55 protein-coding genes and 1 riboswitch (2 of these 56 cut by a window edge) are annotated in these 57671 nt (G+C 32.7%); of the genes, 38 read left to right on the top strand and 17 right to left on the bottom strand.

Features of this window, described 5'->3' with window-relative positions:
- The 4 genes from qoxB to folD all read right to left on the bottom strand — a co-directional run.
- Positions 1-1601, bottom strand: the 5' portion of a protein-coding gene (gene qoxB / locus KA883_RS04300; protein WP_046207902.1) for a cytochrome aa3 quinol oxidase subunit I. 388 nt of this gene lie to the left of the window's left edge; only the first 1601 of its 1989 coding nucleotides appear in the window; its start codon is at positions 1599-1601; the stop codon falls past the left edge of the window.
- Positions 1601-2722, bottom strand: a complete 1122-nt coding sequence (qoxA, locus tag KA883_RS04295; protein ID WP_046207901.1) for a cytochrome aa3 quinol oxidase subunit II — start codon at positions 2720-2722, stop codon at positions 1601-1603. Before qoxA ends, qoxB begins: the two co-directional genes overlap by 1 nt.
- Before the next feature lie 263 nt (positions 2723-2985).
- Positions 2986-3303 carry an immunoglobulin-like domain-containing protein gene (locus KA883_RS04290; protein WP_046207900.1) on the bottom strand — a complete coding sequence of 106 codons (318 nt, stop codon included), beginning with the start codon at positions 3301-3303 and terminating at the stop codon, positions 2986-2988.
- Between the two features lie 594 nt (positions 3304-3897).
- Complete coding sequence (folD, locus tag KA883_RS04285) at positions 3898-4755, bottom strand: bifunctional methylenetetrahydrofolate dehydrogenase/methenyltetrahydrofolate cyclohydrolase FolD (RefSeq protein WP_046207899.1); 858 nt, start codon at positions 4753-4755, stop codon at positions 3898-3900.
- A 204-nt stretch (positions 4756-4959) separates the two neighbouring features.
- On the opposite strand from folD, the gene purE reads away from it, so the two are divergent.
- From purE to purD, 11 genes are read left to right on the top strand one after another with little or no spacing between them, the layout of a single operon-like run.
- Positions 4960-5442, top strand: a complete 483-nt coding sequence (gene purE / locus KA883_RS04280) for a 5-(carboxyamino)imidazole ribonucleotide mutase (protein ID WP_046207898.1) — start codon at positions 4960-4962, stop codon at positions 5440-5442.
- Positions 5429-6562, top strand: a complete 1134-nt coding sequence (gene purK, locus KA883_RS04275) for a 5-(carboxyamino)imidazole ribonucleotide synthase (protein WP_046207897.1) — start codon at positions 5429-5431, stop codon at positions 6560-6562. Before purE ends, purK begins: the two co-directional genes overlap by 14 nt.
- On the top strand, positions 6562-7263 hold the full coding sequence (gene purC / locus KA883_RS04270; protein ID WP_046207896.1) for a phosphoribosylaminoimidazolesuccinocarboxamide synthase: 702 nt from the start codon (positions 6562-6564) through the stop codon (positions 7261-7263). Before purK ends, purC begins: the two co-directional genes overlap by 1 nt.
- Position 7264: 1 nt before the next feature.
- Positions 7265-7525, top strand: coding sequence for a phosphoribosylformylglycinamidine synthase subunit PurS (gene purS / locus KA883_RS04265; RefSeq protein WP_210139879.1), 261 nt, complete (start codon positions 7265-7267; stop codon positions 7523-7525).
- A complete protein-coding gene (purQ, locus tag KA883_RS04260) occupies positions 7525-8196 on the top strand; it encodes a phosphoribosylformylglycinamidine synthase I (protein ID WP_046207895.1) in 672 nt (223 codons plus the stop codon). The genes purS and purQ overlap by 1 nt, the downstream gene beginning before the upstream one ends.
- Positions 8189-10378: a phosphoribosylformylglycinamidine synthase subunit PurL gene (purL, locus tag KA883_RS04255; protein WP_046207894.1), complete on the top strand. Its 2190-nt coding sequence runs from the start codon at positions 8189-8191 to the stop codon at positions 10376-10378. Before purQ ends, purL begins: the two co-directional genes overlap by 8 nt.
- The gene (gene purF / locus KA883_RS04250; RefSeq protein ID WP_046207893.1) at positions 10357-11844 is read left to right on the top strand and encodes an amidophosphoribosyltransferase; all 1488 of its coding nucleotides are present in this window, start codon (positions 10357-10359) and stop codon (positions 11842-11844) included. Before purL ends, purF begins: the two co-directional genes overlap by 22 nt.
- Positions 11837-12865 carry a phosphoribosylformylglycinamidine cyclo-ligase gene (gene purM / locus KA883_RS04245; protein ID WP_210139878.1) on the top strand — a complete coding sequence of 343 codons (1029 nt, stop codon included), beginning with the start codon at positions 11837-11839 and terminating at the stop codon, positions 12863-12865. The genes purF and purM overlap by 8 nt, the downstream gene beginning before the upstream one ends.
- Positions 12866-12867: 2 nt before the next feature.
- Complete coding sequence (gene purN, locus KA883_RS04240) at positions 12868-13434, top strand: phosphoribosylglycinamide formyltransferase (RefSeq protein ID WP_210139877.1); 567 nt, start codon at positions 12868-12870, stop codon at positions 13432-13434.
- A gap of 15 nt (positions 13435-13449) precedes the next feature.
- The gene (gene purH / locus KA883_RS04235; RefSeq protein WP_210139876.1) at positions 13450-14928 is read left to right on the top strand and encodes a bifunctional phosphoribosylaminoimidazolecarboxamide formyltransferase/IMP cyclohydrolase; all 1479 of its coding nucleotides are present in this window, start codon (positions 13450-13452) and stop codon (positions 14926-14928) included.
- Between the two features lie 22 nt (positions 14929-14950).
- Positions 14951-16195 (top strand): phosphoribosylamine--glycine ligase, encoded by a 1245-nt coding sequence (gene purD / locus KA883_RS04230; protein ID WP_046207889.1) that lies wholly within the window; start codon positions 14951-14953, stop codon positions 16193-16195.
- A 206-nt stretch (positions 16196-16401) separates the two neighbouring features.
- Here purD and KA883_RS04225 read toward each other — a convergent pair whose 3' ends face one another.
- From KA883_RS04225 to graF, 4 genes are all read right to left on the bottom strand, one after another.
- Positions 16402-17208: an energy-coupling factor transporter transmembrane component T family protein gene (locus KA883_RS04225; protein WP_046207888.1), complete on the bottom strand. Its 807-nt coding sequence runs from the start codon at positions 17206-17208 to the stop codon at positions 16402-16404.
- The gene (locus KA883_RS04220) at positions 17201-18622 is read right to left on the bottom strand and encodes an ABC transporter ATP-binding protein (RefSeq protein ID WP_046207887.1); all 1422 of its coding nucleotides are present in this window, start codon (positions 18620-18622) and stop codon (positions 17201-17203) included. The genes KA883_RS04225 and KA883_RS04220 overlap by 8 nt, the downstream gene beginning before the upstream one ends.
- Positions 18623-18634: 12 nt before the next feature.
- The gene (locus KA883_RS04215) at positions 18635-19210 is read right to left on the bottom strand and encodes an ECF transporter S component (protein ID WP_046207886.1); all 576 of its coding nucleotides are present in this window, start codon (positions 19208-19210) and stop codon (positions 18635-18637) included.
- 75 nt (positions 19211-19285) lie between these two features.
- A riboswitch (TPP riboswitch) is annotated at positions 19286-19387 on the bottom strand.
- Positions 19388-19956: 569 nt separating this feature from the next.
- The gene (graF, locus tag KA883_RS04210) at positions 19957-20091 is read right to left on the bottom strand and encodes a glycopeptide resistance-associated protein GraF (RefSeq protein ID WP_196296357.1); all 135 of its coding nucleotides are present in this window, start codon (positions 20089-20091) and stop codon (positions 19957-19959) included.
- A gap of 237 nt (positions 20092-20328) precedes the next feature.
- On the opposite strand from graF, the gene auxA reads away from it, so the two are divergent.
- From auxA to ptsP, 5 genes are all read left to right on the top strand, one after another.
- Positions 20329-21630 (top strand): lipoteichoic acid stability factor AuxA, encoded by a 1302-nt coding sequence (gene auxA, locus KA883_RS04205; RefSeq protein WP_046207885.1) that lies wholly within the window; start codon positions 20329-20331, stop codon positions 21628-21630.
- A gap of 210 nt (positions 21631-21840) precedes the next feature.
- A complete protein-coding gene (locus KA883_RS04200) occupies positions 21841-23010 on the top strand; it encodes a class I SAM-dependent rRNA methyltransferase (protein WP_046207884.1) in 1170 nt (389 codons plus the stop codon).
- A 58-nt stretch (positions 23011-23068) separates the two neighbouring features.
- A complete protein-coding gene (locus KA883_RS04195) occupies positions 23069-23611 on the top strand; it encodes a DUF697 domain-containing protein (protein WP_046207883.1) in 543 nt (180 codons plus the stop codon).
- A gap of 165 nt (positions 23612-23776) precedes the next feature.
- Positions 23777-24043, top strand: coding sequence for a phosphocarrier protein HPr (locus tag KA883_RS04190; RefSeq protein WP_019467646.1), 267 nt, complete (start codon positions 23777-23779; stop codon positions 24041-24043).
- A 1-nt stretch (position 24044) separates the two neighbouring features.
- Complete coding sequence (gene ptsP / locus KA883_RS04185) at positions 24045-25760, top strand: phosphoenolpyruvate--protein phosphotransferase (RefSeq protein ID WP_046207882.1); 1716 nt, start codon at positions 24045-24047, stop codon at positions 25758-25760.
- Positions 25761-25986: 226 nt separating this feature from the next.
- Here ptsP and KA883_RS04180 read toward each other — a convergent pair whose 3' ends face one another.
- Positions 25987-26226 carry a glutaredoxin family protein gene (locus KA883_RS04180; RefSeq protein WP_046207881.1) on the bottom strand — a complete coding sequence of 80 codons (240 nt, stop codon included), beginning with the start codon at positions 26224-26226 and terminating at the stop codon, positions 25987-25989.
- A 200-nt stretch (positions 26227-26426) separates the two neighbouring features.
- Here KA883_RS04180 and KA883_RS04175 point away from each other — a divergent pair, with 200 nt between their 5' ends.
- The 3 genes from KA883_RS04175 to KA883_RS04165 all read left to right on the top strand — a co-directional run bounded on the left by KA883_RS04175 (position 26427) and on the right by KA883_RS04165 (position 29544).
- Entirely contained in the window at positions 26427-27779 is a 1353-nt protein-coding gene (locus KA883_RS04175; RefSeq protein ID WP_046207880.1) for a cytochrome ubiquinol oxidase subunit I, read from the top strand.
- A complete protein-coding gene (locus KA883_RS04170; RefSeq protein WP_046207932.1) occupies positions 27779-28795 on the top strand; it encodes a cytochrome d ubiquinol oxidase subunit II in 1017 nt (338 codons plus the stop codon). Before KA883_RS04175 ends, KA883_RS04170 begins: the two co-directional genes overlap by 1 nt.
- A gap of 89 nt (positions 28796-28884) precedes the next feature.
- Positions 28885-29544 carry a potassium channel family protein gene (locus KA883_RS04165; protein ID WP_019467854.1) on the top strand — a complete coding sequence of 220 codons (660 nt, stop codon included), beginning with the start codon at positions 28885-28887 and terminating at the stop codon, positions 29542-29544.
- Positions 29545-29767: 223 nt separating this feature from the next.
- Here the strand turns inward: KA883_RS04165 and rnjA are convergent, their stop codons facing one another.
- The gene (gene rnjA / locus KA883_RS04160) at positions 29768-31639 is read right to left on the bottom strand and encodes a ribonuclease J1 (protein WP_046207879.1); all 1872 of its coding nucleotides are present in this window, start codon (positions 31637-31639) and stop codon (positions 29768-29770) included.
- Positions 31639-31854, bottom strand: coding sequence for a DNA-dependent RNA polymerase subunit epsilon (locus KA883_RS04155; RefSeq protein WP_046207878.1), 216 nt, complete (start codon positions 31852-31854; stop codon positions 31639-31641). The genes rnjA and KA883_RS04155 overlap by 1 nt, the downstream gene beginning before the upstream one ends.
- 494 nt (positions 31855-32348) lie before the next feature.
- Here KA883_RS04155 and KA883_RS04150 point away from each other — a divergent pair, with 494 nt between their 5' ends.
- The gene (locus KA883_RS04150) at positions 32349-32621 is read left to right on the top strand and encodes a hypothetical protein (RefSeq protein ID WP_046207877.1); all 273 of its coding nucleotides are present in this window, start codon (positions 32349-32351) and stop codon (positions 32619-32621) included.
- Between the two features lie 53 nt (positions 32622-32674).
- Here the strand turns inward: KA883_RS04150 and def are convergent, their stop codons facing one another.
- Positions 32675-33226, bottom strand: coding sequence for a peptide deformylase (gene def / locus KA883_RS04145; RefSeq protein WP_046207876.1), 552 nt, complete (start codon positions 33224-33226; stop codon positions 32675-32677).
- 122 nt (positions 33227-33348) lie between these two features.
- Between def and KA883_RS04140 the strand changes: the two genes are divergently transcribed.
- From KA883_RS04140 to auxB, 12 genes are all read left to right on the top strand, one after another.
- Positions 33349-33975, top strand: a complete 627-nt coding sequence (locus tag KA883_RS04140; protein ID WP_046207875.1) for a YkyA family protein — start codon at positions 33349-33351, stop codon at positions 33973-33975.
- Between the two features lie 265 nt (positions 33976-34240).
- On the top strand, positions 34241-35353 hold the full coding sequence (gene pdhA, locus KA883_RS04135; protein ID WP_046207874.1) for a pyruvate dehydrogenase (acetyl-transferring) E1 component subunit alpha: 1113 nt from the start codon (positions 34241-34243) through the stop codon (positions 35351-35353).
- A 3-nt stretch (positions 35354-35356) separates the two neighbouring features.
- Positions 35357-36334 (top strand): alpha-ketoacid dehydrogenase subunit beta, encoded by a 978-nt coding sequence (locus KA883_RS04130; protein ID WP_046207873.1) that lies wholly within the window; start codon positions 35357-35359, stop codon positions 36332-36334.
- A gap of 145 nt (positions 36335-36479) precedes the next feature.
- A complete protein-coding gene (locus tag KA883_RS04125) occupies positions 36480-37778 on the top strand; it encodes a dihydrolipoamide acetyltransferase family protein (RefSeq protein ID WP_046207872.1) in 1299 nt (432 codons plus the stop codon).
- A 3-nt stretch (positions 37779-37781) separates the two neighbouring features.
- The gene (lpdA, locus tag KA883_RS04120; RefSeq protein WP_046207871.1) at positions 37782-39188 is read left to right on the top strand and encodes a dihydrolipoyl dehydrogenase; all 1407 of its coding nucleotides are present in this window, start codon (positions 37782-37784) and stop codon (positions 39186-39188) included.
- 234 nt (positions 39189-39422) lie between these two features.
- Positions 39423-39695 carry a UPF0223 family protein gene (locus KA883_RS04115; protein ID WP_046207870.1) on the top strand — a complete coding sequence of 91 codons (273 nt, stop codon included), beginning with the start codon at positions 39423-39425 and terminating at the stop codon, positions 39693-39695.
- A 169-nt stretch (positions 39696-39864) separates the two neighbouring features.
- Positions 39865-40404, top strand: a complete 540-nt coding sequence (locus tag KA883_RS04110) for a helix-turn-helix domain-containing protein (protein ID WP_046207869.1) — start codon at positions 39865-39867, stop codon at positions 40402-40404.
- 11 nt (positions 40405-40415) lie between these two features.
- Positions 40416-41510, top strand: coding sequence for an ABC transporter ATP-binding protein (locus KA883_RS04105; protein ID WP_046207868.1), 1095 nt, complete (start codon positions 40416-40418; stop codon positions 41508-41510).
- Positions 41503-42306 (top strand): ABC transporter permease, encoded by an 804-nt coding sequence (locus KA883_RS04100; protein WP_046207867.1) that lies wholly within the window; start codon positions 41503-41505, stop codon positions 42304-42306. The genes KA883_RS04105 and KA883_RS04100 overlap by 8 nt, the downstream gene beginning before the upstream one ends.
- Before the next feature lie 5 nt (positions 42307-42311).
- Positions 42312-43124, top strand: coding sequence for an ABC transporter permease (locus tag KA883_RS04095; RefSeq protein ID WP_046207866.1), 813 nt, complete (start codon positions 42312-42314; stop codon positions 43122-43124).
- Complete coding sequence (locus KA883_RS04090; protein ID WP_046207865.1) at positions 43121-44194, top strand: ABC transporter substrate-binding protein; 1074 nt, start codon at positions 43121-43123, stop codon at positions 44192-44194. The genes KA883_RS04095 and KA883_RS04090 overlap by 4 nt, the downstream gene beginning before the upstream one ends.
- A gap of 74 nt (positions 44195-44268) precedes the next feature.
- Positions 44269-45450: a lipoteichoic acid stability factor AuxB gene (gene auxB, locus KA883_RS04085; protein WP_046207864.1), complete on the top strand. Its 1182-nt coding sequence runs from the start codon at positions 44269-44271 to the stop codon at positions 45448-45450.
- Positions 45451-45677: 227 nt separating this feature from the next.
- On the opposite strand, the gene KA883_RS04080 is transcribed toward auxB, so the two are convergent.
- A complete protein-coding gene (locus tag KA883_RS04080; protein WP_046207931.1) occupies positions 45678-47003 on the bottom strand; it encodes an Nramp family divalent metal transporter in 1326 nt (441 codons plus the stop codon).
- Positions 47004-47241: 238 nt separating this feature from the next.
- Between KA883_RS04080 and KA883_RS04075 the strand changes: the two genes are divergently transcribed.
- Positions 47242-47748 (top strand): DUF4064 domain-containing protein, encoded by a 507-nt coding sequence (locus KA883_RS04075; protein ID WP_046207863.1) that lies wholly within the window; start codon positions 47242-47244, stop codon positions 47746-47748.
- 403 nt (positions 47749-48151) lie between these two features.
- On the opposite strand, the gene KA883_RS04070 is transcribed toward KA883_RS04075, so the two are convergent.
- The gene (locus KA883_RS04070; RefSeq protein ID WP_046207862.1) at positions 48152-48763 is read right to left on the bottom strand and encodes a YktB family protein; all 612 of its coding nucleotides are present in this window, start codon (positions 48761-48763) and stop codon (positions 48152-48154) included.
- Between the two features lie 246 nt (positions 48764-49009).
- Here KA883_RS04070 and KA883_RS04065 point away from each other — a divergent pair, with 246 nt between their 5' ends.
- Positions 49010-49825 (top strand): inositol monophosphatase family protein, encoded by an 816-nt coding sequence (locus tag KA883_RS04065; protein WP_046207861.1) that lies wholly within the window; start codon positions 49010-49012, stop codon positions 49823-49825.
- Between the two features lie 193 nt (positions 49826-50018).
- Here KA883_RS04065 and KA883_RS04060 read toward each other — a convergent pair whose 3' ends face one another.
- Positions 50019-50210 carry a DUF5325 family protein gene (locus KA883_RS04060; protein ID WP_046207860.1) on the bottom strand — a complete coding sequence of 64 codons (192 nt, stop codon included), beginning with the start codon at positions 50208-50210 and terminating at the stop codon, positions 50019-50021.
- Between the two features lie 100 nt (positions 50211-50310).
- Between KA883_RS04060 and typA the strand changes: the two genes are divergently transcribed.
- The gene (gene typA / locus KA883_RS04055; protein WP_046207859.1) at positions 50311-52158 is read left to right on the top strand and encodes a translational GTPase TypA; all 1848 of its coding nucleotides are present in this window, start codon (positions 50311-50313) and stop codon (positions 52156-52158) included.
- A gap of 613 nt (positions 52159-52771) precedes the next feature.
- Here typA and KA883_RS04050 read toward each other — a convergent pair.
- The gene (locus tag KA883_RS04050; RefSeq protein WP_073342466.1) at positions 52772-52945 is read right to left on the bottom strand and encodes a DUF2197 domain-containing protein; all 174 of its coding nucleotides are present in this window, start codon (positions 52943-52945) and stop codon (positions 52772-52774) included.
- Complete coding sequence (locus KA883_RS04045) at positions 52946-53428, bottom strand: hypothetical protein (protein ID WP_046207858.1); 483 nt, start codon at positions 53426-53428, stop codon at positions 52946-52948. It lies immediately after the preceding gene.
- 344 nt (positions 53429-53772) lie between these two features.
- Between KA883_RS04045 and KA883_RS04040 the strand changes: the two genes are divergently transcribed.
- From KA883_RS04040 to KA883_RS04030, 3 genes are all read left to right on the top strand, one after another.
- Positions 53773-54048, top strand: a complete 276-nt coding sequence (locus tag KA883_RS04040) for an Fpa/YlaN family protein (protein WP_019469266.1) — start codon at positions 53773-53775, stop codon at positions 54046-54048.
- A gap of 357 nt (positions 54049-54405) precedes the next feature.
- Positions 54406-55641 (top strand): cell division peptidoglycan polymerase FtsW, encoded by a 1236-nt coding sequence (gene ftsW / locus KA883_RS04035; RefSeq protein WP_046207857.1) that lies wholly within the window; start codon positions 54406-54408, stop codon positions 55639-55641.
- Between the two features lie 368 nt (positions 55642-56009).
- Positions 56010-57671, top strand: partial view of a pyruvate carboxylase gene (locus KA883_RS04030; RefSeq protein ID WP_046207856.1) — the 5' end (the start) only. Its footprint extends 1794 nt past the window's final position; the window shows 1662 of its 3456 coding nt (coding positions 1-1662); the start codon lies at positions 56010-56012; the stop codon falls past the right edge of the window.

Raw genomic sequence — 57671 nt, 5'->3', positions numbered from 1 at the left:
GTACGTCCTAAGCCATCCCAGTTGTCACCAGTAGCTTCACGTGGTGCTTTGAAGAAACTATATACGATACTAGCAACTAAGAACATAAAGCCTAGTGCCATCATTAATGCACCGACAGTAGAGATTGCGTTTAGCAACCACCATCCATCTTCTGGCATATAAGTGTATAAACGACGTGGCATACCATCTAATCCAAGGATGAATTGAGGTAAGAAACAAACGTTAAATCCAATCATGAATAACCAGAAACTCCATTTGTTTAATGTCTCGTTTAACTTAAATCCAGTCATCTTAGGCCACCAGAAAATGAGTGCACCTAAACAAGCAAATACAACACCAGCTACTAATGTGTAGTGGAAGTGAGCAACTAAGAAGTACGTATTATGGTACTGATAGTCGGCTGCTGCCATTGCAAGCATAACACCAGTTACACCACCAAGTAAGAAGTTAGGAATGAATGCTAATGCGAATAGCATAGGCGATTCAAATGTAATTCTACCTTGATATAAAGTGAATAACCAGTTAAATAATTTAACACCTGTTGGTATACCAATCAGCATAGTTGTGATTGAGAAGAATGAGTTAATTAATGCACCATTACCCATAGTGAAGAAATGGTGAACCCAAACTAAGAAACTAAGGAATGCGATACCTGCTGTTGCCCACACCATACTTTGGTGACCAAACAGACGTTTACGTGCAAATGTTGGAATAATTTCTGAATAAATACCGAATGCCGGTAGGATAACGATATAAACTTCGGGGTGCCCCCATACCCAGAAGAAGTTAGCCCATAGCATTGGCATACCACCATTTGCGACTGTAAAGAATGCAGTATCGAAGATTCTATCTGTTGTAAACAGTGCTAGCGCAACTGTCAATACTGGGAAAGCCAAAATAACGATTAATGCTGTAATGAAAGTAGTAACCGTGAACATTGGCATTTCCATAAATTTCATCGTAGGTGTTTTACATCTAAGTATTGTTACAAAGAAGTTAATACCAGTCATTAGGGTACCTATACCAGAAATCTGTATTGCGATAAGGTAGTAGTTAACCCCAGGTCCTGGACTGAATTCTCCTGCGAGTGGTGCATAGTTAGTCCAACCAGCTGCAGGTGAGCCTCCGATTATAAATGATAGGTTGAATAACAACATACCAGAGAAGAATAACCAGAAACTTACGTTATTTAATACAGGGAATGCAACGTCTCTTGCACCAATTTGAAGAGGTACAATAACATTCCATAAACCAAAGATGAAAGGCATCGCCATAAAGATAATCATTATTACGCCGTGCGTACTAAAGACTTCATTATAGTGATTTCCTTCTAAGAATGTATTATCTGGAATTGCTAATTGTGTACGCATCATTAGGGCATCAATACCACCACGTACGAACATTAATACAGCACAGATTAAATACATAGCACCAATTTTTTTATGGTCAATAGACGTGAACCATTCTCTGTATAGATATTTCCACAATTTAAAGTAAGTAATTACTGCGATTACTGCGATGATAGCAAACGGTGCACCAATCTGCGCCATTGTAATCATCCAGTTACCTTGAACGAGTAATTGATCCCATGGGAAATTCATTAATGTCCACCTCCATGTTCATGGTCTTTTTTCTCAGCTTTAGATGCTTTTTCATCTTTAGCACCTTCTGAGATTTTTTCCATTTCATCCATATTATGTGATTCTTCATCTTTGAATTCACTATCATATGGTTCATTATTGCCTAGAATCATAGCTTTCATACCATGACGTTCATAGTTTGCGTTTGTGATTTGAGGTTTACGTGCAGGTTTATTCGGTTTATCCAATACATCTTTTTTAATTTCTTCAGGTGTATTGAAGTTTGGATCTTTCTGTACGTAATTGAAACGATCATAAGCATGGAAAATATACTCAGGATCAGCTGCTGGATCAACAAACGCCATGTGCGTACCACTGAAAGTTAAGTTTTTATTTTCAGTAGTTGGTAAAAGTTGTTTATCAAAAGTATCTTGATCTAATTTCTTTTGACTTTGAGCATCTTTTACCCAATCCTTAAATTTACTTTGGCTAACAGAATTAACATCAAATGTCTGACGAGCGAATCCTTCACCGTTGAAGTTTGAGTTACGTCCTCGGAACGTACCTTCTTCGCTAGCAGTTAATGTCCAATCCATTGTCATACCAGTCATCGCGTATTTTTGACCACCTAATTGTGGTATCCAGAAACTTGTCATCATATCCATTGATTGGAGTTTGAAGACAACAGGGCGATCTTTAGGTATTGTTAGGTGGTTAACAGTTTCGATTTTTTCTTCAGGATAACTGAAGAACCACTTATAACCAGCGCTTGTTGCATAGACAACAAGTGGATCGTCTTGTTTTTCCGGTTTAGCTTCATACATATAAAGTGATTTTACTGTAGGAATCGCTAAAGCGATAACGATGATCACCGGAATGATAAACCAAATTGTTTCAATTAAAGAATTGTGGTGCATCTTACCAGACTCGTCTGTTTTGTGTAATCTATATTTATATAGGAACAGAGCAAACATGATAAGTACGGCGGCAATAATAACAAGCATGAAGATGATTGAATAAATAATCAAGAACTTCGAGTCACTTGCTACCGGCCCTTTTGGGTTTAAAACTTCTACATTTGAACAACCACTAAGTATAATTAGTGAGCCAAAGAGTAGAAGCAAAGACTTAAATTTTGACACTTTTTTGACCTCCTAATACTACAATTGTAGGGCTTACCATCAATTTTAAGATATTACGCAATATTTACAAGTGTTTGTGCAAAAAAAATTATTGTAAAATTAAAAGAAACCCAACAAACTCAACGTCTGACGGGCTTTCAAAGATTTGTTAAAATTATGTGTACATTTTGTGAAAAGTGTCATATTTTAGGCGATAGGATAATTTCACACCAAAATTAATTGTTTGAGTGAATTTCATTATGACATATGTATTGATATACTATTTATTTTACTTCAATATATCTTATTGATTTATTCGTTGCACCTTCTGAATCTTCTACAGTATATTCAATTTTATATTTGCCTTCTTTTTCAGTGTTAATATTTCCATCTACTGAAATTTTGTGCGTTAAGTCACCATCTTCTTTATCATAGGCACGTACGCCATTTAATAAATTATAGTTATTTCCTTTATCGATGATAACATCGTTTGTTCCTTTTAATTCGGGGATAGAATTTTCTGTAGCTTCTGCACTTAGATTAGGTGAAACAAGGGTTGCAGATACCCCGAGTGCTGATAATGACTGCATTAATTTATTCATAACGTAAACCTCCGTATGAGCGTCATTTATTTTTTATCTTAAATACACTATATTTTATTTTGATAGAAATTACATCGTACTATAGTCTTAATATAACGTAATTGTGTAAATTAAGTTATAATTTTTCGAAAAAATTCAGTTAACTGTAATAAATTTTTGAAAAACGTAAAAACTACTAAAGAAAATTGAGTGTTTTTGAATAAAACCTTATTGATGGATGTTTTAATAAAATAAGAGCTGTTTTAGGAGATGGTTTAAAAATGAATATGAGCGTGGGGCAGAAATCTGATTTTACGAAAAAAGATTTTGTCTGCTTATCTGGCATATATGATTTGAATTGAAAAGTATAAAATATTTAACTGAACTTCAGCTTACAAACAATTCTCACTTACGCAATTTGTTCGTTTTGTAAAAAATGATTTGAAGTTTTATATAAGGAAGATAGTAGATCAACACGGCATATATTTCATAAAAGTAAAATAAACGTCAATTTCTATTGTGATCACTTAGAAATTGACGTTTATTCATTAGTTTGAGATACGAAATCTCAGTTTTGCCTGTTATTAAAATGTTTTGAAATTAAGAGTGTGATTGTTATTCAATACCTCTACGCATTTTTTCGGCCATAAGTGTATTGTTTAATACCATTGTAATAGTCATTGGGCCAACGCCACCAGGTACAGGTGTAATAGCACCAGCAATTTCTTTAACTTCATCATAGGCAATATCACCTTTTAATTTTCCGTTTTCATCTGGTGTATTACCAACATCAATTACAACTGCACCTTCTTTAACATCTTCTTTAGTAACAAGTCCAGGACGTCCAACAGCACTAACGATAATATCAGCGTTTTTTAAATGTTGGTGCATGTCTTTAGTTCTTGAGTGCAGTATCGTTACTGATGCATTTTTTTGTAATAATAGTTTTGATACTGGTTGACCTACAATATGACTTCTACCTATAACAACAGCATCTTTTCCTTCTAAATCAATGTCAGCATGATTTAGCAATTCCATAATACCAAGAGGTGTACAAGGTACAAATGTTTGTTGGTCAATATATAATTTACCTATATTTTCAGGATGGAATCCATCAACATCTTTAGCGGGGTTAATTGATTCTAGAACTTTTTGTTCGCTAACTTGATCTGGGAGTGGCACTTGAACTAATATGCCACTGACACTGTCATCCTCATTTAAGCGTTGTAGTTCACTTAATACTTTTTCTTCACTAGCACTTTCATCTAAATGTACGATTTCAGAAATCATGCCTATTTTTTCTGCAGCTTTCTTTTTAGAATTCACATAACTTTTACTAGCACCGTCATTACCTACTAATATTACTGATAATTTTGGCGTGTAACCCTTAGTTTGTAAAGCTTCGACTTGATCTTTTAGACCTTGTCTATAATCCTTTGCGATTTGTTTCCCGTCTAAAATTTTTGCGACCATGAAAAAATCCTCCTCCAATGTATGAACTTTACTTAACTTTAACATAATTAACATCATGTTTTTCAACCAAAAGACGAAAATTTAACGATTTTTTTACTTTAAAGTTCGATTTTTGATTGAAAAAGCGATTTTTAGTTGTTATGCTATATCTGTAATATACATCTAATAGACGTAACATTTCAAATTTCTGAAAGGGTGTTCATTTTGAAAGTGGTAGTCATAATGGGTAGTTCTTCCGACTGGGAGACTATGAAAGAAAGTTGTCAAATGTTAGAACAACTAGATATACCGTACGAAAAGAAAGTTGTTTCCGCACATCGTACGCCTCAATTAATGTATGAATTTGCAAAAGGAGCTAGAGACAATGGCTATGATGTCATTATTGCAGGTGCTGGTGGAGCAGCACACTTGCCAGGTATGGTTGCTTCAATGACGACATTACCAGTAATTGGTGTGCCAATAGAATCTAAAAGTTTAAAAGGATTAGATTCTCTCCTATCTATTGTCCAAATGCCGGGTGGTATTCCAGTGGCAACGACAGCTATAGGCAAATCTGGAGCCAAAAATGCAGGAATACTTGCTGCAAGAATGCTCAGCATTGGTAATAAAGTTATTCAAAAGAATTTGGAAAATTATGAAAAATCATTGGTTGAGAAAGTGAGTGAGATGCAACATGAACTTCAATAAACTGACATTTGGATCAACGATTGGAATTATTGGTGGCGGGCAATTAGGAAAAATGATGGCACAATCTGCACAGAAAATGGGTTATAAAGTTATCGTTTTAGATCCTGATGAAAATTGTCCATGTCAATATGTAGCGCATCAATTTATAAAAGCAAACTATGATGACGAACAATCGCTTATTCAACTAGGTGAATTGTCCGACGTTATCACATATGAGTTTGAGAATATTTCTGCGCATCAATTACAAACATTAGTTTCTCAATATAATATTCCTCAAGGTTATCAAGCTATACAACTGTTACAGGATAGATTGATTGAAAAGCAAACCTTGCAAGGTGCTGGAACTCAAGTAGCATCATTTATAAAATTATCTGACCCAGATGAGTTATCTCAAGCTATAGAAACAATTGGTTTTCCTTTTATGATAAAAACAAGATTTGGTGGATACGACGGAAAAGGACAATTACTTATTACAAATGAAACAGATTTGGACAATGCAAAAGCGTTAATTGAAAAGCAAGAATGTGTCGCTGAAAAATTTTTAAATCTACAAAAAGAAGTTTCTTTAACGGTAACGATTGGTAACAATAATCAAATTACGTACTTCCCGTTACAAGAGAATGAACATCAAAACCAAATATTATTTAAGACTGTTGTGCCTGCACGTGTGGATTCACAAATTGAACAATTAGCACGAAATGAAGTTGAAAAGATCATCAAACATATTCACTTTGTAGGTACGTTTACAGTGGAGTTTTTCATCGATTCAAACAATCAATTGTTTGTGAACGAAATTGCACCTAGACCTCATAATTCAGGACATTATTCAATTGAAGCGTGTGATTATTCGCAGTTTGATACACATATATTAGCAGTGACAGGTCAACACTTACCAGAAAAAATCGAATTATTAAAACCTAGTGTAATGATGAACTTATTAGGAAGAGATTTAGATCTGTTAGAACATAAATTCGGCGATCATCCTGAATGGCATGTACATATTTATGGAAAATCAAGTCGTAAACCTGACCGTAAAATGGGTCATCTTACAATGCTTACAAACAATGTAGAACAAACAGAACAAACTTTACTAAATCATTTTGAAGGGAGACATGGCTAATGTCTTTGTTATATGAAGGAAAAGCGAAAAGAATTTTTTCTACGGCACAATCAGATGTACTTCGAATTGAATATAAGGATGAAGTCACAGCTGGTAATGGTGCCAAAAAAGATTTTATAGAAGGTAAAGGCCGTTTAAATAATCAAATTACTTCTAGAATTTTCAGTCTTATTCAAGATCGTGATATTAATAGTCATTTTATCGAACAACTATCAGAAACTGAACAACTCGTAAAATCTGTAGACATTATTCCATTAGAGGTCGTAGTTAGAAATATTGCTGCGGGCTCTATAACAAAGAGATTAGGCTTTGATAAAGGTCATAAGTTTGAAAGCCCATTAGTTGAATTCTTTTATAAAAACGACGATTTAAATGACCCTTTAATTACAGAAGATCACATACAATTATTAAATATAGCTAGTAAAGATGAAATTGAAAAATTAAAAGATGCAGCAATAACAATTAATTCAGTATTGCTTGAATTAATGGATGATATGGATCTAAGACTCGTAGATTTCAAAATAGAGTTTGGACGTAGCACGAATGGCCAAATTCTATTAGCAGATGAAATTTCACCAGATACATGTCGCATTTGGGATAAATATAGTGATACAAATTTCGATAAAGACGTTTATCGTGAAGATACTGGTTCAATCATAGACACTTATCAAACTTTTCTTAATAAATTGGAGGAACTATAAAATGAAAACAATTGAATTGCATATCACATTACAGCCACAAGTATTAGACACACAAGGACAAGCTTTAAATCGCGCAGTACATGATTTAGGATACACACAAGTAAATGATATACGTGTTGGTAAATTACTGTACATGACAGTTGATGAAGCTACTGATGCTGCAGTTCACAATGTCGTTACAACTTTAAGCGAAAAACTTTTTGTAAACACCGTTATTGAAGAATATAGCTACAAAGTATTGGAAGAAGGGGAGAAAGCATAATGAAATTTGCAGTGCTAAAATTCCCAGGATCCAATTGTGATAGGGACATGTATAATGCAGCATTGAAATCTGGTGTAGAAGCAGAATATGTCGACTATAGAAATACATCTTTAGAAGGTTTTGACGGTGTTTTAATACCTGGTGGTTTCTCTTTTGGTGATTATTTACGTTCAGGTGCGATGGCAAGTGTTGCACCTATCACTGAAGAAGTGAAACGTTTCGCTAAAGAAGGGAAACCTGTATTAGGTGTTTGTAACGGATTTCAAATTCTTACAGAAATAGGTTTGCTGCCAGGTGCATTATTGCATAATGATTCACATTTATTTGTAAGTCGTAATGAACTACTAAAAGTAGTCAATAATCATACACCTTTCACTAATTTATATGAAGAGAATGAAAATGTAGTATATCCTGTAGCGCATGGGGAAGGTCATTACTATTGTACATCAGAAATGTATGACAGATTAGAAGAAAACAATCAAATCATTTTAAAATACAAGGATAACCCCAACGGTTCTTACAATGATATTGCAGGTATTGTAAATAAAAACGGAAATGTTTGTGGAATGATGCCGCACCCTGAACGTGCGATGGAATCTTTATTAGGTACTGATAGTGGCGTTAAGTTATTTGAAGCAATGGTTAATAGTTGGAGGGAACAAAATGTCTAAGTTTATCGAACCAAGTGTGGAAGAAATCAAATTAGAAAAACGATATAAAGATATGGGTTTATCGGAGTCAGAATACGATAAAGTATGTGAAATTTTAGGCCGTGAGCCCAATTTTACTGAAACTGGTATTTTCTCTGTCATGTGGAGTGAACATTGTTCTTATAAACATTCCAAGCCATTTTTAACTCAGTTTCCAACGTCAGGATCACATGTGTTGATGGGGCCTGGTGAAGGTGCAGGCGTCGTAGATATTGGTGACAACCAAGCAGTAGTATTTAAAGTTGAATCACATAATCATCCCTCTGCTGTTGAACCATATCAAGGTGCTGCTACTGGGGTAGGAGGCATTATAAGAGATATTGTTTCAATCGGTGCTAGACCAATAAATTTATTAAATAGTTTACGCTTTGGTGAATTGTCAGAAAAACAAAATCGTCGATTATTACGTGGTGTAGTAGCCGGTATTGGCGGTTATGGCAATTGTATTGGGATTCCAACAACTGCGGGTGAGATAGAATTTGATGATAGATATGATGGCAATCCATTGGTCAATGCAATGTGCGTAGGTATCATTGATCACGATAAAATTCAAAAAGGTACTGCTAAAGGCTCCGGTAATTCAGTTATATATGTGGGATTAAAAACAGGACGTGATGGCATTCACGGTGCTACTTTTGCATCTGAAGAACTAAGTGAAGATAGTGAAAGTAAGAGACCTTCAGTACAAATTGGTGACCCATTTGTTGGAAAAAAATTAATGGAAGCAACTTTAGAAGCAATAACATTTGATGAGCTAGTAGGTATCCAAGATATGGGGGCAGCAGGATTAACATCATCATCTTCTGAAATGGCTGCTAAAGGTGGAAGTGGTTTACATCTACAATTAGAAAAAGTTCCAACAAGAGAAAAAGGTATTTCACCTTATGAAATGATGCTTTCTGAAACTCAGGAACGCATGTTATTAGTAGTTGAAAAAGGATCTGAAGATAAATTCTTAAATTTATTTGATAAGCATGAATTAGATAGTGCTGTTATCGGTGAAGTTACAAATACAGATCGTTTTGTACTTACATATGAAGATGAAATTTTCGCTGATATACCCGTACAGCCATTGTCAGATGAAGCACCTGTTTACGTGCTTGAAGGTGAAACTCCTCAATATAATGAACCTAAAAATGAATACAGTGACATAGATGTCGAAGATGTATTTAATCGTTTACTCATTCATCCAACGATTGCTTCAAAACGTTATTTATACGAGCAGTATGATCAACAAGTTGGTGCGAATACTATTGTCAAACCGGGCTTACAATCATCAGTTGTTCGTGTTGAAGGATCAAATAAAGCAATTGCTTCTACGATAGATGGTGAAGCACGATATGTCTTTAATCATCCATACGAAGGCGGAAAGATGGTAGTAGCAGAAGCATACCGTAATTTGATTTCTGTAGGTGCTACACCTTTAGCGATGACCGATTGTTTGAATTATGGATCACCGGAGAAAAAAGAAATTTATCAACAATTAGCAGATTCTACTAAAGGTATGGCTGAAGCCTGTGAAATATTAAAGACACCAGTCGTTTCTGGCAATGTATCCTTGTATAACGAAACAAAAGAAACTTCAATATTCCCAACACCAGTCGTAGGTATGGTTGGTTTGATTGAAGAAATTGATTATTTCAATGATTTTACGCCAAAAGTGGGTGATACGCTTTATGTTGTAGGCGATACATTTAGCGATTTTGGTGGGAGTCAAATTGAGAAATTACTTTTCAGTAAGGTGAATCATGAAGTTGAAACCATTGATTTATCAAATGAAGTCAAAAGAGGAGAGTCGATTAAAAGGGCAATACGTAATGGTATAGCATCCCACGTACAAACAGTGGGTAAAGGTGGCCTGTTAATGACTTTTGCTCGTATCAGTGCACATTATCAAATGGGCTTAAATGTAACTTTAAATCTAAAAAATGAGCAATTATTCAGTGAAACGCAAGGGCGTTATGTAGTAGCAGTAAAAGGTGACCAACCTTTAGATATCGCAGATGCTATTAAAGTTGGTACATTAACAGAAGATGGAAAATTTGTAGTCTCTAACGGGGACACGTTAATTTCACGTGATGTGAAACAATTGAATGAACAGTGGGAAGGAGCAATTCCTAAATGTATGACTACAACGGATTAAACGAAGAATGTGGCGTTTTTGGTATTTGGAATCATCATGAAGCAGCACAATTGACGTATATGGGTTTACATAGTTTACAACATAGAGGTCAAGAAGGCGCAGGTATGGTGTGTTCTGATGGACAAAAACTCACTGGAGAAAGAGGGCTTGGCTTATTGACTGAAGCCATTTCAGATGCACAGTTGGAATCATTTAAGTCCTATCAACATGCGATTGGTCATGTACGATATGCGACATCGGGGAATAAAGGTATAGAGAATATTCAGCCATTTTTGTACCATTTTTATGATATGAGTGTCGCAGTTTGTCATAACGGAAACCTTATAAATGCACAAAGTTTAAGAAAATCTCTTGAGCATCAAGGTTCTATTTTCCATTCTTCTTCAGATACTGAAGTAATCATGCATTTAATTCGTAAAAGTAAAGCGCCAACATTTGAAGCAGCGTTACAGGAAAGTTTACGAAAAATAAAAGGTGGTTTTACATTTGCGTTATTAACAAAAGATGCATTATATGGTGCTGTTGATCCAAATGCAATCAGACCTTTAGTTGTAGGAAAAATGAAAACAGGTGCTTACATCATCGCAAGTGAAACTTGTGCTATAGATGTTTTAGGTGCAACGTATGTAAGAGATATCCATGCAGGTGAATATGTGGTTATCAATGATGAAGGTATTCGAGTAGAGTCTTATACGAGACATACGAATACGGCGATATCAGCTATGGAGTATATTTATTTTGCTAGACCAGATTCAACTATTGCAGGAAAAAATGTTCATGCGATTCGTAAACAATCTGGTAAACAATTAGCGTTAGAAAGTCCAGTTGAAAATGCAGATATGGTTATTGGTGTACCTAATTCTTCACTCTCAGCAGCCTCTGGTTATGCTGAACAAAGTGGTTTGCCATATGAGATGGGGTTAGTCAAAAATCAATATGTAGCGCGTACATTTATTCAACCAACTCAAGAATTAAGAGAGCAAGGTGTAAGGGTCAAATTATCGGCAGTAAAGGATATCGTACAAGGCAAAAATATCGTCTTAGTGGATGATTCTATTGTTAGAGGCACGACAAGTAAGCGTATAGTACAAATGCTAAAAGATGCTGGAGCTAATGAAGTGCATGTACGTATTGCTTCTCCTGAATTTATGTTTCCAAGCTTTTATGGTATAGACGTTTCAACTACTGCTGAACTCATATCAGCGAGCAAATCACCATCAGAAATCAGTGAACATATTGGTTCAGATTCTCTGGCCTATCTAACTGTAGCTGGTTTAATAGATTCAATTGGTCTTGATGTAGATGCTCCTTATAAAGGATTATGTGTAGAAAGTTTTACAGGTGATTATCCTGCTGGTCTTTATGATTATGAACAAGATTATTTTGAACATTTAAGCGAACGTCAAAAAGAATATTTAGCAAATCATAAACAATACTTTGATAGAGAGGGTAATTTAAATGTCTAAAGCATACCAACAAGCAGGTGTTGATATTAGTGCAGGTTATGAAGCGGTTGAACGTATGTCAAGTCATGTTCAAAGAACAATGCGTAAAGAAGTCTTAGGTGGATTAGGCGGTTTTGGTGCTACATTCGATTTATCACAGTTAAATATGAAAGCACCATTACTCGTATCTGGAACAGATGGTGTTGGTACTAAATTAAAGTTAGCGATTGATAATGACAAACACGATACGATAGGCATTGATGCAGTAGCGATGTGTGTCAATGATATTTTAACAACTGGTGCAGAACCATTGTATTTCTTAGATTATGTTGCAACACATAAAGTTGTTCCAGAAGTTATTGAACAGATTGTTAAAGGGGTTAGTGACGGTTGTGAAGCTACAAATACAGCACTGATTGGTGGCGAAACAGCTGAAATGGGTGAAATGTATCATGAAGGTGAATATGATTTAGCAGGATTCGCTGTAGGAGCTGTTGAAAAAGAAGCGTATATAGACGGTTCAGCCGTGAAACCAGGTGATGTAATAATAGGTCTTGAATCAAGTGGTATACACTCTAACGGTTACAGCTTGGTACGTAATTTAATAAAAAAATCAGGTATTAATCTACAAGACAAATTTGATCAAAACCACACATTTTTAGATATCTTTTTAGAACCAACACGACTATATGTCAAGCCTGTATTAGCTGTAAAAGAACACGTAAACATACATGCGATGACGCATATTACTGGTGGCGGATTTATTGAAAATATCCCAAGAGCATTGCCTGAGGGTGTAGGTGCAAAAATTGATGTAACTCAATTTCCAACACCAAAGATATTTGAATGGTTGCAAAAACAAGGCAATATTTCGACTAAAGAAATGTACAATGTATTTAATATGGGGATCGGTTTCACCTTAGTTGTTGATGCTAATGATGAAGCTAAAGTATTAAATACGTTACAACAAGTACAAGTAAATGCATATAGAATTGGTGAAATTGTTAAAAGTGAAGCGCCAATTCATTTGACGGGGGTATGAAAGTGACAAAAATTGCTATCTTTGCTTCAGGGTCAGGAAGTAACTTTGAAAGTATCATGTCACAAATAGAAGCAGGTCATTTGCCGAACATTGAAGTGACTGCTTTATATACGGATCAGGTTAATGCTTATTGTATTGAGCGAGCAAGAAAATATCATTTAGATGTACATATTAATGAGCTTAAAAACTTTGATTCTAAAGCAGATTATGAGCGGAAAATCATTGAATGGTTAACAACCGAAAAAGTTGAATGGATTATTTTAGCTGGTTATATGAAATTAATCGGTGAAAATATATTAAATGCCTATCAAAAACGTATCATTAATATTCATCCTTCATTATTGCCGAAATATCGTGGTAAAGACGCGATTGGTCAAGCATTAAATAGTGGTGACAATATCACAGGCACAACAGTACATTTTGTAGATAGTGGGATGGATACAGGAGAAATTATTGAACAACGTACATGTGAAATAAAACCGGATGATACGAAAGAACAATTAGAAGAAAGAATAAAAGCAATTGAACATGAATTGTATCCAGAAGTTATTTCAAAAATTATTCAATAAGAGGTGCCAATAAACATGAAAAAGGCAATTTTAAGCGTATCTAATAAAACAGGCATTGTACCTTTTGCACAATCACTCCAACAGTTAGGTTATGAGTTATATTCGACTGGTGGTACGATGCGAACGTTAGTCGATGAAAATATTGCAGTTAAATCTATATCAGAACTTACACATTTTGACGAAATTATGGATGGGAGAGTCAAGACATTACATCCAGCCGTTCATGGTGGTATTTTAGCTGATCGTAATAAACCAGAACATTTAGAACAATTAAAAGAACAGCAAATTGATTTAATAGACATGGTTGTTGTAAATCTATATCCATTCAAGGAGACTGTTGCCAATCCTGATGTTACAGAAAATGACGCGATTGAAAATATAGATATTGGTGGGCCTACTATGTTACGTGCAGCATCTAAAAACTTTAAACACGTTACTACTATTGTTCATCCATCGGATTATAATGAAGTGATTGAAAAACTAAAATCAAATCAATTAGATGAATCTTATAGAAAATCATTGATGATTAAAGTATTTGAACATACGAATCAATATGATAATGCAATTGTTGATTTCTTTAAAGAAAATAAAGAAAGTTTAAGATATGGTGAAAATCCACAACAACAAGCATCATTTGTAAGAACATCTGATGCCAATCATACGTTAGGTGGCGCGAAACAGTTGCATGGTAAGCAATTGAGTTATAACAACATTAAAGATGCAGATGCGGCGTTATCTTTAGTTAAGCAATTTGAAACACCTGCTGCAGTTGCAGTTAAACATATGAATCCTTGTGGTGTAGGTATTGGAACAAATATTTATGAAGCTTATCAGCGTGCATTTGAAGCGGATAGCCAATCCATTTTTGGAGGTATCGTTGCTTTAAATAGAACCGTTGATGCTACTTTGGCTGAAACGCTGCACAGCATATTCTTGGAAGTGATTATTGCACCGAAATTTTCCGATGAAGCGTTAGCGATTTTAAATAAAAAGAAAAATATTAGATTATTAGAAATTGATATGACAATTGATAATAATGAGCAAGAAATAGTATCTGTTTCAGGTGGTTATTTAATACAAGATAAAGACAATGTATTAATCAAACGTGATGATTTAAAAGTCGTTACAGAAAATGCACCTACAGAAACTCAATGGGATGCAATGTTGCTTGGTTGGAAAGTGGTTGCCTCTGTTAAAAGTAATGCGATTATCCTATGTAACGATAAACAAACAGTCGGTATTGGTGCCGGTCAAATGAATCGGGTAGGATCAGCACAAATTGCAATAGAACGTGCGATTGAAATTAATGATAATGTCGTAATGGTATCAGATGGTTTCTTCCCGATGGATGATACGGTAGAACTAGCTGCGCAACATGGTATTAAAGCGATCATTCAACCAGGGGGTTCAATTAAAGATCAAGATTCAATAGATATGGCTAATAAATATGGCATTGCAATGGTAACGACTGGCGTTAGACACTTTAAACATTAAAATATTGGAGGCAAAATTATTTATGAAAGTATTAGTCATTGGCACAGGCGGAAGAGAACATATTTTAGCACACAAGTTAAAACAATCTTCACTCGTAAATGAAATTTTTGCAATTCCAGGGAATGACGCAATGTCAGACATTGCAGATGTACATTGTGAAATAGCGGAAACGGACCACACTCAGATTGTTGAATTTGCTGTTGAGCATGATATTTCGTGGGTGATTATTGGCCCTGAACAACCACTTACAGAAGGTTTAGCAGATAAATTAAACGCAAAACAAATTAAAGTGTTTGGGCCAAACCAAGCAGCGGCTCAGATTGAGGGATCAAAATTATTCGCAAAGCAGTTAATGCAGAAATATCATATTCCTACTGCAGAATATAAAGAAATATCAAACAAATCTGATGCACTAAATTATATTGAAACATGCCAGTATCCTATCGTATTAAAGAAAGATGGTTTGGCAGCTGGTAAAGGTGTAATTATAGCTGAGAATTATGGTGAAGCTGAAGCAGCGGTTCATTCATTGTATCCACAAGAGCTTGGTACAGTTGTCTTTGAGCAATTTTTAGAAGGTGAAGAATTCTCATTGATGACATTTGTAAATGGTGATTATGCCGTGCCATTTGATTGTATTGCGCAAGATCATAAACGTGCATATGATGACGATAAAGGGCCTAACACAGGTGGTATGGGGGCGTATTGTCCTGTACCTCATATAGATAAGGAAGTACTTAACCTCACGAATGAAATCATTGCACAACCTATAGCTCAAGCAATGTATAAAGAAGGTTATGAATTTTTTGGCGTCCTTTATATTGGTGTGATTTTAACAGCAGATGGTCCGAAAGTAATAGAATTTAATGCTAGATTTGGCGACCCTGAAGCACAAGTATTACTAACGAGATTGGAAAGTGATTTAATGCAACATATCTTAGATTTAGAGGCTAAAAAGAAAATAGCATTTAAATGGAAAGATTCGTCTGTCGTTGGTGTAATGCTTGCTTCTAAAGGGTACCCTGGAAATTACGAAAAAGGTAAGACTGTTTCAGGTTTTGATTTAAATGGTAATTATTTTGTCAGTGGTTTGAAAAGAGATAAGGATAAATTTGTCACCAATGGTGGTCGTGTCATCTTAGCATTAGGAGAAGGTCATGATATTACTAGTGCTAAAGCAAATGCCTATAAAGCTGCAGAAAAAATTCAAAGCGATGGACTATTTTATCGAAAAGATATTAGTAATAAAGCAATAAAACATTTATAAATATTAAAAAAAGTCGTAATTTCTATTTAGAAGTGTATAGAAATTACGACTTTTTAAATTTTGAAACTGTATATCGTTAAAAGCTATGTGTTCACAGATCAATCTATGTTAATTGACATATAAAAAGATAAGACAAAGTGGTTTAGTTTTTATCTTATCTTTTCTTAATTGGATAGTAATGAATTTTGGATATAATAAGGTAATCGTTAATATATATTTTTTATACGAACATCGTTTATACCTGTAATCGGTAAGTGAAGTGCTAAGAAATAAGCAACAACCAAAATGATGATAAAAACGATGATTAATAGAAAGTCTTTATACGAGAAAGGTGTATGATAATAGTAGGTGCGCGGACCATCTTTAAAACCTTTTTTCTCCATTGCAACAGCAAGTTGATGAGCTTTTCTAATGTTTTGGCTTAAAAGTGGAATCATAAGATGTTTGATTCTACTAAATAAATTATAATTTTGTTGAGAGATAATTTGATATCTCATTTTTAAAGACTTTCTAAGTTGAACTAAAGTGCTAATCATTAATGGCACCATTCTTATAGCAGCCATAAAAGCATAAGCAACTTTAGGCTTAACTTTTAAATGTTGCATTAGGCTGTAAAAGACCATTACAATTTCAGAAGTGAAAGCAATTAAAATACCGAAAAATGAAACGGTTGTTGTACGTAACGCTAAATGCAGCCCTCTAACTAAACTTTCAGTACTAATTTGAATAAATCCTAATTTAAACAATATATGAGTGCCTTCACCATAAAAAATCATGAATAAAGCTGAAATTAGGCTGAAAGTTATAGTAAAGAAAATAAAAGCAAATGTTATTTTAAATTTTATACCATTGAACATTAATAAAAACAGGAACATCAATAGACAAATATAAATCATAAAATCGAATTGATGTACAAATATAACAAAGAAAAACAAAAAAACAGCTAATGCTAACTTTGTAATGATATTCACATCATCCATGAAAGAGTAGTGTTTTTTCCACATTTCAAACATGATGCTCACCTGCTATCTCTAGAATTTGTTTTTGACTTACACACAATTTACGTGTTGGATAGCGTGCGATAATTTCAGGATCATGTGTAACCATAATAATTGTTTGGCCATCTCTAACGCGTTGTTGGAATAATTTAATTAAATTAAATGTATTATGACTATCTAAACCGAATGTTGGCTCATCTAATAAAATATATTCTGATGTAGAGCTTAAAGCTATAGCTACACTCAGTCTACGTTTCTGCCCGATTGACAGTTCATAAGGGTGTTGTGATTGAACATCTTCTAAATTTAACATTTTAAGCATTTGAATTGTTTTTTCTTCAGCTTCTGATATAGAAGGATAATTAGCTTTGTTTTGTATAAAAATTTCTTTGTATACTGAATTCGCAATAAATTGAATTTCAGGATTTTGATATACAAGATACATATTTTTAGCAGCTTCTTTGATTTTAGTAAGCTTTTTGCCATCAAAAGACATTGTGCCTTCATATTTAATAAGTTGCATCATCGATTCTAATAAAGAAGTCTTGCCTGAGCCATTTGTACCGGTGATTGTAATCCATTCGCCACTAGTGATATTAAGTTTTGGTATATCGATAAGTGTCTTTTTACTTCTTTTTATAGTGCCTTGTTCAAAAAGAAATAGATGCTCATTGGCATATTGAATATTAGATTGCTGTAAATCTATAGGTAAAGGTGCTTCATCCCAAGCTTTTGGATGCCAAACGCCATATTCGGATAAAAGGTGTTCATAGTTGTTTAATATGTCAGCTGGTGAGGCATCACCAATAATAACACCATCATAGTTTAATAATATTACACGATCGATATGCTGCCATATATGTTCTACTTTATGTTCAACTATAATCACAGTTTGATCTTGCCATAACGCTTTAATCTTATTCCATAATTCTTCTGTTGATGTTACATCTAACATCGCGGTTGGTTCATCTAGAAATAAAGTATTAGCTTGTTGTAATAATGTTTCTGCAATTGCTAATTTTTGTTTCATACCGCCACTTAAATTATTGATATATTGGTCTTTATTGACGTTTAAATCAACAGACTCGAGTGCTGATTCAATCAATGCATCCATTTTATGTCGTGGCGTTTGTAAATTTTCAAGGACAAAGGCGAGTTCCTCATATACCTTTGGCATACAAAATTGGCTATCAGGTTCTTGAAAAATAACACCACAATCTTGATCAATCTCTAATTTATCGTATTTCATTGGCAAATCAATGAGATTTGGTACGATACCACTTAAAACATTCAATAACGTGCTTTTACCTGAACCAGAGGGACCAAGTATAAGCACCTTCTCTTTATCTTTAATTTCAAGTGATAAATTGTCGAATATTTTCTTTTGTCCATTTGGATATTTAAGACGTAGATTTTCAGTGACTATCAACTTTTATGCTCCTTATAAATTGTCATAATCTTTTTGTGTTGCAGGTCTGAATAATTTGGTTACGCCAGTTTGATCTAATATTTTCACAATATAATATGACAACAATCCAGCCACAACAATACCGCTAATCAATCTAAATACGATATAAAGTGTTAAGTTCCATCCTGCAATTTCTCCTAAATAACCATAAGCAAAATCAAGAGGAAGTGTCGCAACAGATGCTAAAAATCCTGCTAACATAGCTACCATTGCCGAACGTGATTTATATCTGAAAATAGCGAAAATAATCTCACATGCTAATCCTTGAAGTAATGCATAGACCATTGTTGGAATATCAAATCTTCCCATGACAATTGTTTCACCTGCACCAGCAGCAAATTCAGCTAAAATCGCAATACCAGCTTTTGGTATAATCAAATATGCAACAATTGCAGCCATAAACCATGCACCATATGTTAGTTCTTCAATATGAAGACCAGAAACTTGCACTGCCTTATATACTAAAGTCCAAATATTATAGACGATAGCAAACACAACAGCTATAAGTACGGTTACTAAAATTTCTGATAGTTTTAAACCTTTTGACATAAATTCTCCTCCAATAAAAAAACGCACAACCATCTAGAAGTTGCGCGTTAAATATAGGCATACGGATACCAAAAAACATATCACGATACACTTTCCTACGCTAGTTTAATCTAGATCAGGTTCAAAGGGTTTGAGGGTATACCTCATCTCAGTCACTAAACACCCCTAGTGCGAATATTAAATTTAATTTTAACTATAATGTATGACTTTTAATTAGTTATGTCAAGGTGTATTAGCGTTGAATTTGATATTTATGACTTCAATCACAACACATAACGTAAGGTTAAATATAGACTTTTTGTATAGTGCATTGGGTGATATGGCAGTGTGGTTTTGTTAATTAAAGTTTGTTTAATTCATCATTTTTAATGAAAAAGGGAATTGTCAAGTTCAGTTACATATCACAATAAATACATGATGTAGTGTAATTTATAAGAATGTGTTTTTAATTTTTGTTCAAATATATCATTGTTAAGATGTTGTTGTGTGCTTCATCCATTTATTCATATGTGTGTCAGAGTATAGTCTCGAATCATATTTTGAGTAAGAAGTATGAAAATCAAATGACATGATATTAAATAAAGGACTAAAACCATGTAAAAGTGGTTTTAGTCCTTTAGACTAATTATGAGATTGATGTTTCAGATTTTTTAATATTAACCTTGATAGAATGAACAAAAATTAAATGCTATTGTTCTCTTTTAATTTAAATTGTAATGTTCATATAGAAATCAAGCACATTTAGTTTAATCTAAAGTATCTTGAATATTTTTTTTCGTTTCTTCAGTACTATCTTCAGCAGATTCTTTTTTATCTTTCAATTTATCTTCAGCTTCTTTTGCTTTTTCAGCTGCTTTTTTATTTAATTCTTCTTTACTCATAGTTAAACACTCCTTCAATATTCAAATGACTTATGTTTTCAATATACCACTTTATTTGGAAACTAAACCACAAAGATCTAACTGTATATTACGTTAAATTTGAAATATTTGTTTAATCGATTATGTTTGGTGGAAACTTGACTGTACAACTATTTTCTATCATACTATAGACTTATTTATTGATTTATTAAAGACAAGAACTAAATGTTAATATATAATAACTTTGAGGTGAATGGTATGTCTTTTTTAAAGAAACACGCTGAGATATTATATAGTTATATAATAGGCATCGTTTCGCTCTTCACAGGTCTCATCATTTTAATAAATTTATCTATGGTCCATGACTTAAAGGATAAAGGTAAAATTGAATTACATATTCATAATGTTTGGGATTTTATAAATGCATTTTTTGCAGAAATCATAAGAGTCATGAGTAATTATATAGGGAATTTCCCTGTTATAAGTGCAGTATTAATTATTTTATTTGGTATTGCAGTCATCTTACTCGGATTCACGCTATTAAGAACAACAAGATATGATTATGATGTTTCAATCTTCTTCTTAGTGATAGGTATACTGTTCTTCATTATAACACTTATTTTAATGACACAAGTTTATAGCTTCTTTGCTATCATTTTTATTATCCCATTTGTAGTTCATATTGGGTATATTGTATATAAAGATGAACTAAATCCAAATCACAGAAAATATCATTATTTATTAATTATTTTCAGTTATGGGATAAGTTATTTAATTACGCAAATCGTATTATATGGAAGAATAGATAGCGACGAAATTATCCCTATTGATATTTTGAGTGTAAATACATTCTTTTTAATAATGTGGTTACTAGGTCAAATGTCAATTTGGAATTTCTTGTTTTTAAGAAGGGCACTTCCTTTAACAAAACAAGAATTAGGTGAAGAAGAACCTGAATTATCTAGAACAAGCAAAGGTACAGTTACAAACCAAACGAAAGAGCATTTGAAAAGTTTACAAGATAAGACAACTGAGTTTACTCGGAAAACACGTAGAAGTGTTGATATTCAAAAATTAAGAGATAAAAAAGACAAATTTATCGAAAAATGGAAGAATATTATTGATATACAAGAGGATGATATTCCAAATTGGATGAAAATTCCAAAATGGGTTAAATCAGCTTATGTAGAAATATTTTGTGGTGTTGTATTATTATTCTTTACAATTATAGAATTTAATAATAGAAATGCTTTATTTGTTTCAGGTAATTGGGAAATTTCTCAAACACAATATGTGATTGAATGGATTACCTTATTATTACTAATGCTGATTATTATTGCTTATATATTAACGACATTAACGAACTTCTTGAGAGATAAATTCTATTATCTGCAGTTGTTTATGGTTAGTATATTATTTTTCAAATTGTTAACAGAATTTATGAATATTATGGTTCATGGCCTACTATTGTCAATTTTCATTACGCCAATATTGTTTGTGATGTTAATCGCAGTAATTGTATCATTTATTATTAAATTGCGTGAACCTTCAAAAGATTAACAAGTAAATAAATTTTTAAAGGACTGGCTATAGCTAAATGCCAGTCCTTTTTGATTCATGATTGAAATAACACAAAAGATTAAAAACAATAATATAATGTTTGAATTGAGAAATCATTCAATTATAGATAAATGATGTTACGATATTTCTTGAGATGATAGAATAAGAAAGCATAAATTATAAAATTAGAAGAAAGGCTGACATATAATTATGAAAACTGCCGTATTAAATAAAGGTAAAGAAACGAAATATCTAAATGGATATCCATTAATCGATGATAATGACGTGTATGCGCATGACCATTTAAAAGAGGGCGATTTATTCTCGTTAGTAAATGATGAACAAACCTATATTGCAACTGCGTACGTCGGAAGGCAACATAAAGGACTTGGATGGGTATTGAGCTATGATGAAAATGAAGTGATTAATACTCAATTTTTTGAGAGACTTTTTGAAATCGCAATACAAGAAAGAGCGTATTTTTATAATATTGAAGGTACTAATGCTTTTAGAATATTTAATGGTGAAGGTGATGGTGTAGGTGGTCTAACTATTGATAATTATAACGGACACTTTTTAATACAATGGTATTCTAAAGGTATTTATAAATACCGTTATCAAATTTTAAATGCATTAAAAAATACCTTAGAATACAAATCTGTGTTTGAAAAAATGAGATTTAAAGATGCTCAAATAGCTGGAGGGTTTGTTGATGGGGAAGCACCAGAATTTCCTATTATAATCGAAGAAAATTTCACATTTTATAATGTGGATTTAAATGATGGCCCTATGACAGGTATTTTCTTGGATCAAAAAGAAGTACGAAAGAAATTAAGAGATCATTTTGCTGAGGATAGGTATTTGTTAAATGTGTTTAGTTATACTGGTGCTTTTTCAGTTGTCTCAGCAGAAAAGGCCAAAGTCACTACTAGCGTTGATTTAGCTAACAGATCACGCACATTAACAGAAGAAAATTTTGGCTTAAATGCAATTGATCCAAAGACACAATATATATTTGTAATGGATACCTTTGATTATTTTAATTACGCGCGCCGTCATGATTTACTTTATGACACAATCGTTATTGATCCACCTAGTTTTGCAAGAAATAAGAAAAAAACATTTTCAGTATTGAAAGATTACGATAAATTAATACTAGGTGCTTTGGAAGTACTTTCGCCAAATGGAACTTTATTATTGTGTACGAATAATAGTACATTTTCATTAAAAGCATTTAAAAAAATGATTAAAGATACATTGAATAATGCAGAAGTTGATTTTGAACTATCAGAGGTAATGGGATTACCAAAAGATTTTAAAACACATCCACACTATAAACCATCAAAATATTTGAAGGCTATTTTTGTAAATATACAGTAATTTCTGTGAAAGAGGGTAATATTTTTACAGTACAAGATTTTACCAAGGAGTGAATATCATGAGTTTTAAAAATAAAATAACTAATAATGTAACACAGAAAGTCGGAAATAAAGTTTTAAATATTGAAGATATAAAAAATAAAAGCGATATACCAACGACTAACATAGAATTAGATGAACGTCGTCAACGCGCTCAAGCTATAGTGAGAAAAAAATCAATGTTATCTTCAAGTGTTAGTATTGTACCAATACCAGGCCTTGACTTTGGTGTCGATATCAAGCTAATGAGAGATATTATAGAAGACGTTAATAAAATCTATGGTTTAGATCACAAACAAGTAAATTCAATGAGAGAAGATGTAAAAGAACGTATTTTTACAGCTGCTGCAATACAGGGGAGTCAATTTATAGGTAGAAAAGTATCTAATGCCATATTAAAAGTCGTTATTAGAGATGTTGCAAAACGTATGGCTGCTAAACAAACAAAATGGTTCCCACTTGTAGGGCAAGCTATTTCGGCTTCAATCAGTTATTACTTTATGAAAAAAATCGGTGATGATCATATTGAAAAATGTGAAAAGGTTGTTAAATCTTTAATGTAATGGTGGAGCGTTTTCATAAAAAGTAACAATATTCATTGAATATTGTCATATCATGGGTGCAACGAATTGAATTTATATGTATAATTTGGTAATGTTATTATATAAAACTATGCTAGGTTTTATAATAAACTAACGATTCTAACTATACGAAGGAGACATCATATTATGGAACAAAAATCATATGTAATTATTGACGAAACAGGTATTCATGCACGTCCAGCTACAATGCTTGTTCAAACTGCATCAAAATTTGATTCAGATATTCAATTAGAATATAACGGTAAAAAAGTTAACTTGAAATCAATCATGGGTGTTATGAGTTTAGGTGTAGGTAAAGATGCTGAAATTACAATCTATGCTGATGGTAGCGATGAAACAGATGCAATGGAAGCGATTACTGATATCTTATCTAAAGAAGGATTAACTAAATAATATGTCTAATTATATTAATGGCATTGCTGCTTCAGATGGTGTAGCAATTGCTAAAGCATATTTATTAGTTGAACCTGATCTTTCATACGATAGTGAGAAGATTCGAGATGTCGACGCAGAAATTGCTAAGTTTCAAAATGCTATTGAAACATCTAAAGTTGAATTAACAAAAATTAGAAATAATGCTGAAAAAAATCTTGGTGCTGATAAAGCCGCTATTTTTGATGCACATTTACTAGTCTTAGATGATCCAGAGTTAATTCAACCGATTGAAGATAAAATAAAAAATGAACAAGTTAACGCACCAACTGCGCTTTCTGATGTAACTGGACAATTCATTACTATTTTTGAAGCGATGGATAATGAATACATGAAAGAGCGCGCTGCAGATATTCGTGATGTGTCAAAACGCGTTTTAGCACATATATTGGGTGTGGAATTACCAAATCCTAGTATGATTGATGAAAGCGTTGTTATTATAGGTAATGATTTAACGCCTTCTGATACTGCTCAATTAAACAAGGAATTTGTACAAGGTTTTGTTACAAATATTGGAGGTAGAACTTCTCACTCAGCAATTATGAGTCGCTCACTTGAAATTGCTGCAGTAGTAGGAACGAAATCAATCACGCAAGAAGTTAAACAAGGTGATATGATTATTGTTGATGGTTTAACTGGCGAAGTGATTATTGATCCTACAGAAGACGAAGTCATTGCATATCAAAACAAGCGTGAACGTTTCTTTGAAGATAAAAAGGAACTTCAAAAATTACGCGATGAAGAAACAACAACTGTTGATGGTGCTCATGCTGAACTCGCTGCTAATATCGGTACACCAAATGATTTGAAAGGTGTAATTGAAAATGGCGCTGAAGGTGTCGGATTATATCGTACTGAATTTTTATATATGGGTAGAGACGAAATGCCGACTGAAGATGAACAGTTTGAAGCTTATAAAAAAGTACTTGAAACAATGGAAGATAAACGCGTTGTTGTTCGTACTTTAGATATTGGTGGAGATAAGGAACTCCCATATTTAAATTTACCAGAAGAAATGAATCCATTCTTAGGGTACCGTGCGATTCGTTTATGTTTAGATCAACCTGACATTTTCAGACCACAATTACGTGCTTTATTACGTGCGTCAGCTTATGGGAAATTAAATATTATGTTCCCAATGGTAGCGACAATTAAAGAATTCCGTGATGCGAAAGCATTGTTATTAGAGGAAAAAGAAAATTTAACAAATGAAGGTATTGAAGTATCTGATGATATAGAAGTTGGTATCATGGTAGAAATTCCTTCAACTGCAGCATTAGCAGATGTTTTTGCTAAAGAAGTAGATTTCTTCAGCATCGGAACGAATGATTTAATTCAATATACAATGGCCGCAGATCGTATGTCAGAGCGAGTATCTTACTTGTATCAACCATACAATCCAGCAATTTTACGTTTAGTGCAACAAGTGATTGATGCTTCTCATAAAGAAAGCAAATGGACTGGAATGTGTGGAGAAATGGCCGGAGATGAAATTGCTATTCCATTACTATTGGGCCTAGGATTAGACGAATTCTCTATGAGTGCTACATCAATTCTTAAAGCACGTCGTCAAATTAAAGGATTAAGTAAAAATGAGATGGAAGAGTTAGCGCAAAAAGCGATTAACTGTGCTACTTCTGAAGAAGTACAAGATTTAGTAAGTAATTATACGAAATAAAAAAAGCTGGTAATTCATTATATAATGGATTACCAGTTTTTTAGTTATATTGCGATTTATTTTAATACTAAGCAGATATACATATAACAGTGGATAAGGAGCATCTATCTACTTGCTCATTTTGTTTAATATAGCTGAAATTAGGTTATGGTTAGTTAAAACAACTAAAGCGATGAATTACTTTATTAGCCTAGTTGATTTAGATAATTTTATAGAGTTGTGAAATTTAATGTGTTGTTTCAATATTTAAAACTTGGTTAATTTTATCCATATCAACTTGGTATATTGGTTCACCATTCAATAATATAAAGGGTGTTGCAAATGCATCATAATCAATCATTTCATTTCGATATTGCTGATTAGCAATGTTTTTTTCTATATATTTAAAACCTTTATCAGTTAAATAGTTTTTTATAAAGGTGCAAGGAGGACAATCATTTTGTGTGTAAATGATGATATCAGTCATTCAGCATCAATCCTTTCTACAAAGTCATTTTCTTTAATAGTAAGTGACTTTTAATTATAATTCAAGCTATAAAATTACATGTAATTGGTCATTAATTTGTCACTTAATTCTGAGTTTAACTAATTTTAAAACATAGCCATTGGGTTTATAATGAATGGACGTTGTGATTTTTGTCACAAATAAATTAAAAAGGTGATATTATGGATTCAGTTGAATTAGCTCGTTTTCTAACTGCAATGACACTTGCAGTGCATATCATATTTGCAACAATAGGTGTAGGTGTGCCGTTGATGTTTGCAGTTGCTGAGTTTTTAGGGATTAAAAAAAATGATTCCCATTATATAACGTTAGCCAAAAGATGGTCTAAAGGTTATACGATTACTGTGGCAGTGGGGGTTGTAACAGGTACGATTATAGGTTTACAACTGTCATTACTATGGCCAACATTTATGCAAATGGGTGGTCATGTGATCGCATTACCATTATTTATGGAAACATTTGCGTTTTTCTTTGAAGCGATTTTCTTAAGTATATACTTATATACTTGGGATAGATTTAAGGGTAAATGGACGCATTTTTTAATTAGTATACCAGTGATTATTGGAGGTTCTTTCTCTGCCTTCTTTATTACAGCGGTTAATTCATTTATGAATACACCGGCTGGTTTTGAAATTAAAAATGGTAAAATGATAAATGTTGAACCTTGGGTGGCAATGTTTAACGACTCATTTTTAATAAGATCTTTTCACGTTGTAACGACTGCTTTTATGACGATGGCTTTTGTACTAGCTGCCATTGCTGCATTCAAATTAGTGAAAAATAAGTTTAAAAAAGATGCAGAATATCATAAAAAAGCTTTAAAATTAACAATGATACTTGGCGTTGTCTTTACGTTAGGTTCTATGTTGGCAGGAGATTTATCTGCAAAATTTTTACATCAAGAACAACCAGAAAAATTAGCTGCGTATGAATGGCATTTTGATACGGAATCCAATGCTGATTTAGTGCTTTTTGGTTCTTTAAATGAAGAAACACAAGAAGTAACTGGTGCAATTAAAATTCCGAGTCTACTTAGCTTCTTGGCTGATAATAATGTTAATACTAAGGTGAAAGGCTTGGATGAATTTCCAAAAGAACTACATCCACCGATGATTGTCCATTATTATTTCGACTTAATGGTGTCGATGGGCGTGTTCTGTTTAATTGTTTCAGCTGCTTTTGTACTAACATTATGCTTTAAAAAATTACGAAAATTCACTTATTCCAAACCAATGCTATATGGCGCTTTATTAACTGGACCTGCAGCGATGTTGGCAATAGAATTTGGTTGGTTCTTAACGGAACAAGGTCGTCAACCTTGGATTGTGCGTGGTTATCTAAAAGTGGCTGAAGCTGCCACTCAAGCAGGTGGTTTAACGTTCGTAACAATATTATTTGGTATATTATATTTAATATTGATTGTTACTTCTTCTTATGTACTAATAAGGATGTTTAAAAATAAACCAGCATATAAAGAATTTGAAGTAACTTCATCGGAAAGAGGTGATGCATGATGATATTCGCATATATAGGTATCACAGTACTATGGATATTCTTATTTTGTTATATTATTGTTGCATCAATTGATTTTGGTGCTGGTTTCTTTACGTTACATGCTAAATTGACAAAACAAGATAAAAAAATAAACCATTTGATTGCACGTTACCTTAATCCGGTTTGGGAAGTAACGAATGTTTTCTTCGTATTCTTCTTCGTAGGAATGGTTGGGTTTTTCCCAGATTCCGCGATGTATTTTGGTACAGTGTTGCTTTTACCAGCATCAATTGCGTTGATATTGTTGTCCATAAGAGGTGGCTTTTATGCTTTTGAAAACTATGGACCAGACACAAAACTACCATGGCTTGCACTTTATGGTTTAGCAGGATTATTCATACCAGCTGCATTAGCCACTACATTAACGATTTCTGAGGGTGGTTATATTACCGGTTCAAGCAACCATTTAGATTTAAATTGGTTTGAATTATTGTTAAGTCCATATTCATGGTCAGTTGTATTTCTTGCAATCATATCTGTACTTTATATTTCATCTGGATTTTTAACTTATTATGCTTCTAAAGCGAATGATAAACCAGCTTATGATTTATTAAGATACTGGTTCTTATTTTGGGGACCACCAATGATCGCTATTTCATTATTTGTATTCTTATCGTTAAGATTGCAAAATGAAACGCATTTCTATACAGCGGTATTTGATTATTGGTGGATGTTTGCACTCAGCTTTTTATGTTTTGCTGGTACAATGTTACTCACATTGATGAAAAAATGGCATGGTTTTGCATTTGTCTTAGTTATTTTACAAATGGCTTTTGCGTTCTTCGGTTATGGTGTAAGTAAGTTACCATACATTTTATATCCATATATTCGTATAGATGAACATGTTGTGAATAGTGGGATGGCTATTGCTTTAATCATCGCATTTATTTTAGGTTTACTTTTACTAATTCCATCGCTAATATTATTATTGAGATTATTTGTTTTTGATAAAAAATATGTTGAAGGTAAAAAATAGACGAATATACTTAAATATAGTAGCGATGTTTATTGTTTAAGCTACGGATATTTGATATATTTCAATTATCTTATTTTTGGAGGACGCATATGGATAAAGAATATGTGGTTATAGGTTTAGGTCGTTTTGGCGGTAGTATTGTTAGAGAATTAAATGCTTTAGATATGGATGTTATGGCGATTGATATGGATGAAGCGCGTGTGAATGAATATAGTGATATTGCCACACATGCGGTAATTGCTGACACAACTGATGAAGCTGTGATGAAAAGTTTAGGCATTAGAAATTTTGATCACGTAATTGTTGCTATTGGTGAAAATATTCAATCGAGTACGTTAACGACTTTAATTTTAAAAGAGTTAGGTGTTAAGAAAGTAACGGCAAAAGCTCAAAATGATTATCATGCAAAAATTTTAAATAAAATTGGTGCAGATACTGTTGTTCATCCTGAAAGAGATATGGGTAGGAGAATTGCACATAATGTAGCTAGTGCTAGTGTTTTAGATTATTTAGAACTAGCAGATGAACATTCAATAGTAGAAATTAAAGTTAGTGAAAAGATGGCAGGACAAACCATTATAGAATTAGATATTAGAGCGCAATATGGTATAAGTATTATTGCCATTAAAAGAGGTAGAGATATTATCGTATCTCCAGACCCAAACATAAATATTGAAATTGGGGATATTTTAATTATGATTGGTCATGATAATGACTTAAACCGATTTGAAAAAAAGGTAGTAAGATAAATATTAATATATGAACTAACGTAGAAGAGGTGGGACAAAACAGTGATGTCCCACACTCTTCTTTTTTGTGTAAAGTGTATTCTTTAAGGGATTTTGATATTTGTGAATAGATAAGTTATACAAGGTTCAAACTTAACTTTTAATTAATGTACTCAGTCAAAATAGCAAATGTTTAATGTAAAAATGCCTCATCCATTACAAATGGATGAGGCATTGAGTTTGATTATGATTTTGTTGATTGGTCCGTTTGGTTACCATCATTTTTTTGTTTTTGTTTTGCTTTCTGAGCGATGTTTTTATTATCTTTGTTGTTAGTATCTTTTGTATTTTTGTTTTGAGATTTACTATTGTGTTTTTTTGAATTGTCTTTTTTCTGATTTGGTTTATTTTGTGTTTTTTTATTTTGAGAAGATGTATTATCTTCATTTACCTTCATGATCACTGGTAAAATCATTGGTTTACGTGCAGTTTTTTCAAATAAATACGGCTGTAGTGTTTCAATGATTGATGATTTAATTTGATGCCATTGTATTTCTGGATTTTGATTCAGTTTAGAAATAACATCTGTTTTGATTTTTCTTTGGGCATCATAAATTAATTGACCAGATTCACGCATATAAACAAAACCACGAGAAATGATGTCAGGACCAGATAGTAATTTGTTCGTTTTAAAGTCTATACTAACAACGACGATGACTAGGCCTTCTTCTGACAATAGTTTTCTATCTCGGATAACTACGTTTCCGATATCTCCAATACCGCTACCATCCACTAAAACATTGCCAGATGGTATTCTTCCAGCTTTTCTAGCTGAATTATGTGTTAAAGCTAAAACATCACCGATGTCAAAGATAAACACGTTGTCTGGTTCCACACCACATTCAATTCCTGATTGGCCATGTGCTTTTAACATGCGATATTCACCATGAATTGGGAGGAAGAATTTTGGACGTAACAAGCGTAACATTAATTGTTGATCGCCTTTAGATCCGTGACCAGATGTGTGAATATTTGATACCTTATTGTGTATGACTTCAGCACCTGCTCGGTATAATGCATTTATAGTGCGGTTAATACTTTTAGTATTACCTGGAATAGGTGAAGAACTAAATACTACAGTGTCTTCTGGAATAATTTTAATTTGTTTGTGTGTACCATTAGCAATTCTTGATAGAGCCGCCATTGGTTCACCTTGTGACCCAGTACATAAAATTAGTAATTCATGTTTAGGCACACTATTAATTTTATTTGGTTCTATAAAAGTTTCAGGTGGTGCTTTAATATAACCGAGTTCCATACCAATTTTAATATTGTTTTCCATTGAGCGACCAAAAGTTACAATTTTACGATTGTGTTTAATTGCAGCTTCAACAGCTTGTTGAACACGATAGATATTAGATGCAAAAGTAGCAAAGATGATTCTACCGCTACAATTACGGAATATCTTTTCAACATTTTGGCCAACTTCACGCTCACTCAATGTAAAGTCAGGAACTAATGAATTGGTAGAGTCTGAAAGTAAACAAAGGACACCTTCTTCTCCAAGTTTTGCCATCTTCGCAATATTTGCTGGTTCACCAACTGGCGTAAAGTCAAATTTGAAATCACCAGTATGAACAATATTGCCTTCTGGTGTATTAACGATAACACCATATGATTCTGGGATACTATGTGTTGTTAAATAGAATGAAACTTCGAAATATTTAGATTTAATAACAGAGCTTTCTTCGATTTCAACAAGTTCTGTTGTTCTTAACAAGTGATGTTCTTCTAATTTATTTCTGATTAAACCTAAAGCTAATGGTCCACCATATATAGGCACGTTTATTTGTTTTAATAGGTAGGGCACACCACCTATATGGTCTTCGTGGCCGTGTGTTATGAACAGACCAACTATTTTGTCTTGATTCTGTTCTAAATAAGTAATGTCAGGAATCACGTAATCAATTCCTAATAAATTATCATCAGGGAATTTGATACCTGCATCTATAATTACGATTTCATCCTGATATTCTACGGCATAAGTGTTTTTTCCGATTTCACCTAAGCCACCAAGGGCATATACCGCAACTTCATTTTTATGAATTTGTTTCATTACTCAGCTTGCTCCACATTAAAATGATCTGATTGTTTTTCATATTCTAAATGTGCGCCCTCAAGTTTAGTAATAAACTCGATATTGTAATTACGGTCTTTCAAATATCTTCTTACTTGTTCTTCTGATTGAGCTTCAACATAAATTGTTTGTGTGTGTTCTCTTACGACTACTTCATCTTTGTTATGTTGAAAAAATACTTTAAATACTGCCATTATATCTATTTCCTCCTAAGTTTTGGTTAGATTATTTATATAAACCCTGAAATGTATAATATTTTGTGAGTTTCTCAATTTTAAATAAAATAAATTTCACTAAAAGTGAATTGAAACTACGTTTTATATAAAGAGAACATACGAGCAGTTGCCCAGTATGTTTCTAGGGTCATTTTAAATTCGTTCGTATAGAAAAATACAAATAGAACATATTCGTATGTTTTCAGTTATTTCTCATTTTACATGATGTAGTAGAATAAATAAAGCAGTTTTATTTTCTGCTAAAGCTTAATATGTAGAAAAAAGTGATTCACTTTATAAAAGGTATTTAACTAAGTAAATTTAGGCTACATATATTCAAATATTAAATGAATCATCATATAGCTTGAGTCAATAATAAAAATTAATTATGATTAAAAGGAAATATAATAATTAATAATTTAAAATAGAAAGTAATAGTAGAAAGTAATAAAGACGAGATGAGGATGATTGATATGGATAAAGTGAAGCGTATTGTTGAAGATATTAAAAGTGAGAAACAACGAACTGACAAGGTCTTTCAAGATATTACATTTGAAATACGTGCGGAACAAGTTATCATGTTTTTCAATTATAATGAAATCATTGACACTATAAATGAAGATCAAAATTATGTGAAACACAATCATGACCCTGTATTTATTGATATTCAAGAATTAAATGCTTTGAAAAAAGAGTTACAAGAGCTCAATATTATATACCATGAAAGAAGAGACGACTTTATGTAAAAAGAACTGTTAGTAAGCGTACGCGATTGGCACGTTTACTAACAGTTCTTTTTTTATACTTCTACTGCATCTTCATGAGGTTGCAATGGATGTTCTGAATCTATGTGATCATAAAACATGATGCCATTAATATGATCTATTTCATGTTGAACTACAACGGCTGGATAACCCTTTAAACGTAATTTGACATCGTTACCATCTATATCTTTTGCTTTAACAGTAACTCTATATTTACGGTGTACTAGGCCTGGTATATTTTCGTCTACGCTTAAGCACCCTTCACCAGTAGGTAGATAAGCTTCTTGAATGCTATGACTCATAATTTTAGGATTCACTAACATCAAGTCATAACTTTTACCTTCGCCATCATCCGGTAAATAAACCGCAATCATTTTTTTAGAAATATTAATCTGTGGCGCTGCAAGTCCGACACCAGAACGAAGACCATATTTATTAGCAGTTTCTTCATCTTGACTATTTATTAAAAATGTTCTCATAGCTTTTAATGTTTCTCTATCTTCATTTGATAATGGAACCTCGACATCTTTAGCTTTTTCGCGTAGCGTAGGATGTCCATCTCGAATTATATCTTTCATTGTTAACATTTGTTCATACACCTTCCTTAATATAAAATATACCAAAGATTACCAAATAAAATACAGTAATTCATTTGATTTATTAAAATTTATTATATAATATAGCACACGAAAAAGGAGGATTTTTCAAAATGAAATTTAAATATGGTATTGGTGCCATACTAGCTTCCACAGTACTTATAGCTGGATGTACAACGGATAAAGGTGAGATAAAAGATTATAATGAAAAGATACAACAAGCATTTGATGAAGAAAAGCCTGTTTCTTCAGTAGGCAAAAAACTTAACGAACTAGAGCAAGAAAAACAAAAACTTGTGAAAAAAATCAATGGTAAAGACCAACAAGAAGCAAAACAAACTTCTGAAAAAATTGTAGATAATGTTGAGAAAAGAAAAAAAGAATTTAAAAAAGAAGAAAATGCTTTAGAAAATTCAGAAGAAGCGTTTAAAAAAGCTCAAAAACATTTAGATAATATTAGTGACAAAGATAAGAAAAAAGAAGTGAAAGAGTTAAATGATGCTTTGAAAGATAAATATAAGGCACATGATAACTATGCAAATTCATATAAAAATATTATGAATAAAGAAAAAGATTTATTTGAATATGGCTCACGTGATCAAGCTAATCAAGAAGAAATGAATAAAAAAACAGAAGCTGTATCCAAATCATATAAAACTATGGACAAATCATTTAATAAATACAAAGACGCAATGGAAAAAGTAAATAAAGAAAAACAAGATGTTGATAATTTAAATTAACATGAAAATGCTATTAATTTGAAATTTAATGTAAATAACTATAGCATTATAAATGAGGGCGCTTACATTCATTTGAACATTGACGCTTTGAAACTTGAGAATAATATAGTACAGCTAGTTTGAAATTAGTGATACAGTTTTGAAACTGTACCTATTTACTGTATTACAGAACTTTTCATATTTGTTTAACAGTGAAACAGTTTTGTGATACAATGTTAAAGGATAAAATGAATTTCTATTATACGGGAAAGGTATGGTGAATTGAATGGCTCCGAAATTAAAAGCCCAATTCGATGCAGAGAAAGTATTGAAAGATACTGAATCTCAATTTGAAATGATCCAAATTTTGGATGAAGACGGTAATATCGTTAATGAAGATCTAGTACCTGATTTATCAGACGAGCAATTAGTAGAATTAATGGAAAGAATGGTTTGGACACGTATTCTTGATCAACGTTCTATTTCTTTAAATAGACAAGGGAGATTAGGATTCTATGCACCTACTGCTGGACAAGAAGCTTCACAATTAGCTTCACAATACGCATTAGAGCAAGAAGACTTTATTCTTCCTGGTTATCGTGACGTACCACAATTAATTTGGCAAGGTTTGCCATTAACTGAAGCGTTTTTATTCTCTAGAGGCCACTTCAAAGGAAATAGAATGCCTGAGGGTGTTAATGCACTAAGCCCACAAATTATTATCGGTGCACAATATGTACAAACTGCTGGTGTTGCACTTGGACTTAAAAAACGTGGGAAACAAGCTGTAGCAATCACGTATACTGGTGATGGTGGTTCTTCACAAGGTGATTTCTATGAAGGTATTAACTTCGCTTCAGCTTACAAAGCGCCAGCAATTTTTGTGATTCAAAATAATAACTATGCGATTTCTACGCCACGTAGTAAACAAACAGCTGCTGAAACATTAGCTCAAAAAGCGATTTCAGTAGGTATTCCTGGCATACAAGTAGATGGAATGGATGCACTTGCAGTATATCAAGCAACTAAAGAAGCGCGTGATCGTGCTGTGAACGGTGAGGGTCCAACACTTATTGAAACAATTACTTATCGTTATGGTCCACATACAATGGCTGGTGACGATCCAACGAAATACAGAACTTCAGACGAAGATTCTGAATGGGAGAAAAAAGATCCGTTAGTTCGTTTTAGAAAACATCTAGAAAATAAAGGTCTATGGACTGAAGAGAAAGAAAACGAAGTAATCGATCGTGCGAAAGCTGAAATTAAAACTGCTATTAAAGAAGCGGATAATACAGAAAAACAAACAGTTACAGACTTAATGGAAAATATGTATGAAGAAATGCCTCAACATTTAGCAGAACAATATGAAATCTACAAAGAGAAGGAGTCGAAGTAACCGATGGCACAAATGACAATGGTTCAAGCGATTAACAATGCGCTTAAAACCGAATTACAAAATGATGAAAATGTCTTACTTTTCGGTGAAGACGTCGGTGTTAACGGTGGTGTATTCCGTGTAACTGAAGGATTACAAAAAGAATTCGGTGAAGACCGTGTATTTGATACACCTCTAGCTGAATCTGGAATTGGTGGCTTAGCTTTAGGTTTAACTACACAAGGCTACCGTCCAGTAATGGAAATCCAATTCTTAGGATTCGTATTTGAAGTATTTGACTCTGTTGCAGGTCAAATTGCACGTACACGTTTCCGTTCTGGTAACTCAAAACAAGCACCAGTAACAATTCGTGCTCCATTTGGCGGTGGTGTCCATACTCCAGAACTACACGCAGATAATTTAGAAGGTATCTTAGCGCAATCACCAGGATTGAATGTAGTTATTCCATCAAGCCCTTATGACGCAAAAGGATTATTAATTTCTGCAATTAGAAGTAATGACCCAGTTGTATATTTAGAGCACATGAAATTGTATCGTTCTTTCCGTGAAGAAGTTCCAGAAGAAGAGTATACAATTGAAATTGGTAAAGCAAGTGTCAAACAAGAAGGTAATGACATTACTTTAATTGCTTACGGTGCCATGGTACAAGAATCATTAAAAGCTGCTGAAGAGTTAGAAAAAGATGGTCATTCAGTGGAAGTGATTGATTTACGTACGGTACAACCAATCGACTTAGAAACGTTAGTTGCTTCAGTAGAAAAAACTGGACGTGCAGTTGTAGTTCAAGAAGCACAACGCCAAGCTGGTGTTGGAGCAACAGTTGCTTCAGAATTAGCTGAACGTGCAATCCTATCATTAGAAGCACCAATTGCTCGTGTAGCTGCTGCTGATACCGTTTATCCGTTTACTCAAGCAGAAAATGTTTGGTTACCAAACAAAAACGATATCATTGAAAAAGCAAAAGCAACATTAGAATTTTAATAAATATTAATAAGTTTGGGATAGCTTTTGAAATGTTATCCCAGCTTCAATTATTAATAATAAAACAGCATGAGATTGCGAATCATAAGTTCCGTTCTCATTTTCTAATTTTTGACTAAATATGAATTTTTAGGAGGATAATAACGTGGCATTTGAATTTAAATTACCCGATATTGGTGAAGGTATCCACGAAGGTGAAATTGTAAAATGGTTTGTTAAAGCTGGAGATAATATCGAAGAAGATGATGTTTTAGCTGAGGTACAGAATGACAAATCTGTAGTAGAAATCCCATCACCTGTGTCAGGTACAGTAGAGGAAGTACTTGTAGATGAGGGTACAGTAGCTGTTGTCGGCGATACAATTGTTAAAATTGACGCACCTGATGCAGAAGACATGGAATTTAAAGGCAGCGATAGCAGTGAATCTGCAGAAGAAACAGAAGCAGAACCTGCTAAAGAAGAAAGTTCTGAAGCAGCAACGACACAATCATCAGCTGATGCAGATGTAGATGAAAACAAACGTGTTAAAGCAATGCCTTCAGTACGTAAATATGCACGTGAAAATGGTGTGAACATTAAAGCTGTTGTAGCTTCAGGTAAAAATGGACGTACAACGAAAGAAGACATTGATGCATACTTAAATGGAGATGCAAGTGCAGCTTCAACTGAGAGCGCACCTGAAACTGCAGAAGAAACTTCTGCGAGCGCAGCACAATCAGCGCCAGTTTCTAGTGAAGGAGAATTCCCAGAAACAACAGAAAAAATTCCTGCTATGCGTAAAGCAATTGCAAAAGCAATGGTGAATTCTAAACAAACTGCACCTCACGTTACTTTAATGGATGAAATCGATGTTCAAGAACTATGGGATCACCGTAAAAAATTCAAAGAAGTAGCAGCTGAGCAAGGTACTAAATTAACATTCTTACCTTACGTTGTGAAAGCACTCGTTTCTGCGCTTAAAAAATATCCAGCGCTTAACACAGAATTTAATGAAGAAGCTGGCGAAATTGTACACAAACATTATTGGAATATTGGTATCGCAGCAGATACAGACAGAGGTTTATTAGTCCCTGTTGTAAAACATGCTGATCGTAAATCTATGTTCCAAATTTCAGATGAGATTAATGAATTAGCTGTAAAAGCACGCGATGGTAAATTAACTTCAGATGAAATGAAAGGTGCTACTTGTACTATTAGTAATATTGGATCAGCAGGTGGACAATGGTTTACACCAGTGATAAATCATCCAGAAGTAGCTATCTTAGGTATTGGTCGTATTGCCCAAAAACCTATCGTTAAAGATGGTGAAATTGTAGCTGCGCCAGTATTATCATTATCATTAAGCTTTGACCATAGACAAATCGATGGTGCTACTGGACAAAATGCAATGAACCATATCAAGCGTTTATTAAATAATCCAGAATTATTATTAATGGAGGGGTAAAACATGGTAGTTGGAGATTTCCCAATTGAAACAGATACTATTGTAATCGGAGCAGGACCTGGAGGATATGTTGCAGCAATTCGTGCAGCACAATTAGGTCAAAAAGTAACAATCGTTGAAAAAGGCGAATTAGGCGGTGTATGTCTTAACGTTGGATGTATTCCATCAAAAGCATTATTACACGCATCTCACCGTTATGATGAAACTAAAAACTCTGAAAATTTAGGTGTTATTGCTGAAAGTGTTTCACTTAAATTTGACAAAGTTCAAGAATTCAAACAGTCAGTAGTTAAGAAATTAACAGGTGGCGTTGAAGGATTATTAAAAGGTAATAAAGTAGAGATTGTTAAAGGTGAAGCTTATTTCGTAGATAACAACAGTTTACGTGTTATGGATGAGAAGAGCGCTCAAACTTATAACTTTAAACATGCAATTATTGCAACTGGTTCTAGACCAATTGAAATTCCTAATTTCGAATTTGGCAATCGCGTTATTGATTCAACTGGTGCTTTAAATTTACAAGAAGTTCCTGGTAAATTAGTAGTAGTTGGTGGCGGTTATATCGGTTCAGAACTAGGTACTGCTTTTGCTAACTTTGGTTCAGAAGTTACTATTTTAGAAGGTGCTAAAGATATCTTAGGTGGCTTCGAAAAACAAATGACACAACCTGTTAAAAAAGGTATGAAAGAAAAAGGCGTTGAAATTGTTACTGAAGCAATGGCTAAATCTGCTGAAGAAACAGACAACGGTGTTAAAGTAACTTACGAAGTTAAAGGTGAAGAACAAACGATTGATGCTGATTATGTATTAGTTACTGTAGGTCGTCGTCCAAACACTGATGAATTAGGCTTAGAAGAATTAGGTCTTAAATTCGCAGATCGTGGATTATTAGAAGTAGACAAACAAAGCCGTACTTCTATCGACAACATTTTCGCAATTGGTGATATCGTTCCTGGGCTACCATTAGCTCATAAAGCGAGCTATGAAGCGAAAGTAGCTGCTGAGGTTATTTCTGGAGAAGCATCAGAAGTGGATTACATTGGTATGCCTGCTGTATGTTTCACTGAACCAGAATTAGCACAAGTAGGTTACACTGAAGCCCAAGCAAAAGAAGAAGGATTAGAAGTTACAGCTTCTAAATTCCCTTATGCAGCTAACGGTCGTGCCTTATCATTAGATGACACAACTGGATTTGTTAAATTGTTAACACTTAAAGAAGATAATACACTTGTTGGTGCGCAAGTAGTTGGTACTGGTGCTTCTGATATTATCTCTGAATTAGGTTTAGCAATTGAATCTGGTATGAATGCTGAAGATTTAGCATTAACTGTACATGCTCACCCAACTTTAGGTGAAATGTCTATGGAAGCTGCTGAAAAAGCTTTAGGATTACCAATTCATACAATGTAATAATTTATAAGCACAAATTGTTATGCTTTAGACGTTTTAACTTAAGTGATTAGGAAGTATGCACAGGGACACTGTTCTCGCACTTTCAAGTCAATGTTCAAACATTTAAAGGCGATAACAAATATATAGGGCGGGAATAAGAAATCAATTTAATATATTGGTTTCTGTCCCGCTCTTTTTTTTACTTTTTTAAAATTTTGATAACTACTTGTTAACAAAAGGGAGTGTAATGATATGGAATATTCATATCCTATTGATCTTGAATGGACAAATGAAGAAATGATGCAAGTGGTAGCTTTTTTTAATGCCATTGAGCAATACTACGAATCAAAAGTTGAGGGCAAGCTTTTGTTAGAACGCTACAGTCAATTTAAAAAAGTAGTTCCAGGTAAAGCTCAAGAAAAGCAAATATTTAAAGAATTTGAGAAGCAAAGTGGCTATAATAGCTACAAAGCTGTAAAATCAGTCAAAGAGGCTTCTAACCAAAAATATTTTAGCTCAGAATAAATTTAACTATTGTCATATTAGCCATATTTTGATACTTTTATTAAGCACTAAACATAATGTTTGATAAAAGTAAACAAAATATGGTTTTTTGTGTAGAGCATGCTAACGTTGTGATTAACAATTAAGCTTTAAATGTGTAAAAGTAGAAGTTATAAAATAAGGTGACAGAATGAATATAGGAAAAAAATTAAAAAATCTAAGAAATATTAAACAACTTACTCAAAGTGAGTTAGCAGAACGTACAGATTTATCTAAAGGATATGTCTCGCAAATAGAAAGTGAACACGCTTCACCAAGTATGGAAACTTTTTTTAATATTTTAGAAGTGTTAGGTACGACCCCTCGTGAATTTTTTAATGATTCAGCGAATACTAAGGTGTTATATAAGAAAAATGAGCAAATTCACTATGATGAATCTGATAGAGGATATTTATTGAATTGGCCAATTACACAATCAAATAATTTCGAAATGGAACCTTTAATACTTACTTTAAGACCTAATGCATCTTATAAAAGTTTTGATCCTTCAGATTCCGACACATTCATATATTGTTTACAAGGTGAGGTTTCGCTTTTATTAGGGAGTGATTATTATCACGCTGAAGAAGGGGACGCGTTATATTTTAAAGCAAACCAAATACATAGGTTAAAGAACCTTACGTCACAAGATGTGAAAGTGATGGTTGTTGCAACAGCATCATATTTATAGGAGGACAATACATGAACCCTTTATTGACATTTGAATCGGTAAGCAAAGCTTACGATGGAACTCAAATATTAGATAACATAGATTTAAATATTGAATCTGGACATTTTTATACACTATTAGGTCCATCTGGTTGTGGCAAAACTACAATTCTCAAATTGATTGCAGGCTTTGAACAAGTTGATCATGGCCAAATCATTTATCAAGGAAAATCAATTAATCAAGTTCCTGCTAATAAGAGAAAAGTAAATACAGTTTTTCAAGATTATGCACTCTTTCCACATTTGACTGTATTTGATAACATCGCATTTGGATTAAAAATAAAAAAATTAAACAAGGAAGTCATTAAAACTAAGGTACAAGATGCTTTAAAATTAGTGAAATTAACTGGCTTTGAAAACAGAATGATAGAAGGCATGAGTGGCGGACAAAAGCAAAGAATTGCGATTGCGCGTGCTATTGTAAACGAACCTGAGATTTTACTTCTAGATGAATCATTATCAGCACTAGATTTAAAACTAAGAACTGAAATGCAATATGAATTAAGAGAAATTCAATCTAGATTAGGTATTACATTTATATTTGTAACACATGATCAAGAAGAAGCATTGGCACTAAGTGACTATATATTTGTAATGAAAGATGGAAAAATACAACAATTTGGTACGCCAATAGATATTTATGATGAACCAGTAAATCGATTTGTTGCTGATTTTATTGGAGAATCTAATATTTTGCAAGGTACGATGGTCAAAGATTATGTCGTTAATATTTACGATCAATCATTTAAGTGTGTTGATATGGGAATTCCTAGTCAACAACAAGTTGAAGTCGTTATCAGACCAGAAGACATTGCATTAGTATCTCCTGGGGATGGGTTATTTGAAGTGACTGTTGAATCCATGTTATTTAGAGGTGTGCACTACGAAATCAATTGTGTAGATAGAAAAGGTTATGAGTGGATGGTGCATTCTACAAAGAAAACTGAAGTAGGCAGTAAAGTAGGTTTATATTTTGAACCAGAAGCGATTCATATTATGGTACCGGGTGAAACTGAAGCAGAATTTGATAAACGCATTAATAGTTATGAGGTGAATGATAATGCGTAAAATAAATGGATTTTTATTTATACCATACATTTTGTGGATGATTTTATTTATTGTTGTGCCTGTTATTTTGTTAATTTATTTTTCTATGATTGATATCCATGGTGATTTTAGTTTAGAAAATTATAAACAAATGATGACAACCAAATATTTTTTGATGTTATGGGACTCTGTATTGTACGCTGTACTTATTACGCTGACTACATTACTTATTAGTTATCCAGCGGCGTATTTTATTCGTACATCAAAACATCAGAATGTATGGTTATTGATATTAATTATACCTACTTGGATTAATTTACTTCTAAAGACCTATGCATTTATCGGATTGTTCAGTCATGATGGTATTATCAACCGAATATTATATAGTTTACACTTACCTAGAACGGAACTGTTATTTACAGGACCAGCGTTTATAATTGTAGCAAGTTATATTTATATTCCATTTATGATTTTACCAATTTTTAATAATATGAAAGACATACCAAATAATTTATTACAAGCTTCAAGTGATTTAGGTGCTAGTCGTTTAGCCACTTTTAAAAAAGTAATCATGCCTTTAACTAAACGAGGTGTATTAACTGGAGTGCAAGTTACATTTATTCCTGCACTTTCTTTGTTTATGATTACAAGGTTAATTGCTGGAAATAAAGTGATTAATATTGGAACGGCGATAGAGGAACAATTTCTTGTAATTCAAAATTATGGAATGGGTTCTACAATTGCATTATTTCTCATTCTCTTTATGGCATTTGTCTTAATCATCACAAATAATAAATCTACAAATGGAAAAGGGTGAATCATATGAAATGGTATGGCAAACTATATATCGGTATATTAATTGCAGTATTGTACATCCCTATACTGTTTTTAATGTTTTATTCATTTAATTCAGCAGGTAATATGATTCATTTTGAGCATTTTACATTAGCACACTATCTATCTTTATTTAACAATGACAGATTGTTATCGGTTATTTTTAATACGATTGCAGTGGCATTATTAGCTGCTGCAATTGCAACGGTCGTCGGAACAATGGGAGCCATTGCTTTATATCATTTAAGGAATAAGAAATTAAAAATTTCATTACTAACTTTAAATAATGTGCTAATGGTTTCTTCCGATGTTGTTATTGGTGCATCATTTTTGATTATGTTTACGGCAATTGGTCACTTTACAGGGTTAGGTCTTGGTTTTATCACAGTGCTCATTTCACATATTGCATTTTGCATTCCAATTGTAGTGATAATTGTGTTGCCTAAATTATATGAAATGAATGCACATACGTTAGATGCTGCTAGAGATTTAGGTGCCACTGAGTTACAAGTGTTAAACAAAGTGATGTTACCACATTTATTCCCAGCAATTCTTGGCGGTTTTTTTATGGCATTAACTTATTCATTAGATGATTTTACAGTTAGTTTTTTCGTTACGGGAAACGGATTTAGTGTATTATCAGTAGAAGTTTATGCTATGGCTAGAAAAGGTATAAGTATGGAAATTAATGCGATATCGACTATACTTTTTATAACAATAATCATAGGTATTCTTGGATATTATTTGATACAAAAAATTATCAAACGAAATAAAGCATTGAAGCAGGTGACTCAACAATGAAACGATTTTTACAATTAATCTTGCTCTCAATTTTTGTTGGATTACTATGTCTATGGATAAGTCAAAAACTCACTGAAAAAGAGCACTCTGCTTCAGGTGAAAAAATATATGTGTATAATTGGGGAGAATATATTGATCCAAGTTTAGTAAAAAAATTCCAAAAGGAAACTGGTATTGAAGTTGTGTACGAGACGTTTGATTCTAATGAGGCTATGGAAGCCAAAATACGCAATGGTGGAACAAATTGTGATGTTGCTTTTCCAAGTGAATATACGATAGAAAAAATGAAAAAAGAAGGTTTGTTATTGCCTTTAAATCATGAGAAAATACCAAATATAAAAAATTTAGATAAAGATTATATGAACATGTCATTTGATAGAGATAATCGTTATTCAGTACCATACTTTTTTGGTACAGTTGGTATTTTATATAATAAAAATGTGTATCCAAAAGATAACTTTAATTCGTGGGAAAGTTTATATAACCCAAAATATGAAAATGATATTTTATTAGTGGATGGTGCAAGAGAAGTTATAGGTTTAGGTTTAAACAAATTAGGCTACAGTTTAAATGATAAAAAAACACAACACTTAGCAGAAGTTGAACATGATTTGAAACAAATAAGTCCTAATATTAAAGGTGTCGTTGGTGATGAAATAACTATGATGCTTGAACAACATGAAGCAAATATCGCGGTTGTGTGGAGCGGTATAGCAGCGCCAATTGTGCAAAATAATAGCGACTTTGATTACGTGGTACCCAAAGAAGGGTCAAACTTGTGGTTTGATAACATGGTTATTCCCAAGACTGCTCAAAATAAAGCAGGTGCACACAAGTTTATCAACTTTATGTTAGATGCACAGAATAGTAAACAAAATACGGAATGGGTAGCTTATGCAACACCTAATAAGACTGCAAGAGCACAATTACCAAAAAATATCAAAGACGATGAACGATTTTATCCTTCAAAACGTACACAAGCAAGATTAGAAGTCTATAAAGATTTAGGTAAGGATACATTAAGTGAATATAATGAACGCTTTTTAAATTTTAAAATGTCGTTAAATTAAAGCGTAGTATAGTAGTTATTTTATCGTTTATTCGATATAATAGTTTGATAAGTAGTATAAGGAGTTGTATAGAAATGTCAGGAGAACAATATACTCAAGTTAGGCGTCCAGTGAGTCGACTAGCAGAAAAGGTATTGGGTTGGTTGAGCTGGATATTCTTACTATTATTAACAATCATCACAATGTTTATTGCACTAGTTTCTTTTAGTAGTGAAAGTTCTATTCAAAATTTAGAAACGTCGTTAAATGGTAATGATTTTATTCAGCAAATACTGGCGAATAATGGATTAAATACGATTCAATTCGTTATTTGGTTACAAAATGGTATATGGGCAGTTATCGTATATTTTATTGTTTGTTTATTAATATCATTTTTAGCTTTAATATCAATGAATATTAGAATATTATCTGGTTTTTTATTTTTAATAGCTACAATCGTAACTTTACCTTTAGTTCTGTTATTTGTACCACTCATTATACCGATTCTATTTTTAATAGTGGCAATTATGATGTTTGCACGCAAAGATAAAGTAGAAATGATACCAGCATATTATTCTGGTGGTTATCAAGGTGGTTATAATGACTATGGACAAGAAAGAAAAGCAGAACCAAACCCTGAACCAAGGACAGAACCAAGACCAGAACCAAACCCACAATACAAAGCACAACAAGATACTTCTGACGTAGAACAACCATCAAATCAAGAACAACAATTAAGAAGAGGTGGGTATAGTTCCGAAGTTGCTAATAAAGTAAATTCGGATATCAATTCAAAAGAGGAAGAACCTCAAGTACTATCTCGACAAGCCAAATACAATTATAAATCAAAACAGCAGTCAAATGATAATGATGAAAATCTTCAAAACGACCAAGCAGATCAAAACTTTGATAGCCAAGCCTCTGAAGAAGAAGCTAGACGTAGACAAGAAGCATTTGAAAAAGAACAACAACTTCAACAAGAAGCATATGAAGAACAACAGCGAATCAAGCAAGAAAAGGCTGAGGAAGCTGCCAGATTGAAACAAGAAAAAGCAGAAGAAAAAGCTCGGATCAAGCAAGAAAAGAAAGCACGTAAACAGCGTGAAAAAGAAAGACGTAAGCAACAACCCAGTGCAGTTAATCAACGAAGAATGAATTTTGAAGAACGAAAGAAAATCACAAGTCAATCTGCAGAGTCATCAGAGAGTGATGAAGAACAAAACCAATCAAGTAAGAATATGCAAAGCGAAGCAGCAGATACAGATAAAGAAAAATAAAGCATGTATTTTATTATGCTATGCTCAAAAAAGAGCAAATCCAAAATGGATTTGCTCTTTTTTTATATGAATATTTGACAATTTTGACCGTTCACAAAATCACTATAATAATGTAAACATACAGAAATCGTCATTAAACAAAGGTATTAGATTTAAAAGTAAACAAAACAGCAACTCCAATAAAGAAATTGCTGTTTTATTAGTCTGTATATATTTAAGTAATATGTTTACATAAGTTCTTTAAATGTTTCTAATATTAAATATACATTTAATAAGCTTAAAATAATGATTAATAACCACGATATCGTATTAACCCAAGTTCTGTTTTTAAATTGTCCCATTAAATAACGATTGTTTGTCGCCAATTGTAAAGGTATTAATGAGAATGGTAAAGCTAAACTTAAAAATACTTGTGAAAATACTAGTAATTGTTCAATTTTAGCTTCATCACTTTTAAAAATAATGATACAGAATATAATTGGTAAAATTGCAAGGAGACGTGTAACAAGTCTACGTAACCAATTTGGAATTTTGAGGTGTAAAAAACCTTCCATTACAATTTGTCCAGCCATCGTACCAGTAATTGTAGAATTTTGGCCTGATGCTAATAAAGCAATTGCAAATAAGGTACTCATAATTGCCCCCATAGAAGCTCCTAATATAGGCTGGTTTTGTAAAGCATGATATAGATCGTAGAAACCACCTAATTGATCAGTATTAACACCATAAAATAAGGCTGCACCTAAAACAAGTAATAAGCAATTAATAATAAATGCAATCGAAAGTTGAATATTAGAATCCATTGTAGCATATTTGATTGCATGTGCTTTTGATTTTAGACTATTTCTATCATACATTCTTGACTGCACAATAGAAGAGTGTAGGTATAAATTGTGTGGCATAATTGTAGCACCAATAATCCCAAGTGCAATAAACAACGCGCTATTATTCGTTATGATTTCTTTGCTTGGTACAAAACCTCTTAAAACCTCATTGACATGTGGTGAAGCGATAAACACTTCAAATATAAAGATCACAAGTACAGTGAAAATTAACGTACCTACGATTGCTTCTATCTTTCGGAAACCAAATCGCATAATAAAGAGTAATAAAAATACATCTAATACGGTGATAAGCGCACCAACAAGTAATGGAATGCCAAACAATAAATCTAATGCTATCGCACTTCCGATTACTTCTGCGATATCGGTTGCAATAATTGCTAATTCAGCAATAATCCAAAACACAAAAGATAATGGTTTATTTAAGTAATATTTTGTAGCTTGTGCTAAATCCATACCTGTAGCTATTCCTAATCTTACCGTCATACTTTGTAGTAACATTGCTGATAAGCTAGAGAGTAAAATGACGAATAGCAAAATGTATCCAAATTGTGCACCACCTTGCATTGAAGTAATCCAGTTACCTGGATCCATGTAACCAACTGCTACTAATAATCCTGGACCTAAATAAGATAATAACTTTTGACTAAATTTACCATTGGTATTAATAGAAACCGTATTGTTGATTTCTTCTAAACTTTTATTATGCATTTTTATATTATTAGTCAATAGTGATACCTCCTATACTTCTAACTAACTTTTTATAGATTACTCCAAAAAAATTATTAGGTCAACCTAACAAAGAAAAAATGTTAGGTTAAAATTTTACTGCTTTTAATTTTTTATTAGTAAATTAATATTTTGAAATATAGAAAATAATACTTTGTAATTTTGTAATATTGTTAAATTTGCTATGATAGTGATAATGAAAGAATAGGAGGAAAAAATGATGAATCGGAAAGCAGAAAAAATCCTTGCTTGGATTGCAAACGGTCTTAGTTTATTATTTTTAATACTCATGATTTTGGGGTTAATTTTATTGAATTTTCCCGAATCCAAGGAAGCATTAAATCAAATATATGAACAGCAAGGTATGTCTATATCAGCAGATGCACTTAAAGCGTCGATATTAATGCAAGGTGGATTTTTATTATTCGCGACGATTCTAGGATTCTGTGGTGTTTTTACAATTAAAGGAAACAGAATTTTAGCTGGGTGTCTTTTAATTGCAGCGGCTTTAATTAGTATTTTTACTGGTAATTTTATCGCATTAATACTTTGGATAATTGCTGGTATTATGCTGTTAGTAAAAAAAGACAAAATTCAATCACAATATCAAATGAAGTCAAATGACAATAGTGAAAATGGCAAGAATAATGATCCACGACAAAAAAGTGACATGAATCCAGAGCAAGAATTAAAAAAGAAAAAAGATGAGGACCCATATATTTATTAAATTATGTGAACGATTCGTACCATTAAAAGATTTATAAAAAATTGAAAATATACGCTAACTGCTAACAAAGTATTGTCTATGTTAGCAGTTTAGTTATGAGTATAATTTTTGGATTTAATAAGAATACAGACATAGAAATTAAATAAATATATTTTTTTGCTTCGTCCGTTAATTTAAAGTTAGTTAACGAAATACGTTAAAGTACATTTATTAACATAAAAAAAGAGTCTAGGTCGACTCAACGATTTCCTAAACTCTTTCATATTATTCTTTTTTTAATTCTAATCAACATAACTGGAGTGGGACGACGAATTTTTTTAATAAAAATAAATTTCTGTCCCACTCTTTTTATAAGGTCTAAGCTATTTATACCTTGGTTGCTTTATAGAATCGGAGTTAAACATTATTTATAAAATTTTAATAACTGTGCGAAAGTCTCTTCTAAAAAGTTTAAGAAAGCTTTATCTGTTTTTAATTCATTCGCATTTGGGGCAAGTGTGCGTGCAACAAATAATTCACCTTTTTTCACTTTTTTAACACGATCAATTGCACTCTGTATATCATCGTCTGACATGTTTGCGATGTAAGTTTTTTCTTGAGACATGTGGTCCAAGCTTAAACTATAATCGGATGGTAAGTTTTTAAGGGTTTGAAATTGTTCTTCAAAAACCTTCACACGCTGCGCTTTATCTTTTGCTTCGTGCATAACACCATACATGACAAATAATTGGTTTTCAAAAAGACCTATTTGAAAATGAGGCAACATTTTATAACCGCGATTGTTAGTTGCAAATGCAACCCATGTATCCTTAGGCGGATTTACACTTCGTCTTGCATGTTTAGCAACGTGAGGATAAAATACTTCTCCTGTTGTTGCCTCTAAATATTGGGAAAAATATTCTCCTAATTCATGTAATTGTGGTCGAACATGTTTATTCAAAGCTTCCATTCTGTTATCTAAACCATCAACAGTAAATGCTTTAAAATCGTTTGCTTTAAATGTATATTTAGCCATTTTAACCTCCTAGTATGTAATTATTATTTTTATTTTAGCACAATATTATTCTATAAACATTGCCATTGCATTTTTCTTTGAACGATATTACATTGCACAGAAACGTGTATAAACCTATGAATCAGGGTAAAAACATAGTATTATTAACTAATATGATATTACATACAATTGACTATTTTAAATATATAAAACTTTATCTTATTAAATATTAATGAAAAGTGAGTCGTGAAAAAGGAGAGGGATACAATGACTGTTTATGAGTTTGCAAAAGGCCTTATTTTAGAAGCGGGCATCAATGTAAAAAAAATCATGAAACAAGGTATAGAAATAGAAACTAAGTCAAATCCCAATGATTTAGTGACGAATGTTGATAAAGCGACTGAAAAGTATATTTTTGACAATATTAAGCAGACTTATCCAGAACATTTAGTAATTGGTGAAGAGGGACATGGACATGACCTTAAAGATGAATCAGGTATTGTATGGGTTGTTGACCCAATCGATGGGACGTTGAATTTTGTACATCAAAAAGAAAATTTTGCAATTTCTATAGGCATATTTAATGATGGCAAACCATATGCAGGATTTGTATACGATGTCATAAATGATAAACTTTACCATGCAAAAGTTGGAGATGGTGCATTTGAAAATGGGAATTCGTTATCTACTATTCAATCGAGTCCTTTAAAAACAAGTATAATTGGTATTAATCCAAATTGGCTTACAAAGCCAAAGTTAGGTGAAGTGTTCAAACCAATTGTGGATGAAGCTAGAAGTGCGAGGGCTTATGGCTCGGCTGCCTTAGAAATTATTCATGTAGCTACGGGTAAATTAGGAGGCTACATTACACCTAGATTACAACCTTGGGATTTTGCTGGTGGTTTAATCATTTTGCAAGAAGTAGGTGGCATAGGCACAGATTTAATGGGAAATGCCTTGTCCATATATGAACCGAGTTCCATAGTAATGGCAAATCCTCAATTACATGCAGAACTATTAGAATTTCATTTTCAAAAAAATAATGAAATGATAGAAGCATTACAAAAACGATTAAAACATTAAAGTGATTGTTTTGAATCATATAACTAATCAAATTTTAACTTTTAAAGTAAGTGATGTGATACAGAAAGTCAATGATGGTTTAATTAGTAGCGTGTTAAATACAAACTTTAAAGCATTTTTAAATAAAATTAACATATAAAAAAGGACAGAAAATACATTTTTTAATGATTTTCTGTCCACATTTATTTTATAATTATAACCAATTATTCTCACGATATTTCTTTTTTAAAGTGAAACCGCACCCAAATGTTGCAATGAATAGTATAAATGTTAAAATCATCATTGGAACATTTGTAGCAGCGATACTAAAGCTAAACAAAAGCAAAAATATAACAGCTATGATAGCGAGTACCCAGAATATTGATTTAGATTTTTTTTGTTGCATCCCAACCACACCTTTATAGTTTTCTTTAACCAATTATATGATATAATAAAAAAGTTGCAAAGAAAAGTGGGAATTTACTCGAGAAAGGAAATTATATAAAATGACTAAAATAAGAGAAGATGTTCGTAATATCGCAATCATCGCTCACGTTGACCATGGTAAAACAACATTAGTAGATGAATTATTAAAACAATCAGGAATTTTCCGTGAAAATGAGCATGTTGATGAGAGAGCAATGGATTCTAACGACATAGAAAGAGAACGAGGCATAACAATTCTTGCTAAAAATACGGCAATTAATTATAAAGATAACAGAATCAACATTTTAGATACACCTGGACACGCCGATTTCGGTGGCGAAGTTGAACGTATTATGAAAATGGTTGATGGTGTAATCTTAGTTGTAGACGCTTATGAAGGTACAATGCCACAAACACGTTTCGTATTAAAAAAAGCACTTGAACAAAATTTAAAACCTGTAGTAGTAGTAAATAAAATTGATAAACCTGAAGCTAGACCTGAAGGTGTAGTAGACGAAGTTTTAGATTTATTTATTGAATTAGAAGCTAATGATGAACAATTGGATTTCCCTGTTGTTTATGCATCAGCTGTTAATGGTACTGCAAGTTTAGATTCTGAAAAACAAGATGAAAACATGCAATCACTTTACGAAACAATTATTGATTATGTGCCAGCGCCAATTGATAATAGAGAAGAACCGTTACAATTCCAAATAGCATTGTTGGATTATAACGATTATGTTGGACGTATTGGTGTAGGACGTGTATTTAGAGGAACGATGCGTGTTGGTGATAGTGTATCTTTATTAAAATTAGATGGCTCTGTAAAGAATTTCAGAGTAACTAAAATTTTCGGTTATTTCGGATTAAAACGTGAAGAAATTGAAGAAGCTTATGCAGGCGATTTAATTGCTGTTTCAGGTATGGAAGACATTAACGTAGGTGAAACTGTAACACCTAATGATCATCAAGAGCCTTTACCGGTTCTTAGAATAGATGAACCTACATTGGAAATGACATTTAGAGTTAATAACTCACCGTTTGCTGGACGTGAAGGTGACTTCGTAACGTCTCGTCAAATTCAAGAGCGTTTAGATGAACAATTAGAAACAGATGTATCATTAAAAGTAACTCAAACAGAATCTCCAGATAAATGGATAGTTGCAGGACGTGGTGAACTACATTTATCTATTTTAATTGAAAATATGAGACGTGAAGGTTATGAATTACAAGTTTCAAAACCACAAGTTATCTTAAGAGAAATTGATGGCGTTAAATGTGAACCATTCGAACGTGTACAATGTGAAGTACCACAAGAATATACAGGTGCTGTCATAGAATCATTAGGTCAACGTAAAGGTGAAATGCTAGATATGGTGACTACTGATAATGGTTTAACTCGTCTGATATTTATGGTTCCAGCACGTGGTTTAATCGGTTATACTACTGAGTTTATGTCACAGACACGTGGCTACGGTATTATTAACCATACTTTTGAAGAATTCAAACCTCGTGTTAAAGGCCGTATAGGCGGTAGAAGAAATGGTGCGCTTGTGTCTATGGACAAAGGTCAAGCAAGTTCATATGCGATTATGGGATTAGAAGATCGTGGTACGAACTTTATGGAACCAGGTACTGAAGTATATGAAGGTATGATTGTCGGTGAACACAATCGTGAAAATGACTTAACAGTAAATATTACGAAAGAAAAACACCAAACTAACGTACGTTCAGCTACAAAAGATCAAACAGTTACAATGAAACGCCCAAGAAAATTAACTTTAGAAGAAGCATTACAATTTATCAATGATGATGAATTAGTAGAGGTAACGCCTGAAACGATTCGCATTAGAAAAACAATTTTAGAAAAAGCAGCGCGTGAAAAAGAAGCAAAACGAATCAAACAATTAATGCAAGAAGAAGAGTAATTAGTAAATCATCATAGTATTGGAGCAATAAATACTTTTGATTAACATGGCAATGTCAATTTCTATTGGAATAATATAGAGATTGATGTTGCTTTTTTTATGATATTCACTTGTTAAGTAGTAAAAATAATCTGTATTTGGTAATATAATTAGTTCGATTTTTAATTAATTAGGCGTTTTAGTAAAGCAGAGGTGTTATATTAACTTATAACTTTTATACACATGACATCAAATTAAATCATTTAATTGTATTTATTCATGATAGATAAATATTTTGATTTTGTAGCGAATATCTTTGATAAGTAATCGTGAAATCTAGAATAGTAGTTACTGATAAAACTTCAAAGTATATCATGAGTTGCTTGAGTATACAGGATCAGTGTTGTTTCACATCAAGAAAGTTAATTGATAAGCAATGGTGATATAAAACAAACCCTATAAAAGTTTCAAAGTGATAAAAACTTCCACAGGGCGTATTTTAAGATTAAGGTTCCAGTTGACTTATAAAATATTAACTGTCGATGACGATGATCAAAGCTATTAACGATTGCTAATATGATGAAGCTATATTTTGCTTTTTGATTTAAAACATGTGTAAGTCTGTACAAATAGATTATCGATGGTCGAAAGTTGTTGCTTGATTACGTTGTTTTGGTGTATCCAGACGACTTTTACATTCGTCGCACATAAAAGTGTGCATTGGATCATTTCTTAATCTTTTAGCTTCTAATGTATTTTGATCAATGAATACTTCGGTATCACAGATAATACATTGCACTTTTATCATTTAAATCACCTCGATGTGAGTAACATACTTGAACTCATATGAATAACCTTGTTCTGGAATATAGACAAAACTATCTACGAAGTTATCTTCATAAAGTCTTTTACCATCACGAGCGAATTGGAAGAAAAGATATGGTAGTAAATCTATTGGCACTTCTATTGAGTCATTATCATTAAATAAACGTATTGCTTTCGCATGATCATAAGGCTCAGCATTTTTGAAAAATGGTGACATATTAATTACAAATGAATTTTCTAAAACTGCTCTTTTTCTATATTTAATTTCTGAATTAAGTGTTGGAGGATTTGTTTGTCCTTCTAAAATTGCACGATTCCATTCCCGATTGTCATCGAAATTGATTGGTTTAGTGCCGTCAAAAACACCACTCTCTAAATCTTCTAATTTAACTTTTCTATCATCAAATATCCAAGTTGTACTATCTAAAGTAATTGGAAATTTAACTTCACCCTTAATTTGAATCATAATCCCACTCCTAATGTATTATAAAAATTTTAAATAAAACGAATCGACAAAAAGTTCAGCCGTTACAATAATTGACATTTTTGTGAATTTAGACGTAATTAAATAGTTTATATCATAAGAGATGCTTCATATAAATAAAAATGTCTAATTGCTTGAACGCTCATAGCACAATGATTTGTGTAGTTCGTTTCATTAATTATATATGTAACTAAACTAAATATATCACTATTTCTAATATTATCATAAATAACTAGCCTTAGTATATTACTGAATTCGCTTGCTTTTTCTGTATCAGTAAGATAAACTTTTACATATAAAGTTACAATTGATAGGGGGAGTATGTCATGGTAAAGGGCCAAAAATTAAACAGTGCGGCATATGACCAATTAAATAAAGATGCAGACAGGATTCTTCAATTGATCAAAGTTCAAATGGATAATCTTACATTACCTCAATGCCCATTGTATGAAGAAGTTCTTGATACGCAAATGTTTGGTTTACAAAAAGAAGTTGATTTTGCTGTTGAACTAGGCTTGGTAGACAGAGAAGCGGGCAAAGATTTAATGCTTCGTTTAGAAAAAGAATTGTCTAAATTGCATGAGGCATTTACAAACGTTTAATTGGATTCAGTAATTTTAAAAGTATAAATTTATTTTTACTAAATAAAATGATATAAAGTGAAATTAAGTAGTTAAAAAACTACATAAGATATTTGAAGTGGCTAAGATGTCAATATTATATTGATTGTATCGTAGCCACTTTTTTTGTTTGATAACAAAGGATGTATTAGTATATTAATGATTGAACAACAAATTATATTTGTTCGAAAAATGAATACAATTTTTGATATACTGTTAAAGGTACAATTAATTTAAAAAACAATTTCGGTTTTTAGAATAACGTAACGTTTCTGAAACTTTTATTAAAAATGATTAATATGTAAAGAATATATAAAATAGAATTGGATGATATGTCGAATGAATAACATAAAGAGTTTTTTTCAATATATTAGTAAGAATGCTAAATATATTGATTATCCGTTAGTAATTACATATTTGTTGTTATGTCTCATTGGCTTAGTCATGGTATATAGTGCAAGTATGGTTGCAGCCACTAAAGGTTCTTTAACAGGCGGTGTACCTGTGACAGGAACATATTTTTACACTAGGCAATTAATGTATGTAATTATGAGTATCATTCTTGTTTTTATTATGGCTTTTGTGATGAATGTGAAGTTTTTGGAAACAATTAAGTTTCAAAAATGGATGATGCTTGGGATTATCTTATTATTAATGGCAACGCTTTTAGTAGGAAGTAATATTAATGGTTCGAAAAGTTGGATTAATTTAGGCTTTATGAATTTACAAGCTTCAGAACTGTTGAAAATTGCTTTGATATTATATATTCCATATATGATTGAAAAGAAAAGGCCAAAAGTTTTTAAAAATCCTAAATTAATGACTTCACCAATCATTTTATCTGCTATTTGTATTGGCCTTGTGTTTTTACAGCGCGATGTAGGGCAAACATTATTAATTTTAATAATTTTTTTCTCAATCTTATTTTATGCAGGTATTGGCGTTCAAAAATCGCTAAAATATGGTTTAATTGTTCTTACAGGTGTTGTACTTATTGGTGGCTTATTTTTACTCATAGGGCTCGTGCCAGATTATTTAACGGCTAGATTCAGTACCCTTACAGATCCATTTAGTAATGAAGGTGGCACAGGTTACCACATTTCTAATTCATTAATTGCAATTGGTAATGGAGGATTGTTAGGCCGTGGTTTAGGAAATAGTATTATGAAATTAGGTTATTTGCCGGAACCACATACTGACTTTATTTTCTCTATTATTTGTGAGGAACTTGGACTTGTTGGAGGGCTAATTGTCATTTGCCTATTATTCTTTATTGTATATCGTGCATTTGAACTTGCGAGTAAAACAAGCTCATACTTTTATAAATTAGTTTGTGTAGGTGTTGCGAGTTATATAGGTAGTCAAACATTTGTCAATTTAGGTGGTATTTCAGGCACGATACCTTTAACTGGTGTCCCGTTACCATTTATTAGCTTTGGTGGGTCATCAATGATTAGCTTAAGTATTGCAATGGGACTATTGTTAATTACAGCTAAACAAATTAAAGTAGATGAATCGAAAAGAAGACAGCAACGTAAACATACTAAAAATTTTAGCGTGCCAAAAAATAATTAATACGTGCAAAATAAGCAAACGATTCAACATGCAAATGTTGGAAACGTTTGCTTATTTTTTTATCTGTACAAGCTACTTTTGAAAAAGTTAATAAGTGTAACTCTTTCGATAAGTTTAAGTTATTAATAATGATAACTTTATATTATGTTGTTTTTGTGATATAATCTCTCTTAAATACGATAGGTATCCATTTTTTCAGTGTTAATTACAATAAAATAGTTAGTCTTATCTTTAAAATAAAAGTAATGGTTTTATTGTAATTTTAAATAATGTGAAAACTATTTTACTGTATACATAGTTCGTATTTTGCTATAATCAATTTTATATTCAACTTTTTAGAAAATTCAAAATTTAAGGGGGACCATGATTTGAAACAAATTAATAAACTTATGGTAGCCAATCGTGGAGAGATAGCAATAAGGATTTTTAGGGCTGCAACAGAATTGAATATTAAAACAGTTGCGATTTATTCAAACGAAGATAAAGGGTCTTTACATAGATATAAAGCTGATGAGTCATATTTAGTTGGGAAAGATTTAGGACCAGCAGAATCATATTTGGATATAGAGCGCATTTTAGATGTTGCGAAACGTGCAGGAGTGGACGCAATTCATCCTGGTTATGGATTTTTAAGTGAAAATGAAACTTTTGCTAAACGCTGTCAAGAAGAGGGGATAAAGTTTATCGGCCCACGTGTCGAACATCTAGACATGTTTGGGGATAAAGTTAAGGCAAGAACGACAGCTATAAATGCTGATTTAAGAGTTATTCCAGGTACAGATGGACCAATTGATAATCAATCCGATGCAATTGCTTTTGCAAATGAAGCCGGCTACCCATTGATGATTAAAGCTACAAGCGGTGGCGGCGGTAAGGGTATGCGTATTGTGCGTTCAGAAGATGAATTGGAAGAAGCATTTCACAGAGCAAAATCTGAAGCAGAGAAATCTTTTGGTAATAGTGAGGTTTATATTGAAAAATATATAGATAATCCAAAACACATTGAAGTACAAGTCATTGGTGATGAACATGGAAACATCGTTCATTTATATGAACGTGATTGTTCTGTCCAAAGACGACATCAGAAAGTTGTTGAAGTTGCGCCATCTGTTGCACTTACTGATGATTTAAGAGAGCGTATATGTGATGCTGCGATTCAATTAATGGAAAATATTGAATATGTAAATGCTGGTACAGTTGAATTTTTAGTATCTGGAGACGATTTCTATTTCATAGAAGTTAACCCTCGTGTACAAGTTGAGCATACAATTTCTGAGATGGTAACAGGTGTAGATATTGTTAAAACTCAAATTCTTGTAGCAGATGGTGAAAAACTATTTGATGATGAAATAGGCATGCCACAACAAAAAGATATTCAAACATTAGGCTATGCGATTCAATGTCGTATTACAACGGAAGATCCAACAAATGACTTTATGCCAGATACTGGTAGAATTATTGCTTATCGCTCAAGTGGTGGCTTTGGTGTCAGACTTGACGCTGGTGATGGTTTCCAAGGTGCCGAGATTTCACCATATTATGATTCATTACTTGTAAAATTATCTACACATGGTATGACGTTTAAACAAGCAAATGAAAAAATGGACCGTTCATTACAAGAAATGCGCATTCGTGGCGTGAAAACTAATGTGCCATTTTTAATTAATGTAATGAGAAATACTCAATTCAAGACCGGAGATTACACGACTAAGTTTATCGAAAGTACACCTGAGTTATTTGATATTGAACCTACGTTAGATAGAGGAACAAAGACATTAGAATATATAGGTAATGTATCTATCAATGGTTTTCCTAACGTAGAAAAAAGGCCGAAACCGATTTATGAAACGTCGCCAATTCCTCAGGTTCCAAAAAAGGTTGTCGAAAAATTTGAAGGTACAAAGCAGTTATTAGATCATAAAGGGCCACAAGCAGTTGCGGAATGGTTAAAACAACAAGAAGATGTATTAATTACAGATACAACGTTCAGAGACGCACATCAGTCATTGTTGGCCACACGCGTACGAACT

The organism is Staphylococcus sp. GDY8P54P (assembly GCF_017892645.1).
In the GTDB taxonomy this organism is placed as follows: domain Bacteria; phylum Bacillota; class Bacilli; order Staphylococcales; family Staphylococcaceae; genus Staphylococcus; species Staphylococcus ureilyticus.
Note: the sequence above shows the minus strand (reverse complement) of the source record. Positions and strands in the feature narration are given on the sequence as shown.

What these genes read in the sequence shown, in the direction of transcription:
- KA883_RS04200 (WP_046207884.1), top strand. Translation starts at nt 21,841, where the DNA reads ATGAAAACTGCCGTATTAAATAAAGGTAAAGAAACGAAATATCTAAAT.
- KA883_RS04100 (WP_046207867.1), top strand. Translation starts at nt 41,503, where the DNA reads ATGCGTAAAATAAATGGATTTTTATTTATACCATACATTTTGTGGATG.
- typA (WP_046207859.1), top strand. Translation starts at nt 50,311, where the DNA reads ATGACTAAAATAAGAGAAGATGTTCGTAATATCGCAATCATCGCTCAC.
- KA883_RS04150 (WP_046207877.1), top strand. Translation starts at nt 32,349, where the DNA reads ATGGATAAAGTGAAGCGTATTGTTGAAGATATTAAAAGTGAGAAACAA.
- purK (WP_046207897.1), top strand. Translation starts at nt 5,429, where the DNA reads ATGAACTTCAATAAACTGACATTTGGATCAACGATTGGAATTATTGGT.
- purH (WP_210139876.1), top strand. Translation starts at nt 13,450, where the DNA reads ATGAAAAAGGCAATTTTAAGCGTATCTAATAAAACAGGCATTGTACCT.
- KA883_RS04155 (WP_046207878.1), bottom strand. Translation starts at nt 31,854, where the DNA reads ATGGCAGTATTTAAAGTATTTTTTCAACATAACAAAGATGAAGTAGTC.
- lpdA (WP_046207871.1), top strand. Translation starts at nt 37,782, where the DNA reads ATGGTAGTTGGAGATTTCCCAATTGAAACAGATACTATTGTAATCGGA.
- folD (WP_046207899.1), bottom strand. Translation starts at nt 4,755, where the DNA reads ATGGTCGCAAAAATTTTAGACGGGAAACAAATCGCAAAGGATTATAGA.
- KA883_RS04060 (WP_046207860.1), bottom strand. Translation starts at nt 50,210, where the DNA reads ATGCAACAAAAAAAATCTAAATCAATATTCTGGGTACTCGCTATCATA.
- auxB (WP_046207864.1), top strand. Translation starts at nt 44,269, where the DNA reads ATGTCAGGAGAACAATATACTCAAGTTAGGCGTCCAGTGAGTCGACTA.
- KA883_RS04080 (WP_046207931.1), bottom strand. Translation starts at nt 47,003, where the DNA reads ATGCATAATAAAAGTTTAGAAGAAATCAACAATACGGTTTCTATTAAT.
- purD (WP_046207889.1), top strand. Translation starts at nt 14,951, where the DNA reads ATGAAAGTATTAGTCATTGGCACAGGCGGAAGAGAACATATTTTAGCA.
- purF (WP_046207893.1), top strand. Translation starts at nt 10,357, where the DNA reads ATGTATGACTACAACGGATTAAACGAAGAATGTGGCGTTTTTGGTATT.
- KA883_RS04215 (WP_046207886.1), bottom strand. Translation starts at nt 19,210, where the DNA reads ATGTCAAAAGGTTTAAAACTATCAGAAATTTTAGTAACCGTACTTATA.
- KA883_RS04225 (WP_046207888.1), bottom strand. Translation starts at nt 17,208, where the DNA reads ATGTTTGAAATGTGGAAAAAACACTACTCTTTCATGGATGATGTGAAT.
- graF (WP_196296357.1), bottom strand. Translation starts at nt 20,091, where the DNA reads ATGAGTAAAGAAGAATTAAATAAAAAAGCAGCTGAAAAAGCAAAAGAA.
- KA883_RS04065 (WP_046207861.1), top strand. Translation starts at nt 49,010, where the DNA reads ATGACTGTTTATGAGTTTGCAAAAGGCCTTATTTTAGAAGCGGGCATC.
- ptsP (WP_046207882.1), top strand. Translation starts at nt 24,045, where the DNA reads ATGTCTAATTATATTAATGGCATTGCTGCTTCAGATGGTGTAGCAATT.
- KA883_RS04175 (WP_046207880.1), top strand. Translation starts at nt 26,427, where the DNA reads ATGGATTCAGTTGAATTAGCTCGTTTTCTAACTGCAATGACACTTGCA.
- purQ (WP_046207895.1), top strand. Translation starts at nt 7,525, where the DNA reads ATGAAATTTGCAGTGCTAAAATTCCCAGGATCCAATTGTGATAGGGAC.
- rnjA (WP_046207879.1), bottom strand. Translation starts at nt 31,639, where the DNA reads ATGAAACAAATTCATAAAAATGAAGTTGCGGTATATGCCCTTGGTGGC.
- KA883_RS04045 (WP_046207858.1), bottom strand. Translation starts at nt 53,428, where the DNA reads ATGATTCAAATTAAGGGTGAAGTTAAATTTCCAATTACTTTAGATAGT.
- purM (WP_210139878.1), top strand. Translation starts at nt 11,837, where the DNA reads ATGTCTAAAGCATACCAACAAGCAGGTGTTGATATTAGTGCAGGTTAT.
- pdhA (WP_046207874.1), top strand. Translation starts at nt 34,241, where the DNA reads ATGGCTCCGAAATTAAAAGCCCAATTCGATGCAGAGAAAGTATTGAAA.
- KA883_RS04195 (WP_046207883.1), top strand. Translation starts at nt 23,069, where the DNA reads ATGAGTTTTAAAAATAAAATAACTAATAATGTAACACAGAAAGTCGGA.
- KA883_RS04290 (WP_046207900.1), bottom strand. Translation starts at nt 3,303, where the DNA reads ATGAATAAATTAATGCAGTCATTATCAGCACTCGGGGTATCTGCAACC.
- KA883_RS04165 (WP_019467854.1), top strand. Translation starts at nt 28,885, where the DNA reads ATGGATAAAGAATATGTGGTTATAGGTTTAGGTCGTTTTGGCGGTAGT.
- KA883_RS04070 (WP_046207862.1), bottom strand. Translation starts at nt 48,763, where the DNA reads ATGGCTAAATATACATTTAAAGCAAACGATTTTAAAGCATTTACTGTT.
- auxA (WP_046207885.1), top strand. Translation starts at nt 20,329, where the DNA reads ATGTCTTTTTTAAAGAAACACGCTGAGATATTATATAGTTATATAATA.
- purS (WP_210139879.1), top strand. Translation starts at nt 7,265, where the DNA reads ATGAAAACAATTGAATTGCATATCACATTACAGCCACAAGTATTAGAC.
- KA883_RS04105 (WP_046207868.1), top strand. Translation starts at nt 40,416, where the DNA reads ATGAACCCTTTATTGACATTTGAATCGGTAAGCAAAGCTTACGATGGA.
- KA883_RS04140 (WP_046207875.1), top strand. Translation starts at nt 33,349, where the DNA reads ATGAAATTTAAATATGGTATTGGTGCCATACTAGCTTCCACAGTACTT.
- KA883_RS04180 (WP_046207881.1), bottom strand. Translation starts at nt 26,226, where the DNA reads ATGACTGATATCATCATTTACACACAAAATGATTGTCCTCCTTGCACC.
- purL (WP_046207894.1), top strand. Translation starts at nt 8,189, where the DNA reads ATGTCTAAGTTTATCGAACCAAGTGTGGAAGAAATCAAATTAGAAAAA.
- KA883_RS04190 (WP_019467646.1), top strand. Translation starts at nt 23,777, where the DNA reads ATGGAACAAAAATCATATGTAATTATTGACGAAACAGGTATTCATGCA.
- KA883_RS04090 (WP_046207865.1), top strand. Translation starts at nt 43,121, where the DNA reads ATGAAACGATTTTTACAATTAATCTTGCTCTCAATTTTTGTTGGATTA.
- KA883_RS04075 (WP_046207863.1), top strand. Translation starts at nt 47,242, where the DNA reads ATGAATCGGAAAGCAGAAAAAATCCTTGCTTGGATTGCAAACGGTCTT.
- KA883_RS04130 (WP_046207873.1), top strand. Translation starts at nt 35,357, where the DNA reads ATGGCACAAATGACAATGGTTCAAGCGATTAACAATGCGCTTAAAACC.
- ftsW (WP_046207857.1), top strand. Translation starts at nt 54,406, where the DNA reads ATGAATAACATAAAGAGTTTTTTTCAATATATTAGTAAGAATGCTAAA.
- purC (WP_046207896.1), top strand. Translation starts at nt 6,562, where the DNA reads ATGTCTTTGTTATATGAAGGAAAAGCGAAAAGAATTTTTTCTACGGCA.
- KA883_RS04110 (WP_046207869.1), top strand. Translation starts at nt 39,865, where the DNA reads ATGAATATAGGAAAAAAATTAAAAAATCTAAGAAATATTAAACAACTT.
- KA883_RS04040 (WP_019469266.1), top strand. Translation starts at nt 53,773, where the DNA reads ATGGTAAAGGGCCAAAAATTAAACAGTGCGGCATATGACCAATTAAAT.
- def (WP_046207876.1), bottom strand. Translation starts at nt 33,226, where the DNA reads ATGTTAACAATGAAAGATATAATTCGAGATGGACATCCTACGCTACGC.
- KA883_RS04050 (WP_073342466.1), bottom strand. Translation starts at nt 52,945, where the DNA reads ATGATAAAAGTGCAATGTATTATCTGTGATACCGAAGTATTCATTGAT.
- KA883_RS04170 (WP_046207932.1), top strand. Translation starts at nt 27,779, where the DNA reads ATGATATTCGCATATATAGGTATCACAGTACTATGGATATTCTTATTT.
- KA883_RS04115 (WP_046207870.1), top strand. Translation starts at nt 39,423, where the DNA reads ATGGAATATTCATATCCTATTGATCTTGAATGGACAAATGAAGAAATG.
- KA883_RS04095 (WP_046207866.1), top strand. Translation starts at nt 42,312, where the DNA reads ATGAAATGGTATGGCAAACTATATATCGGTATATTAATTGCAGTATTG.